We start from the raw sequence: 57,671 nt of genomic DNA, 5'->3' as shown, positions 1-57,671 counted from the left end.
CGCGTAGCCCACTGCCAGCAGCGTCACCCCGATCAGCAGCATGGTGACCAGCCGCCCGGCGCCCGGTAGTCGCCGGCGCAGCATGCCGGTCAGCCCGGCCAGCCCGGCGGCGGCCACCAGGCAGGTGCCCAGGATCAGCACCGGGCGGGTGACCAGCGGTGCGCCGGCCGTGGCGTTCGGTGCGACGAAGGGCGTCCAACTGTGGGTGCCGCGCAGAATCTCGGTCAGCGACGTCCACCGGGTGGTCACCCCGGCGGATTCGATGAAGTCCAGGAACGGCGGACTGACCCGGCCCAGCAACAGCAGGGCGACCAGCCACCAGGTCACCGCCAGCGCCAGTGCCAGCAGCCACCAGCCGGTGAAGGACCACCAGCGTCGGTTCGGTCGGTGACACAGCCACCAGATGATCGCCGGCAGGCAACCGGCCAGCGTCGCGACGGCGTTGACCGCGCCCATCAGTGCCACCGCCACGCCGGCTTGACCCGCCAGCGCTCGCATCGGGCGCCCCGGCGGCTGGCTACCCGGCGCGCCCAGCGCGCGTATCACCGGCAGCAGCACCCACGGGGCCAGCATCATCGGCAGCGTTTCCGATGAGATCGAGCCCATGGTGGTCAACACCCGCGGCGACAGGGCGAATGCGGCGGCGCCGATCAGCCGTGCCGTGGGGGTGCCGATCCGCAACGTCTCGGCCACCCGCAGCACGCCCCAGAAGCCCACCGTGAGCAGCAGCGCCCACCAGAGTCGCTGAATGATCCAGCCGGGCAGCCCCACGAAGTCACCGAGCAGGAAGAAGGCGCCGTGGGGGAACAGGTAGCCGTAGGCCTGGTTCTGCACCTGACCGAACGGCAGTTCGCTACTCCACAGGTTGACCGCGCGGGTCAGGAACCGCAGCGGATCGGCGGTCAGGTCCAGTTTGGTGTCCGGGGAGATCCGGCCTGGCGCCTGGATGAAAGTGCAGGCCAACGCGACTGCGCCGACCAGCCACAGCCAGCGCCGCGACAACATTGTCACACCCTGCAACTCCGTCTGCGGACGGCCGGAAGTCGACGGCGTCCGCAGGTCAGCCGCGGTTGCCGTATTCCACCCTGTTCAGCACCGAGGACTGCGGGTCGCCCCCGGCGATCTGCGGCTTGGTGTCCTGTTGCACCATCAAGGTCACGCCGAAGACGGCGGCCGCGCCGAGCAGCACCCCGACGACAATGCTGATGGCCGCCGGTACCACGAACCGAGGCATGGTCTGGCTCCTTCCGCAGTCCCGCGACGTGATCTCGGGGCACCAATAACACCGCCCCCGGTGACTCCCGCCCGCCAACGTAGCATGCGCGCCCGGCGTGCCCGGCGGTTCAGCGATCCTCGACGGAGGAGAGGTGAGGCTGGGGCCGCCGCATGAGCCCGGCGGTTCTAGCCGTGACAGCATGGTGCGATGCCTGCATCGCTGACTCGACAACTGCCCGGTCTGCTGTTGGCGGCCGCGTTGCTGCCGGCGCTGACGACAGCCTGCTCCCACCGCACCGAGACTCCCGCGCCGTCGACACAGGCGGAGTCGACGGACACCTCGACAGCCGCCGCGCCGGTTGACCCGGCCTGTAAGCAGCTGGCGGCCCTGCCGATCCGCGACAAGCTCGCGCAGTTGGTGATGGTGGGCGTCCGTGACGCGGCCGACGCGCGCGCGGTGGTCACCGACCACCATGTCGGCGGCATCTTCATCGGCAGCTGGACCGAGCTGTCGATGCTGACCGACGGCTCGCTGACCGAGATCAAGGAAGACCAGGCCGCCGCCGGCCCGCTGCCGCTGGCGGTCAGTGTCGACGAAGAGGGCGGCCGGGTGGCGCGCCTGTCCTCGCTGATCGGGTCCTCGCCGTCTGCCAAGGAGCTGGCGGCTACCCACAGCGCCGCGCAGGTGCGCGAGCTGGCGGCCGAGCGCGGCCGCAAGATGGCCGACCTGGGCATCACCATCGACTTCGCACCCGTGGTCGACGTGGTCGCTGCGGGCACCGACGACGACACCGTGATCGGCGACCGCTCGTTCGGCTCGGACCCGGCCAAGGTAACCGAGTACGCCGGAGCGTACGCGCAGGGACTGCGTGACGCCGGGCTGCTACCGGTACTCAAACACTTCCCCGGCCACGGCCGCGGCTCCGGTGACTCGCACACCGCCGGGGCGGTGGCCACGCCACCGCTGGCGCAGCTGCAGGACAACGACCTGGTGCCGTATCGCACGCTGGTCAGCCAGGCACCGGTGGCGGTGATGATGGGACACCTGGAAGTGCCCGGCCTGACCGAGGACCCGGCCAGCCTGAGTCCGGCCGCGGTCAGCCTGTTGCGCACCGGCACCGACTATCACGGCCCGGCGTTCTCCGGACTGGTGTTCACCGACGACCTGTCATCGATGGCCGCCATCACCGAGCACTACGGCGTCGCCGATGCGGTGTTGCGAAGCCTGCAGGCCGGCGTGGACATCGCGCTGTGGGTCACCACCGACGAGGTGCCGGCGGTGTTGGACCGGCTGGAGCAGGCGGTGGCGGCGGGCGAGCTGAAGCGGGAGGCGATCGATGCCTCGTTGGCGCGGTTGGCGGCGGTCAAGAAACCCGGAACGCACTGCCACGGCTGATACCGTCACCGCCGGACACGAAGTTACTCTTCGGTAAGATCGTGCCGCAGAAGGTACGCGGAAGGAACCCCGAGGCGATGGCGGCTGGTAGTAAGCGGTTACCGCGGGCTGTGCGTGAACAGCAGATGCTCGACGCCGCGGTGCAGATGTTCTCGATCAACGGCTATCACGAGACCTCGATGGACTCGATCGCAGCGGCGGCCCAGATCTCCAAGCCGATGCTCTACCTGTACTACGGCTCCAAGGAGGAACTCTTCGGGGCGTGTCTGGATCGTGAGCTGGCGCGCTTCGTCGAGACGGTACGCACCAGCATCGACTTCCAGCAGAGCCCGAAAGACCTGTTGCGGAACACGATCCGGTCGTTCCTGCACTACATCGACACCAACCGGGCGTCTTGGATCGTGATGTATTCGCAGGCCACCAGTTCGCAGGCGTTCGCCCACACCGTGCGGGAGGGCCGCGAGCGGATCGTCGAGTTGGTCGGCCGGCTGTTGCGGGCCGGCACCCGCAACCCCGAGCCCGGCGTCGACTTCGACATGATGGCGGTCGCACTGGTCGGCGCCGGCGAGGCGATCGCCAGCCGGGTCAGCACGGGCGACACCGACGTCGACGAGGCGGGCGAGCTGATGATCGACCTGTTCTGGCGTGGCCTCAAGGAGGCGCCCGGCGGCCGTGACGGCGCCGAGAGCGCCGCCGCGGGATAGTCCGGCGCGTCAGGCCGCGAAGAGCTCCTGGAACTCGGCGGTGATCTCCGAGATCGCCTGGTTGATCACGATGTATTCGAACCCGAGGGCGATGCTGCCCAACCCGAACAGGCCGGCGATCGGCATGCCGAGCGCGTTGAGGATGTCTCCCGAACCGAGTTCCTGCACGAACAGATTGGCGGCGTAGGCCGGAGCCGTCGTGAGCAAGGCGTTGACGAGATCCGCGGTCGGAAGCAGCGCGGCGTAAGCGGCACTGGCCGCGCCGGTGAACGCATTGACGATGTCGGTGAAGCTGGGCATCGAGAACGCCGCGATATCGGCTGCCGGGGCGCCCAACAGCTCCGCCGCGCTCGGGAACGACAGGTTCGACAGATCGCTGATGAAATCGTTGATGCCCTGCCGGGCGCCGTTGCCCAGCGCCGTGAGCACCTCGCCCCAGTCGAGGTCGGTCGGGAACAGCGAGTACGGCGTGGCGATATCGGCAGGGCCGGGATCCCAGCCGTTGGTGATGCTGCCGTAGCCCAGGTTCACCAGGATCCGTGTCGTGGGTTCCAGCAGGTCGTAGAGCGGCTGTCCGATCACCGGAATCGACTGCAGTGGCGCAAGCAACGGCAGCGTCTCGGTGGGGATCATGAAGTATTCGGTGTTGCCGTTGTAGCCGTCCGAAACCGGCAGTGCGATAGCCGAGGCGAGTTGCTCGGGGGTCATGGACGGGTAGGTGGTGTGCACATACACGATGCCCAGGACGGCGTTGAGGTCGGCGAGCAGGTTGATGGGATAGCGGGGGAAGTCGGCGTAGCCGTCGTATTCTCCGGTGTAAATTGCGGTGTGCCAGGGTATTTCGGCTGGGGTGGCGCCGTTGAAGGTGATGCCCAGGCTCGGGATGGTCGGGTAGCCGCCGTCGGTGAAGACGTTCATCCGCTCGAACAGGCCGCCGTTGGGGTTGTTGGGATCCCCGAGCAGCACGAAGGCCAACTGGTCGGCGGCCGGCTGTTGGTGGGGCGGCAACGCCAGCAGGTCACGCATCACCATGGTCGAAATGGTGGCGCTCTGCGAGGCGCCCAGCACGACGAGATCGTTGCCCGCGGCGATCTCCTTGTCGATGGTCTGATGCAGGATGCTGACGCCCTGCGCCAGCGAGGTGTCGAGCTCCAGGCTCTTGACGCCGCTGTTGGGATACAGGCCCTCCGGGGTGAACAAGCCGTTCATGGCAGCCACGGGGAACAGCGGCTGGCCGGCGAACCACGGGGCTGCGGGATTGATGAAGAGCTCGCTGACGGAATCCAGATAGCTTTGCGGGGGTATCGGTATACCGCTGCCGCCCATGATCCACGACTCGGTGTCCAGCAACTTCGCCGGCGCCGGCAGGGTTCTGGTCCCGGTGGTGGCCGATACCGGGTGCAGCACCGGCAACACGGCCAGTGCGACGGCCGCGGCGATCGCCGCCGGGACGGCACCGAAGGGACGCGCAGTCCGACTGGCCATATCGACCTCCGAAGGCAAGAAGAGCCCTTGGCTGCCCTTACCAGGTGTCTCGGCAAGGACACCGGCCCTGACCAGCAGGAATAGCGGCCCTACCGTGTTCGCTGTTCAGCTGATCAGTAAGATTAGCTGTGATTGAACTGTTGACGCAATAGGGGAATGCGAATGAAACGTGCTTCGCGTGCCGAACAACGTGCCGCCACGCGTAACGCGCTGGTCGGTGCGGCCGTCGAGCTGCTGCGTTGCGCGGGGGTCGCCGCGGTGACCACTCGGCGGGTCGCGGGCGTGGCGGCCGTGTCGCAAAGCACGGTGATGTACCACTTTCCGGCCCGCGACGAGCTGGTGACCGCGGCGGTCGCCCAGCTCGCGCTGGAACTGGCGGACCAGGCCCGCATCCACTTCGAGGAGACCACCGCGGCCGCCACGCTGGACCTAGCTGGTTTCCTCGACCTGGTCTGGCGCGAATTCACCAGCCCGCAAGCGCTTTCGGTAGCGCAGCTATGGGCTGCCTGCTGGATGGATCCGCATGTCGCTGAGACGGTGAAATCGTTGGAGCAACACATCTTTCGCCTAGCCGTCGCCTCCGCCGAAGCGCTACCGGCACCCGCTCCCGGCTTTGACGCGACCGCCTATATGGACACCGTGGTGGTAGTCATCCGTGGGCTGGTGATCGCTATCCCGGTGTGGGGTCTTGACTTCATCAACGCGCATTGGGAGGTCAGCAAAGCCAACCTGCTGGCGGCCGCCGGTGTCCGGAAATGAGCTAGAGCGCCCGCACCGCACCGGTCAGATACGGATAACCCTTGGCGACGTTGCGCAGCGCCAGGTCCCAGCCGCCCTCGACCCGGTCGACATACAACCCCGGGCTGGCCGGCAGCAGCATCGGCTTGCCGAACTTCACCGAGTACTCCACCGCGTCGGGCAGCGTGCCTTCGATGTTGGCCAGCACCGCTGCCGCGGAGAACATCCCGTGGGCGATCGCGGTCGGGAAGCCGAACAGCTTGGCGCCGATCGAACTGGTGTGGATCGGGTTGTGGTCACCGCCGGCCGAGGCGTAGCGCCGGATCCGGCCCGGCGTGACCCGCAGCACCGCATTGGGCGGTCCCAACTTGGGCTGTTTGGCCGGCGGCGGCTTCGGCTCGTCGGACAGGCTGGTGCGCTGCTGGTGCAGGAATGTCGTCACCTGATGCCAGGCCGGGTCGTTGCCGACGTTGATGTCGGTGACGATGTCGACCAGCAGACCCTTGCGATGCTCGCGCAGGTTCTCCGCGTGCACGCTGACCCCGACGGTGTCGGTGACCGCGATCGGGCGGTGCTGGACGATCCGGTTCTCGGTGTGCACCGAACCCATTGCGGCGAACGGGAAATCGAATGCGGTCGCCAGCTCCATCACCGTCGGGAACGTCAGGGCGAACGGGTAGGTCAGCGGCACCTGGTCGCCGTAGCGCAGCCCGGTGACTGCGGCGTACTCGGCGACGTGGCCGGCGTCGATGGCCAGTTCGTCGACCCGCAGCGTGCGGTCCGGCACGGTGCCGGTTCGTGGCACGAATGGCAGCGCCCCGGCGACCGCGCGCAACATGTTCTTGGTACCACTTGGTTGAGTCATGTCATGCCCCCAGCATGGCCTGGCCGCAGACCCGGATCGTGTTGCCGGTCACCGCATTCGAGGCCGGGCTGGCGAAGTAGCCGATCAGCTCGGCGACGTCGACGGGCTGGCCGCCCTGGAACAGCGAGTTGAGCCGGCGGCCGACCTCGCGGGTGGCCAGCGGAATGGCTGCCGTCATCTCGGTTTCGATGAATCCGGGGGCGACGGCGTTGATGGTGATTCCCTTGGCGGCCAACTCCGGCGCCAGCGCGTCGGTCAGCCCGATCATGCCGGCCTTGGTGGCCGCATAGTTCGTCTGACCACGGTTGCCGGCGATACCGGCCATCGACGACAGGCCGATCACCCGGCCGCCCTCGCCGATGCTGCCGTTGCCCACCAAACCCTCGGTAAGCCGTTGCGGGGCAAGCAGGTTGACCGCCAGCACCGCGTTCCAGCGGGCGTCATCCATGTTGGCCAGCAGCTTGTCGCGGGTGATGCCGGCGTTGTTGACCAAGATGTCGGCCTTGCCGTCATAGTGCTCTTTGAGATGGGCGGCGATCTGCGCGACCGCGTCGTCGGCGGTGACGTCCAGGGCCAGCGCGGTGCCGCCCACCCGGGTGGCCGTCTTCTCCAGCGCTTCGGCCGCGCCCGGCACGTCGATCGCCACCACCTTGGCGCCGTCGCGGGCGAACACCTCGGCGATGGTGGCCCCGATACCGCGCGCGGCGCCGGTGATGATGGCCACCTTGCCCTCCAGCGGGCGGTCCCAGTCGGCGGGGGCGGTCGCGTCGTCGGCGCCGACGTAGAACACCTGCCCGTCGACGTAAGCGGAGCGGGCCGAGAGGATGAACCGCATCGTCGATTCCAGGCCGGTGGCGCCCGGCTTGGCGTCCGCCGACAGGTACACCAGCTGCACGGTGGCGCCGCGCTGCAGCTCCTTGCCCAGCGAGCGGGTGAAGCCTTCCAGTGCGCGCTGGGCGATCCGCTCGTCAACGCTGCCGGTCGCATCCGGCGTGGTGCCCACCACGACGAGCCGGCCGCAGCGGCCCACGTTGCGCAGCAGTGGGGTGAAGAACTCGTGCAGCGCGGTCAACCCGGCCGGTGACGTGATGCCGGTGGCGTCGAAGACCAGCCCGCCGAACGAGTCGGCCCAGCGGCCACCGAGGTTGTCGCCGACCACCTCGTAGTCGCCGGCCAGCGCGGTGCGCAGCGGCTCGGCGACCCGGCCTTCGCCGCCGATCAGCAGCGGCCCGGCCAGCGGTGGCTCGCCGACCCGGTAGCGGCGCAGCGTCTCGGCCTGGGGAACGCCCAGTTGTTTGGACAGGAACGATCCGGGGGCGGAGTTCAGGATCTGGGACAACAGGTCGGTCGGGAGTTTGGGGGCCAGTTTAGGGGCCATCGTGCTGCCTTCCATGTGGGGACGTGCCTGGTGCAGGCCACGGTGTCGACAACGAACTTACTCCAGAGTAAGAATACTGGGTAGTATCACCCCGATCGTCCCGCCGGTGCGGGGCGCCCGACCACCAGACGGAGAGATCGTGGCATCTGGATCTGCTGCTAAGCCCACACCCGCCGACACCGGCACGCGACGTCGCGTCGCCGTCCTCGGTGGCAACCGCATCCCGTTCGCACGCTCGGACGGCGCCTACGCCAGCGCGTCCAACCAAGACATGTTCACCGCGGCACTCGGCGGCCTGGTCGACCGGTTCGGCCTGGCCGGCGAGAAGCTGGACGCGGTGATCGGCGGCGCCGTGCTCAAACACAGCCGGGACTTCAACCTGATCCGGGAATGCGTGCTCGGCTCGGCGCTGTCGCCCTACACGCCCGCCTTCGACCTGCAGCAAGCCTGTGGCACCGGGCTGCAGGCGGCGATCTGCGCCGCCGACGGTATCGCCGCCGGTCGCTACGAGGTAGCCGCCGCGGGCGGGGTGGACACCACCTCGGATGCGCCCCTGGAGGTGGGCAACGAACTGCGCCGCACCCTGCTGGCGTTGCGCCGGTCCAAGTCGAACATGGCGCGCCTCAAGCTGGTCGGCAAGCTGCCGGCCACCCTGGGGGTAGAGATCCCAGCCAACAAAGAGAACCGCACCGGGCTGTCCATGGGTGAACACCAGGCGATCACCACCAAGCAGATGGGGATCAAACGGGTCGACCAGGACCAGCTGGCCGCCGCCAGCCACCGCAACATGGCCGCCGCCTACGATCGCGGCTTCTTCGACGACCTGGTCACCCCATTTCAGGGCCTCTACCGCGACAACAACCTGCGGCCCGAGTCGAGCCCGGAGAAGCTGGCCACCCTCAAGCCGGTGTTCGGCGCGAAAGCCGGCGACGCCACCATGACCGCGGGCAACTCCACACCGCTGACCGACGGCGCGTCGGTGGCGCTGCTGGCCAGCGAGGAGTGGGCGGCCGCGCACAAACTGACCCCGCTGGCCTACTTCGTCGACTCCGAGACGGCCGCCGTGGACTACGTCACCGGCCCCGACGGGCTGCTGATGGCGCCGACCTACGCGGTGCCGCGGCTGTTGGCCCGCAACGGTCTTACCCTGCAGGACTTCGACTTCTACGAGATCCATGAGGCATTCGCCTCGACGGTGCTGTGTCACCTGGCGGCGTGGGAGTCGGAGGAATACTGCAAGGAGCGACTGGGACTGGACGCCGCGCTGGGCGCCATCGACCGAGCCAAACTCAACGTCAACGGCTCGTCGCTGGCAGCCGGGCACCCGTTCGCGGCCACCGGCGGGCGGATCGTGGCGCAGGCGGCCAAACAGATCGCCGAGGCCAAGGCGGCGAGGAAGGGCGCCTCGAAGAACAAGCCGGTACGGGCGCTGATCTCGATCTGCGCCGCGGGCGGTCAGGGCGTGGCCGCCATCCTGGAGGGCTAGCGCCCGCGGCGGCGACCAGACCGCCGACCACCAGGTTTGTGCCCGGGTGCCCGCGGGTAGTCAGCAGCACGGTTCGCTCCGCGCGGGCGTCTGGCACCGGGATCGCGGAGCAACCTGCGTCTTGGCCCGCCGCTGGACTGAGGGGATCCAGCGGCGGCCAACTGATCGCGGCTAACCGCGCCGGCTTCGGGCCGCGCCGATCGCTCGGTCCCACAGCAGTAGTGCTCCGGCTTTCAGCTGGCTCGGCGTCGCCAGATCCTTGGCCATCAGCGCGCTCGCCGCGGCCTTGGTCTTCGCCGACGCCTTCGACATGTGCCCGGCGTCGAACGGCGGCTGCGGGTCGTATTCCAGCGACAACTGGATGACCTTCGCGCGGTGCTCGCCGCCGATCCGCCCGGCCAGCCACAGTCCGAGGTCGATGCCGGCCGAGACTCCCGCACAGGTGACGATGTCGCCGGAGTGCACGATGCGTTCGTCTGCGACCGGGGTGACCCCGAACGCCTTCAGGGCGGGCAGCGCCATCCAATGGGAGGTCGCTCGCTTGCCGGCCAGCAGCCCGGCGGCCGCCAGGATGATCGACCCGGAGCACACCGATGCCGTCCAGGTGGCCGTGGAATGGGCTCGCCGCACCCACTCCAGCAGCTTCTGGTCGCGGGCGTGTTCGGTGGTCGTCATGCCGCCCGGTACCAGAATGACGTCGGGGGAGGGGGTTTCGTCGAACGAATGGGTGGCCCCGACGACGAGCACGCCGGAGTCGGCGGTGATCGGCGCGGGCTCGTGCCACAGCAACCGCACCCGGGCATCGGGCAGCCAGCGCAACACCTCGTAGGGTCCGATGAAGTCCAGTGCCGTGAAGCCGGGATACAACACGATGGCGATCTGCATGGGTGTTCCTCTCAGGCGAAGGTCCTGCGGTAGGGGCCCGGTGAGATGCCGAGCCGGCGGATCACGGTGCCGCGCAGGGTTGCTGCGGTGCCGAAGCCGCGGCGGCCCGGTATCGCCAGGCCGGGGTAGCCGAGGACGACGACGTTGCGGGTCACGCCATCAGTGTCAGCCGTAGCTGGGCCCGGCTGCAATGCAACAGGCCCCCGAGGGATCGCCTCGGGGACCTGCGCGGCCTGTGTTGTCGTGGCGTTCTAGAACGCCGCTTCGTCGAGCTCCATGATGTCGTTGTCGATGGCGTCGATCACCGAGCGAGTGCTGGTCAGCAAAGGCAGGAAGTTCTTGGTGAAGAACGATGCCACCGCGATCTTGCCCTCGTAGAAGGCCCGGTCGGCGCCCTCGGCTCCGCCGTCGAGCTTCTCGACGGCCACCGCGGCCTGGCGGGCCAGCAGCCACCCGATCATCAGGTCGCCGACGCTCATCAGGAAGCGCACCGAGCCCAGCCCCACCTTGTAGATGCTGGAGATGTCCTCCTGCGCGGCCATCAGGTAGCCGGTCAGCGTGGCGGCCATGCCCTGCACATCGGCCAGCGCGGTGGCCAGCAGCTCACGCTCCGCCTTGAGCCGGCCGTTGCCGGACTCGTTGGCGATGAACGCCTCGATCTCGCCCGCGACGTGTGCCAGGGCTTGGCCCTTGTCCCGGATGATCTTGCGGAAGAAGAAGTCCTGCGCCTGAATCGCCGTGGTGCCTTCATACAACGAGTCGATCTTGGCGTCACGGATGTACTGCTCGATCGGGTAGTCCTGCAGGAAGCCCGACCCGCCGAGCGTCTGCAGACTCTCGGTGAGCTTGGCGTAGGCCTGCTCGGAGCCGACACCCTTGACGATCGGCAGCATCAGGTCGTTGATGCGGACGGCGAGATCGGGCTCAACGCCGTGCAGCTTCTCGGCCACGGCGGCGTCCTGGTAGGTCGAGGTGTAGAGGTACAGCGCCCGCAGCCCCTCGGCGTAGGCCTTCTGGGTCATCAGCGACCGGCGCACGTCCGGGTGGTGGGTGATGGTCACCCGCGGCGCGGACTTGTCGGTCATCTGGGTCAGATCGGCGCCCTGCACCCGCTCCTTGGCGTACTCCAGTGCGTTGAGGTAGCCGGTGGACAGTGTGGCGATGGCTTTGGTGCCGACCATCATGCGGGCCTGCTCGATCACGTCGAACATCTGCGCGATGCCGTTGTGCACCTCGCCGACCAGCCAGCCCTTGGCCGGCACCCCGTGCTGGCCGAAGGTGAGCTCACAGGTGGCCGAGACCTTCAGCCCCATCTTGTGCTCGACGTTGGTGACGAACACGCCATTGCGCTCGCCGAGCTCACCGGTTTCGAAGTCGAACAGGAACTTCGGCACGAAGAACAGCGACAGGCCCTTGGTGCCGGGCTTGGCGCCCTCGGGGCGGGCCAGCACCAGGTGGAAGATGTTCTCGAACAGGTCGTCGGAGTCAGCCGAGGTGATGAACCGCTTCACGCCGTCGATGTGCCAGGAGCCGTCCTCCTGCTGGACGGCCTTGGTGCGGCCGGCGCCGACATCCGAGCCGGCATCGGGCTCGGTGAGCACCATGGTCGAGCCCCAGCCGCGCTCGGCGGCGATGACGGCCCACTTCTTCTGCTCTTCGGTGGCCACGTGGTAGAAGATGTTGGCGAAGCCGGCACCGCCGGCGTACATCCACACTGCCGGGTTGGCGCCGAGGATGTGTTCGTGTAGCGCCCACATCAGTGCCTTGGGCATCGGCATGCCGCCGAGCGCCTCGTCGATGCCGGCCCGGTCCCAGCCGGCCTCAAGCGTGGCGCGCACCGACTTCTTGAACGACTCGGGCAGCGTCACCGCGTGGGTGGCGGGGTCGAACACCGGGGGGTTGCGGTCGCCGTCGACGAAGGAGTCAGCAATCGGGCCCTCAGCCAGCCGGACCATCTCGCCGAGCATCTCCGTAGCGGTGTCGACGTCCAGGTCGGCGTATTCGCCCTGGCCGAAGACCTGGTCCAGGCCGAAGACCTCGAACAGGTTGAACACCTGGTCACGGACATTGCTCTTGTAGTGGCTCACAGCTTCCTCCTCATGGAATGCCACCTGTGGTTGGGTACTCAGGCTTAAGTTACCCACCAGTAACGTGCCCTGAAATATACCCCGTGGGGACCACAGCGCAAGCCAGTGTGAGCTACATCCTCTTAGCTAACTAACCAACCAGTTGGTCTCACCTGGTCAGGCCTGCTCCGCCGCGGCCGATCCGCCACGGTGGGGAGGCGGCGGGTAGGGTTCTTCAGCGACCAGACCCGACGAGGTGAATGAGTTCCGGTGAGTGCCCACGTGAGTTCTGCGAGCAATCTGACGCCGTCGTCGTTACGGGAGGCGTTCGGCCATTTCCCGTCCGGCGTGGTGGCTGTCGCGGCCGAGGTCGACGGCATCCGGGTCGGGTTGGCCGCCAGCACCTTCGTGCCGGTGTCGCTCGAGCCGCCGCTGGTGTCGTTCTGCGTGCAGAACACCTCGACGACGTGGCCGAAACTCAAGGACTCGCCGCGGCTGGGCATCAGCGTGCTGGGTGAGGCGCACGACATCGCGGCACGCACGCTGGCCGCCAAGACCGGCGACCGGTTCGCCGGGCTGGAGACGGTGACCAACGAAGGCGCGGTCTTCATCAAGGGCACCGGGGTGTGGCTGGGCAGCTCGGTCGAGCAATTGGTGCCCGCCGGCGACCACACCATCGTGGTGCTGCGGGTATGCGACGTGACGGTCGATCCCGAGATCACGCCGATCGTGTTTCACCGCAGCGGTTTCCGGCGGCTCGGCGGCTGATTCCCGCTGCGGTGCGGCATCGCCGGAGGTGCGATGGCCACCGCAGATGTGTTGCTATGGGCAGATGGCGACGCTGCATGACGACCCGGGACGGTTGCGGTCCACGGCGGAGACCCTGGTGGCGGAGGCGGCTGACTTCGTGCGCCGACGCCGCGCCGAGGTGTTCGGCGCCGCAGCCGCCGAATCGGCTCCCGCCGCCCTGGTGCAGACGAAAAGCAGTCCGACCGATCCGGTGACGGTGGTCGACACCGAGACCGAGCGGTACATCCGGGACCGGCTGGCCCGGCTGCGACCCGGTGATGCGGTGTTGGGTGAGGAAGGCGGCGGTTCCGGCGATGTGTCCGGCCGCGAACCCGATGCCGTCACCTGGGTGGTCGACCCGATCGACGGCACGGTCAACTTCATGTACGGCGTACCGGCCTATGCGGTCTCGGTGGCGGCGCAGGTCGGCGGGGTGTCGATGGCCGGTGCGGTCGCGGACGTGGTCGGTGACCGGCTCTACTCGGCCGGTCTGGGGCTGGGCGCCCACGTCAGGGACCGGCAGAGCACGACGGTGCTGCGCTGCACCGACGTCACCGAGCTGTCGCTGGCCCTGCTGGGCACCGGCTTCGGGTATTCGCCCGGCCGTCGGGCGGCGCAGGCCGCGCTACTGGCCCGGCTGCTGCCGGTGGTCCGTGATGTACGGCGGATCGGGTCGGCGGCGCTGGATCTGTGCATGGTGGCCGCGGGACGGCTGGACGTGTATTACGAACACGGAATCAAGCTGTGGGACCACGCGGCGGGATCGCTGATCGCGGCCGAGGCGGGTGCCCGGGTGGTGTTGCCGGGACCGGAGCCCGACGGCGGCGATGTCATCATCGCCGCGGCACCGGGCATCGCCGACGAATTCATTGCGACGCTGCGACGCGAGGGTGGTTTGGCTGCGATCCCGCAATAGTCACAGCCGGCCCAGGATGGTCTTCGCGGGTCAGTCAGACTTGCGGCGGAAGATCTTTCGGCCGAGCCAGACGATCGGGTCGTAGCGATCTCCGGCCACCCGCTCCTTCATCGGGATGATGGCGTTGTCGGTGATCGTGATGTGTTCCGGGCAGACCTCGGTGCAGCACTTGGTGATGTTGCACAATCCGAGACCGGCCTCATCCTGAGCCAACTGACGCCGGTCGGCGGTGTCCAGGGGGTGCATCTCCAGCTCGGCCAGCCGGATGAACATCCGCGGGCCGGCGAAGTTCGGCTTGTTGTCCTCGTGGTCCCGGATGACGTGGCAGACGTTCTGGCACAGGAAGCATTCGATGCACTTGCGGAACTCTTGGGACCGCTCGACGTCGACCTGCTGCATCCGGTACTCGCCGGGTTTGAGATCCGCCGGTGGCTTGAAGGACGGCATCTCGCGGGCCTTCTCGTAGTTGAAGGAGACGTCGGTGACCAGGTCGCGAATCACCGGGAAGGTCCGCACCGGCGTCACCGTGATGGTCTCGTCCGGCTTGAACATCGACATCCGCGTCATGCACAACAATCGGGGGAAGCCGTTGATCTCGGCCGAGCACGAGCCGCACTTGCCGGCCTTGCAGTTCCAGCGCACCGCCAGGTCGGGTGTCTGGGTTGCCTGCAACCGATGGATGACGTCGAGGACCACTTCACCCTCGTTGACCTCGACCTCGAAGTCCTGCAGCCCACCGCCGTCGATGTCGCCGCGCCATACCCGTAGCTGGGCGATATGTGTCATTAGGCTCTCCGTCCCGGGTGTTGCGCCAGCTCTTCGTCGGTGTAGTACTTCTCCAACTCGGAAATCTCGAACAGTTCCAGCAGGTCCTGGCGCATCCCGGTCTGCGCCTCCGGGGTGATCGTGATGTCGGGCACCTCGCTGTCGTCGGCGACCCGGCAGACCAGCAGGGTCTTGCGCCAATTCGAGTCCATGCCAGGGTGGTCGTCTCGGGTGTGTCCGCCGCGGCTCTCGGTGCGCTGCAGCGCGGCCTTGGCCACACACTCGCTGACGAGCAGCATGTTGCGCAGGTCGACGGCCAGATGCCAGCCCGGGTTGTAATGCCGACCGCCCTCGACGGCCACGGCCGCGAACCGGGTCTTGAACTCCTCGAGCCGGGCCAGCGCCTGTTCCAGCTCGCCGGCGTTGCGGATGATGCCGACCAGGTCGTTCATCGACTGCTGGAGATCGGCGTGCAGCGTGTATGGATTCTCGCCCGCGCCGCCGCCCGGCCGGTCGAGCGGTGCCAGCGCCAGCTTCGCCGCGGTCTCCAACGCCGCCGGTGCCACGGCCGGCCGACTGGCCAGCCCCCGCACGTACTCCGCGGCGCCCAGACCGGCGCGGCGGCCGAAGACCAACAGATCCGACAGCGAGTTGCCGCCCAGCCGGTTGGACCCGTGCATCCCGCCGGCGCATTCACCGGCGGCGAACAGCCCCGGGACCGCCGCAGCCGCAGTGTCCGGGTCGACCTCGATACCGCCCATCACGTAGTGGCAGGTGGGACCCACCTCCATGGCGTCCTTGGTGATGTCGACCTCGGCAAGCTGCATGAACTGGTGGTACATCGAGGGCAGTCGGCGTTTGATCTCCTCCGGCTTGAGCCGGGAGGCGATGTCGAGGAACACTCCGCCGTGGGGCGAACCCCGTCCGGCCTTGACCTCGGAGTTGATGGCGCGGGCCACCTCGTCGCGCGGCAGCAGGTCGGGGGTGCGGCGGGCCGAGTCGTTGTCTTTGAGCCACTGGTCGGCTTCTTGCTCGGTCTCGGCGTACTGGCCTTTGAAGACCGGCGGGATGTAGTCGAACATGAACCGCGACCCTTGCGCGTTCTTGAGCACCCCGCCGTCGCCGCGCACACCCTCGGTGACCAGGATCCCCTTCACACTGGGCGGCCACACCATCCCGGTCGGATGGAACTGCACGAATTCCATATTGATCAACGTCGCGCCGGCGCGTAGCGCCAGCGCGTGTCCGTCGCCGGTGTATTCCCAGGAGTTCGAGGTCACCTTGAACGACTTGCCGATCCCGCCGGTGGCCAGCACCACCGCGGGCGACTCGAACACGATGAACTGGCCGGATTCGCGCCAGTAGCCGAAGGCACCCGAAATCGCCCCGGTGGCATCGTCTTTGAGCAATTCAGTGATCGTGCACTCGTGGAAGACCTTGATCTTCGCCTCGTAGTCGCCGAACTCGGCGTGATCGTCTTGCTGCAGCGAGACGACCTTCTGCTGCAGCGTGCGGATCATCTCCAGGCCAGTGCGGTCGCCGACGTGCGCCAGTCGCGGATAGGTGTGGCCACCGAAGTTGCGCTGGTTGATCTTCCCGTCTTTGGTGCGGTCGAACAAGGCGCCGTAGGTCTCCAACTCCCAGACCCGCTCCGGCGCCTCGCGGGCATGCAGTTCGGCCATCCGCCAGTTGTTGAGGAACTTGCCGCCGCGCATGGTGTCGCCGAAGTGCACCTGCCAGTTGTCTTTCTCATTGACGTTGCCCATCGATGCGGCGGCGCCGCCCTCGGCCATCACAGTGTGCGCCTTGCCGAACAGCGACTTGCACACCACCGCCACGCTGAGGCCCTGCTGGCGGGCTTCGATGACCGCGCGCAGACCGGCGCCGCCGGCACCGATCACGACCACGTCGTAGGAGTGCCGTTCGACTTCAACCATGAATTCTCGCTTACTCTTCGTGTGAAATGAGGCTTCGTCAGCCGATGAACCGGATATCGGTGAAGACGCCGCTGGCCACCATCCAGACATAGAAGTCGGTGAACGCCAGCGTGCCCAGAGTGATCCAGGCGAACTGCATGTGCCGGCCGTTGAACCAGCTGATCTTCGACCAAAGCCAGTAGCGCACCGGGTTTTTGGAGAAGTGGGTGAGCCGGCCACCCATGACGTGCCGGCAGGAGTGACAACCGCCGGTGTAGGCCCACAGCATTGCCACGTTGACGCAGAGCACGATGTTGCCCAGGCCGAACCCGAAACCACCGGCGCCGCCGTTGGCGTCCGCGGAGTAGAACGCGGTGATCGCGTCATAGGTGTTCAGCATCGTGATGGCCAGTGCGGCGTAAAAGAAGTAGCGGTGGCTGTTTTGGATGATCAGCGGGAACCGGGTCTCCCCGGTGTAGCCGGCGCGCGGTTCGGGCACCGCACATCCTGCCGGCGAGAGCCAGTAGGCGCGGTAGTAGGCCTTGCGGTAGTAGTAGCAGGTCAGCCGGAACGCCAGCAGAAACGGCAGAACCAACGCGCCCAGCGGAATCCACCGGGGGAACTCCGGCAGCCAGACGCCCAGGTGGCTGGAGCCCTCCACGCAGGATGCGCTGATACACGGTGAGTAGAACGGTGTCAGATAGTGATATTTGTCGACCCAGTAGCCGCTGCCCCAGAACGCCCGGACCGTTGCGTAGAGAACCCACGCGCTGAGGAAGACGTTGACCCGCAGCGGCGATAACCACCACCGGTCGGTGCGCAGGGTGCGATCCGCGATCCGTGCGCGAGTCGCCGAGAAGACGCCGGTGCCAGGACGGTTCACGGCGGGTGCGCTCATCTGGGGGGTTCCCTTCGGCTGGATTTCGTCGGAGGGCGCCCCTTATACAAGCAGCACCCGATGGGGGTCAGTACCTGCCCTGGCCGCCGACGCCTTCGTCGTCGACGTCACGCCAGAATTCGCTGTCGTACTCGGTGTCGGGGATCGCGATCTTCTCCTGGGCACGCTCGGCAGCCCAGCGTTGCAGGTCGAGTTCCCCGGCGTCGGACTCGAGGAGCTGAACATCGGCGAGGATGCGCTCGGCGTCCATCTCGATGCGGCGCATCCCGGGGATGTCGCCGAACCGGGTCTTCAGTCCCAGCACGCAGCGCCGCAGGTCGCCAATCAGGGCGTGCAGTTCGGCGAGTTCGCTAGTGCTCGACACCGGTTCCTCCTCGGGTGCTACGGATCACAGTACGTTCACCCGATGCTAGCCACATCGGGAACCGGACGTGAGACAGATCACGTTGGCGCGGCGAATGTCGGGCACCGGAAAACCCCCCACACCTGCTGCGTGCGGGGGGTTTCCGGGCAGCCTTGGCGGCTACGGCCTACTTGGTGATGGCGATCCGCTGCGGCTGGGCGCCCGCGTGGACGCCGGATACCCGGACGCTCAGCACGCCGGCGTCGTAGGACGCCGAGACGTCGTCGCCGGTGACGTGCCCCGGTACCGCGAACGACCGGCGGAAGGCGCCGTAGCGCACCTCTCGCAACGTGCGGTGGTCGTTGCCGGGGTCGGTCTCGGTGTGCTCGTCCCGACGCTCGCCGCGGATGACCAGACGGCCGCCGTCGAGTTCGACGGTCACGTCCTTCTCCACGTCAATGCCGGGGAGCTCCAGGCGGACCACAGCGTCGTCGCCGTCCTTGGTGATTTCCGCGGCGGGCCGGAAGCCGGCGGCGGGCGCCCGCCAGTCGTTGGCCGTGGCCGGGCCGAAGAAGTCGCGTACCCACCGGTCGGTGTCGAACGGGCGGGGCCACAGAGTCAAGGTGCTCATCGGTGTCACTACCTTTCATGGTCTTTCTTGGGTTGCTGCCGCGCCGGTCGGTACCGGCCCGTCATCGAGTAGAACTTGAGTTGACCACGCTAAAGTTCCGCGTTCGCCGACAGTGAACAAACCCGCGGTGCATTGACCCGGTGAACAGCCTCACAGCCACGTGAGCACACCGTCACACGGTTGTAACGCATGGCGATACTGCTGCAATATCGCCTTCCTAATCTCAGCGCATGGCCCCGATCGAAACGCCCCGCGCTGTCCGGGACCTCGTCGTGGTCGGCCACGGCATGGTCGGCCACCGGTTCGTGGAGGCGCTGCGCAGTCGGGCCGGCAGTGGAAGCTGGCGCGTCACCGTGCTCGCCGAGGAGTCCGACCCGGCCTATGACCGGGTCGGGCTGACGTCGTACACCGACGGTTGGGACCGTTCCCGGCTGGCGCTGCCGGGCAACGACTACGCCGGCGACGAGCAGGTCCGGTTGCTGCTCAAATCCCGGGTCACCGAGATCGATCGCGGCGCCAAGACGGTGCAGACCGCCAACGGCGACAGCTACCGCTACGACACCCTGGTGCTGGCGACCGGATCGCGGGCCTTCGTGCCGCCGGTGCCCGGCCATGATCTGCCGGGCTGCCACGTCTACCGCACCCTGGACGACCTCGACGGTATTCGCGCCGACATCGAATGCATATTGGAGGCTGGCGGCACCCGCGCCGGTGTGGTGATCGGCGGCGGACTGCTGGGCCTTGAGGCGGCCAATGCCCTGCGGGCATCCGGGATCGAACCGCACATCATCGAGATGGCGCCCCGGTTGATGCCGCAGCAGCTCGACGACGCCGGCGGCTCGTTGCTGGTCCGGATGATCTCCGATCTGGGCATCGCCGTCCATGTCGGGGTCGGCACGCAGGCCATCGAACGCCGCACCCACGAGCACCGGTCGCCCACGTTGATGGTGCGGCTCTCCGACGACACCGTGATCGAGGCCGGATTGGTGATCTTCGCCGCCGGGGTCCGCCCGCGCGACGAGCTGGCCCGCGAGGCCGGTCTGTCGATCGCCGAGCGCGCCGGCGTGCTCACGGACATCTCCTGTATGACCAGCGACGCCGATGTCTACGCGATCGGTGAGGTCGCCGCCATCGAGGGCGTCTGCTACGGCCTGGTCGGCCCCGGCTACACCAGCGCCGAAGTGGTCGCCGACCGACTGCTGGACGGTATGGCGGAATTCGGCGAGGCCGACATGTCCACCAAGCTCAAGCTGCTCGGTGTCGACGTGGCCAGCTTCGGCGATGCGATGGGCACGACCGAGAACTCGCTGTCAGTAGTGGTCAACGACCCGGTGAAGCGCACCTACGCCAAGCTGGTGCTCTCCGACGACGCCAAGACTCTGCTCGGCGGCATTCTCGTCGGAGACGCCACGTCCTACGGCGTGCTGCGCCCCATGGTCGGCGCCGAATTGCCCGGCGATCCGCTGGACCTGATCGCGCCGTCGGGTTCCGGCGGCGAGGGTAAGACGTCGTTGGGGATCGGTGCGCTGCCCGGGGCGGCGCAGATCTGTTCCTGCAACAACGTCACCAAGACCCAGCTGTGCGATGCGATCGCTGACGGCTGCTGCGACGTGCAGGCATTGAAGGACCGCACCAAGGCCGGCACCTCGTGCGGCTCCTGCATTCCGCTGCTCAAGGAGTTGCTGGTCGCCGAGGGTGTGGAGCAGTCGAAGGCGCTGTGCGAGCATTTCGCCCAGTCGCGCGCCGAACTCTTCCAGATCGTTCAGGTCACCGGGATCCGCACCTTCTCCGAACTGCTGCAGCGCTTCGGGACCGGCCACGGTTGCGACATCTGCAAACCGACCGTCGCCTCCATCCTGGCGTCCACCGGTTCCGAGCACATCCTGGAGGGCGAGCAGGCGGCACTGCAGGACTCCAATGACCACTTCCTGGCCAACATTCAGCGCAACGGCAGCTACTCGGTGGTTCCCCGGGTGCCCGGCGGTGAGATCAAGCCCGAGCACCTGATCCTGATCGGTCAGATCGCGCAGGAGTTCGGGCTCTACACCAAGATCACCGGCGGTCAGCGGATCGACATGTTCGGCGCCCGAGTGGATCAGCTGCCGGCCATCTGGCGCAAGCTGGTCGATGCCGGCATGGAATCCGGTCAGGCATACGGCAAGTCGCTGCGCACCGTGAAGAGCTGCGTGGGCAGTGACTGGTGCCGCTACGGGCAACAGGACTCCGTGAAGATGGCCGTCGATCTGGAACTGCGCTATCGGGGGCTACGTGCGCCGCACAAGATCAAGATGGGTGTGTCCGGCTGCGCGCGCGAATGCGCCGAGGCGCGGGGCAAGGACGTCGGCGTGATCGCCACTGAGGTGGGCTGGAACCTCTACGTCGGCGGCAACGGGGGGATGTCGCCCAAGCACGCCCAGCTGCTCGCCGCCGACCTCGACACCGAGACGGTGTTCCGTTACATCGACCGGTTCTTGATGTTCTACATCCGCACAGCGGATCGGCTGCAGCGCACCGCGCCCTGGGTCGAGTCGATCGAAGGCGGGCTCGACCACATCCGCGAGGTGGTCTGCGAGGACTCACTCGGGCTGGCCGAGGAGTTCGAGGCGGCGATGGCCCGCCACGTCGACAACTACACCGACGAATGGAAGGGGGTGCTCGACGACCCGGAGAAGCTGTCGCGGTTCGTGTCGTTCGTCAACGCCCCCGACGCCGAAGACCCCACCGTCGCGTTCACCGAGCGCGACGGCCGCAAAGTTCCCTTGCCGATCCCGGTACTGCGCACTGAGGAGGAATCATGATCACCACCACCATCTCGACATGGACCACCGCATGCCGGTACGACCAGCTCATCCCCGGCCTCGGCGTGGGCGTGCTGCTCGACAACGGCAAGCAGGCCGCGCTGTTCCGGCTCGACGACGGCTCGGTGCACGCGATCTGCAATGTCGACCCGTTCTTCCGGGCGGCTGTGCTGTCGCGGGGCATCGTGGGTGACCGCGGCGGCCGGCTCTCGGTCATTTCGCCGCTGAAGAAGCAGGCGTTCGCCTTCGACGACGGCAGTTGCCTGGACGACCCCCGCATCTCGGTGCGGGTGTACCCGACGCGGGTCGTGGATGGCTACGTGCAGATCGGCCTGACCGGGTCTGAGCGGGCCGTCGCTTAACCGCTCGCCTGGTCGACCGCCAGCCGGTAGCCACGCTTCACGACAGTGGCGATGATGTTCTTGTCGCCCAGTGTATTTCGTAGCCGCAGCACCGCCGTCTCCACTGCGTGCGTGCTGCGGCCGTTGCCCGGCAGGGCGTCGAGCAGGTCATCACGGGACACCACCTTGCCGGGATGACGAGCCAACGCGCGCAGCGTCGCCATCCCGGCGGGTGACACCGACTTGGCCACCCCGTCGACCATCACGCAACTGCTGCGAACCTCGATCCGGTGACCGGCGGCGTACACGGCGCGGGAGCGCAACCGGGGAAGCTGGTCCACGATGTGGCGAGCCAACGCCCCCAGCCGCATTCGCGGCGGTGACGACGTGGGGACACCGAGTTGCGTCAGCGGCCGGGCTGTCAGCGGACCCACGCACATCGCATGTACTTCCGACCGCAGCGCGCCGAGCAGCTCATCGGAGATGCCGAGCTCGACGGCGCGGGTGAGCGTGGCCATCACCGCCGCGGCCGAGGTGAAGCTGACGGCGTCGAACTGCCGTTGGGCGATCTCGGTCGTCAGCTGGTCGAACTCGCCACCGGGCCGGGCCGCCCGCCACCGGTAGACCCGAATGGGCGTCACTTCGGCTCCCGCACCACGGAGTCGGTCGAGTAGCTCGGGGGCCGGATCCCAGCCGCCGCTGGTGCCGTGCAGCTGGACCGCGATGCGGCAGCCGCCGACACCCGCGGCCCGCAGGTAGCCGAGCATCGCGGCCGAAGATTCGGATTCCGGCGACCACTCCTCGGGCAGGTCCGCCGCGCGCAGTGCGCCCACCGCCTTCGGTCCACGAGCGACGATCCGGGCGGTGTGCAACGCCTCGATGAGTTCGTCTGCCAGTCCCCACCCCTCGGCGGCAGCGATCCAGCCGCGGAAACCGATCGCGGTCGTCACCACCAGAATGTCGGGTGGTTGCGCGATCAGTTCCTCGGTACGCCGGTGTAATTCGTCGTCATCGGTGAGATCGACCATGTCGATCGCCGGTGCGGCACAGACGGTGGCCCCATGTCGCCGAAGCAGGGTGCAGAGCTCGTCGGCGCGACGCGACGAGGTCACCGCGACCCGGTAGCCGCTCAGCGCCGCGCGGTCCGGCCGGGTCATCTGACAGTCCCCGCAGCGCCGGAATGCGGTCGCCGCTCCGGGCACGCGCCGGCCCGGGTCGGTACCGTCGCGGTGGCGGCCACCTCAGGCCGGGGCCAGGGCGGTCCGGGCGGGTTGCGCGGTGAGGAGCGGGCTCCGCACGTATCTGAACCAGGTGATCCCGGCGGCGCCGACGTAGCCGGTCAAGAAGATCCAGAACGCCGTCGTGGCCGAACCACTGGACAGATATGACTGCCGCAGCGCCAGGTTGATCGCGACTCCGCCGAACGCCCCGATCGCCCCGGCGAAGCCGATCAACGCCCCCGACATGGCTCGCGACCACTGCCGCCGTTCGCCCTCACTGAGCCCCAGGGTATGACTGCGGGCTTCGAAGACCGACGGGATCATCTTGTAGACCGAGCCGTTGCCGATGCCGGAGACGATGAACAACGCCACGAAGCCGATGCCGTAGCCCACCATGGTGGCGGTGGTGGTCGGACCGCCCTGATGATCGGCCAGGGCGCTGACACCGACGAGCAGTCCCGCGGCCGCGAACATGCCACCGAATGCCGCCAGCGTGACCCGGCCACCGCCGAGCCGGTCGGCTATCCGGCCCCCGAATATCCGGGCCAGCGACCCCAAAAGCGGTCCCAGAAATGCGATTTGAGCGGCGTGCAGCGAGGCCTGCGAGGGGCTCTGACCGCTGCCCATGAAGCTGATCTGAAGAACCTGGCCGAAGGCGAACGAGAAGCCGATGAATGAGCCGAAGGTACCGATGTAGAGCAGGGCGATGATCCAGGTGTCGACCTCCGGCAGGATCGAGCGCATCGTGGACAGGTCGACCTTGTGGTTGTCCAGGTTGTCCATGAACAACGCCGCGCAGATCCCGGTCACCGCCAGGAACACCAGATAGACCGCGCATACCCAGTACGGCTGCCGGTTGCCCGCGGTGGCCAGCACGACCAACCCGATCAACTGGATCAGCGGCACGCCCAGGTTGCCTCCGCCGGCGTTGACCGCCAGCGCCCAGCCCTTGAGCCGGTTCGGGTAGAAGGCATTCACATTGGTCATCGAGGCGGCGAAATTACCGCCACCGAGGCCGGTCAGGGCAGCGCACATCAGATAAGGCCACAGCGGCAGTCCCGGGTGCGCCAGCAGCGCCGTCATCGCCACCGTCGGGATCAACAGCACGAGCGCGGAGAAGACCGTCCAGTTGCGGCCGCCGAATGTCGCGGTCGCCAGCGAGTAGGGGATACGCAATGCACCGCCGGCCAGGGTCGCGGTGGCCGCCAGCAGGAACTTGTCACCGGCGGTGAAGCCGTACACCGATTCGGGCATGAACAGCACCATCACCGACCAGATGGACCAGATCGAGAAGCCGACGTGTTCGGCGACCGTCGACCAGATCAGGTTGCGGCGGGCGATCTTGTCGTTTCCGGCCGCCCAGGCCACGGTGTCTTCGGGATCCCAGTCAGTGAGGAGGTGTGAACGAGCCATGTGGATAACGTAGGAACGTTTCGTTACCGGAAAGCTGCACCGCATGTCCCCCCGGTGAACTTCTGCTCACGGCCCCGTCGTTCGGGTGTGAGACGCCATTGCTCGCGACGGTCGGCGACAGGTTCAGTGGCCCGATCGCACCCATCGCGGTCACTCGGGCAGCCTCCCGGCGAATGCGAACGTTGCTACCGGCTGTCGCCGAAACGCCCTGATCCCACCGCGATCGGGGTCAGGGCGGTGATGAATCGATCAGCTACGATCCTGGCGACACCGGGGTGGGCGCCCAGCGGTTCGGTCACCAGGTCCGCACCGGCGTCGTGCAGTCGCCGCTGAAACAGCCCGTCCGCCAACAGATAAGAAGCGACCACCACTCGGGTCGCTCCCCGGCGGCGCGCCGTGGCGACTGCGTCGGTCACGGTGGGGCCGCCGATGGCGGCGAACGCCGTCTCGACGGGCGAGCCGAGCAACCGCGACAGCATTCGAGCGGCCTGGACCAGGTCGGCGCGCGCCATCGGGTCCGATGAACCGGCCGCCGCCAGGATCACCGCATCCCCGGCCCGCCACCCCGATTCGACCAGCAGCGAGGCGACCACTGCGGCAACCCGGGGATCCGGTCCCAGCGCGGGCGTCAGCGTCACATCCGGGTGCCCACTGGCCAGGACATGCGTAGGCACGTCAACACCGACGTGGTAACCGCGGGCCAGAAAGGCCGGGACGACGACTGCCGGGCGGCCGGTCGCGGCTTCAGCGGAAAGGAGCTCACCCGGCGTGGGTCCGAGCACGTCGACGAACGCCACCCGCACCGGCCGGGCCAGTAGCGCGCCGACCCGTTCGGCAAGCTCGCTGATCATCACCACACCCTCGGGCCGGCGGGTTCCGTGTGCCACCAGGATCGGGATCATGCGGCCCCCGACTGCTGGTCGACCGCGAGCCGGTAGCCGCGCTTGACAACTGTGGCAACGATCTGGCTGTCGCCCAACGCGGTTCGCAGCCGAAGCACCGCGGTGTCCACCGCGTGCGTGTTGCTTCCCTGCCCGGGCAGTGCTTGCAGCAACGTGTCGCGAGCCACGACGGCACCAGGCTGGTGCGCCAGCACCCGCAGGGTGGCCAGGCCGGCAGGAGACACCGGCTTGACCATCCCGTCGACGAAGACCCGGTCGTCCGCAATCTCGATGAGGTGACCGGCCGCCTGAACGGTGTTCATGTATAAGGTTTAACGGCAGCGGATTTCACCTGTGTTACCGGCCGATTTCCAAACCGTTGCCCCGGGTCGGACCGCGATCTCGGTCACGCCGACACCGTTTCGGTGTCACGAGGGGACGCGGCGGTGGTCGCGGCCGGCATCCGGGGCGGGCGACGGACATACCGCACCCAGGTCAATGCGGCTGCCGCACAATACGCTGCGAGAAAGATCCAGAAGGCGGGCGTTTCGCTGCCCGTGCTCGCGTAGGCCTGTCGCAACGTCAGATTGATGGCCACCCCGCCGAGCGCGCCGACCGCCGTGGCGAAGCCGATCAAAGCGCCGGAATGCGAACGCGCCCAGTGCCGACGTTCGGTTTCGGTGCGCTCCAGTGACCGGCTGCGGGCCTCGAAGATCGACGGGATCATCTTCAGCACCGATCCGTTGCCCATCCCGGCCAGGATGAACAGCACCATGAATGCGGTGATGTAGAGCATGATCGTGGAGGAGGTCACCGAACCCGGGGTGCGGTCGTCGATGGTGCTGGTGATCGCCAATACCGTTGCGGCCAACAACATTCCGATGAAGACGACGAAGGTGACCCGTCCGCCGCCCCGCCGGTCGGCCACCCGGCCACCGTAGATACGGGACAAGGCGCCCAACAGCGGTCCCAGGAAGGCGATCCGGGCGGCGTACAGCGAGGCCTCGGCGGGACTGTGGCCGATCTCCTCGAACGTGACATGCAGCACTTGGGCGAACGCGAAGGCGAAGCCGATGAACGAGCCGAAAGCCGCGCAGTACAGCGCCGAGATGACCCAGCTGTCGGGGACCGACAGGATCGACCGGATACTGCCCACCTCTTCGGCGCCGTGGTCGAGATTGTCCATCCGCAGGGCCGCACCGATGCCTACCAGCGCGAGCAGCACCAGATAGACAGCGCAGACGAGCTCCGGCTTGGTGTTGCCGGCGGTGGCCAGCACCAGCAGGCCGACCAGCTGAATGGCGGCCACCCCGAGGTTGCCGATGCCGCCGCACAGCCCGAGCGCGACGCCTTTGAGGCGTTGCGGATAGAAGGCGTCCACGTTGGCCAGCGACGCCGCGTAGTTGCCGCCGCCCAGCCCGGTCAGGGCCGCGCACACCAGATACATCCACAATGGCTGACCCGGGTTGACCAGCAACAACAGCGTGCCGACGGTGGGTATCAGCAGGATCAACGAGGAGAACACCGCCCAGTCGCGACCGCCGAACTTGGCGGTGGCCGACACGTAGGGAATCCGCGCACCCGCACCGACCAGGGTGGCGACTGCCGCCAGCAGCAGTTTGTCGCCCGGCGTTATGCCGTAAACCGACTCCGGCATGAACAGCACGACCACCGACCACAGTGACCAGATGGAGAAGGCGACGTGCATGGTCGCCGTCGACCAGATCAGGTTGCGCCGGGCGACGGCCCTATTGCCGTTCTCCCAGGCCGCGCAGTCCTCCGGATCGAATTCGCTGATGTGGGCGGGCGTCATTGACATCTCCTCGTGCTCGGAGCCACCGTCGCACCGTGCTGCGCACCGCGGCGGGTCACCGTGCGAACATACTCAGCTGAACTGGCAAGTTTCGGTGGAGAAGCTGTAAAAGCCTTGGAGTGCAAGCGGGCTGACGCCCGCGGGTTGGCCACAATGGGTCGAAGAAGTGGCTTGCGTCACGTACTGGCGGATTGCACAGCAGATTTCGCCGGCGTCAAGTAACGAATCGCTGCCGGCCGAACCGGCCTCGATCAGCTGAGCGGCAGCCAGCTGTTGACGGCATGAGCGATCTGCAGGTACAGCGGAATGCCGATGGTCACGTTGTAGGAGAACGTCAGTCCCAGCGAAGCCGCGAGCGGCACCGTCGGACTGGCTTCAGGAATCGCGATTCGTTGCACCGCGGGGACGGCGATATACGACGCCGCGCCGCACAGCACGGCGAAGAGCGCGTAGCTGCCCATCTCAAAGTGGGTGCCGGTGAGCTGCGCGTAGGTGTGGATGATGAGTATTCCTGCTGTCGCAAAGAGATTCGGCGCCAACAGCCCGAACACGATCAACCCGCGGCCGGCGGCCCGCAGGTCCTTGAGTTTGCGCGACGCTGTCATCCCCATCTCGAGCAGGAACAGGCCCAGGATGCCCTGGAACGCCGTTACGAACACGTGGTCGGCGTCTGCGATGACCGCCGGGCCCTGCAGGCGGCTGATGAAGCCGATGATGATCCCGCCGAAGAGCAGGTACAGCCCCGGGTTGAGCAGTACTTCACGCAGCAGCGGTGCGCTGACCGGTGCGGGCGCCGCCGGCACCGGATCGGCAACGGCCGGATCGGGATGCGCGCGCTTCTCCAGTGAGACATGCAGTTCCTCCTCGGCGTCCAGTTGGCGTGCGGTCACGGGTTGCGGTGCGCTCAACTGCGCGGCGGTGACCAACTCGGGGCGGGCCTGTGGGTTGTACCCGGGTTCGTCGGGCATGTTTCCCAGCGGGTCCATGCCGCGCTCACGCAACCGCGCCACCAGCAGCAGCGCCACGATGCAGCCCGGGATCTCCATGATGGCCAGCATCACCGGCATGTAGGCGTCGAAGGCGATGTCCAATGCGGCCAGTACCCCCAGGCAGGTGGCGAACGTGCCCGCCGAATCTGATCCGTAGTAGCCGGCCACCGTGGCCCGGTCGACACGTCGCATCCGAGTCGTCCGGGACAGCATCCCGTAGGCGACGAAGCCGATGATCAGGTTGGTCAGGAAGCCCACCACGATGAAACCGAGGACACTGCCGATGCTCGACCCGTCGATGGTGGCGAGCTCCTGGCCGCCGCGCCAGCCGATTGCCAGCAGCAGGTACAAGGTCAAGCCCTGGTAGAGCGCATAGGGGAATTCGAACTGGACTTTGAGTACCGGGATCAGGAAACCCATGTAGAAGAAGAGCAGCAGGGGCTTGAAGAGGTTGTGGGTGAAGTTGTGCCAGAACTCAAGCAGCATGGCGTCTCCCGTGTCGATGGCCGGAGCCGCGTCAGACTACGCCGTGGGGCTGCCTGAAGCTGCTGTGGCGGGCTAGGCATTTGCTGTGCGGTCTGTGGCCGGAAGAAACACGGCTGGTGGGACGTCCTCCTGCCCTATTCCGAGATCTTGAAACGTCAGAGCTGCTAGTTTGCTGTGAAGGTAGTTGCCAAGCCTCTGGGAAGGCGCCGATGGTGCCCCGTCTTAGCCCCAGCTGGGGGATAATGGCCGCCCCGAACGTCACCGACCGCTGATAACCCCGCGTTGGCCAACCGTCAACAGTCGGGAGCTGCGCATGTCAACCGGTGTATTCGGCAACGGCCACCGTGATGACCCGGTGCCCATCGAGCCGACGCCGTCGCGTCCCGGTTCGAGATTCATCGCGGTATGGGCCCGGCGATTCGGCGTTCACGTTTGCAGCGCGGATGTCAGGGTGACTGCGTAGAAGTGGCGGACGCTGGGGGAAGGGCTACCATGCGAGTGTTCGTCCCGCCCCAAACTGCCTCGTCCTGTCATTGAGTCGGATCCACGCTGCACCAGTTCCGGCAGCGCTTTACCCCAACCGTTTTGAGCCGCTGCCGAGAGACCTGATCCATGCAACAGAGCCTGACCGTTCCGGTCGAGAAGCCTCGCAATGGCGTGGCCGGTCTCAAGCACTGGCGCTACGATCTGCGGTCGGGTTTTACGGTGGCCATGATCTCGCTGCCGTTCTCGATGGGAATCGCGATCACCTCGGGCGCGCCGCCGATCTGCGGGATCGTATCGGCGATCATCGCCGGTTTTGTCCTGCCGTTCCTGGGCGGCTCGTATGTGACCATCAGCGGCCCGGCGGCGGGACTGGCGCCGGCCCTGTTCGCCGGCATGATCATGCTGGGAGAGGTCCGCCTGGGCGACGACGCCTCGGAATCCGAGTTGCTTGCGGTGGGTTACCCCCTGGTTCTGGTAGCCATCGCCCTTGCGGGCGTGGTGCAGGTGATCCTTGCCAGGTTGAAGGTGGCCCGCTTGAGCGCCATCTTCCCGGCCGCGGCCATTCAGGGCATGTTGTGCGCGATCGGCCTGATGATCATCGCCAAGCAGATCCCGCTGTTCCTGGGTGTCACATTCGAGGCCCGCGAATTCTGGGCGATCCTGGGCGAAGTGCCCAGCCGTGTCGGGTCGATGAACCCTGCGGTCTTCGGCCTGGGGGTCGGCTGCCTGGCGGGACTTTTCGTGCTGACGGCGATTTCTGGGCGGCTGCTGAAGGTCATGCCGCCACCGGTCTGGGTGTTCGTCGCCGGCACGCTCGCCAGCGTATTCATCCTGAAGCTGGACGAGCACTACCTGATCAACGTCCCAGGTTCGCTCATGGACGGGGTGGTCCTACCCGAGTTCGGAACGGCGTTCGCCCATCCCGAACTATGGCTGCCGCTGGTCTATCTGGTCGTCACCCTGGTCTTGATCGACGGGACCGAGTCCCTGGCGACGATCGCGGCAGTGGACAAGATCGACCCGTTTCGTCGCCGTTCCGACCCGGATCGGACCCTGCTGGCCATGGGCGCGTCTAACGTCGCATCCAGCGCGCTCGGTGGCTTGACCATCATCCCCGGCATGGTCAAGAGCACGGCCAATATCATGGGCGGCGGCCGCACCCAGTGGGCCAACTTCTACAACGCCTGTTTCCTGCTGGTGTTCGTGCTGCTGTGCACCGACCTGATCAACCTGGTCCCTTTGACGGTGTTGGCCGCCGTCTTGGTGTTCATCGGCTACAAACTGTGTAGGCCCGCGGTTTGGCTCAATGCCGCCCGGGTAGGGACGGAGCAGTTCGTCGTCTTCGCGACCACTGTGCTCGTGACGGTGACGACGGATCTGCTCATCGGTATTTTCGCCGGCGTCGCCGCGGAATTGATACTGAATCTCTGGTTGGTGGGCCTTTGGCACACGGTGCGCAACGGCTCGGATTCGGCCAAGCCGAACCTTGTCGGCCGCTTCCTCGGTCTGTTCCGCAATCCGGTGTCGCGACGGGAATTCGATGACGGTGTCTACCACCTGTACCTGGATGGTTCGCTGGTGTGTTTCAACCTGTTCCACGTAATTCGGGAGTTGGGGCAGCTGCCGCAGGATACCCGGGCGGTACACCTGCACTTGAGCTTGCGCGTGCCCCTGGTCGATCACACGACAAATGGATCCCTTCGTTCGTTCCTGGAGGAGTTCAGCGGCCAAGGCCAGAGTCCGACGCTGGTGATCGAGGGATGGGACCACATGCGGCCGCTCTCCAAACACGAGACGAGCACCCGAATCGCCCTGGCCGGCCTCGAGGAGTTAGGGAGCCCTCACGCAACGGATTTACGGGCCCCCGCTCCACGGGAAACATCAGGAGATGCCGAATCTCCTCGCTACCAGACGCCGCCGTCACGCCAGTCGCAGGCCAGGTCTGAGGTGGTGTCCAGGTCGACCTCTATTGGCATCACAAAAACGGTGCCGTCCGCTTCGGGGGTCCGCTGCGGCCCGGTCGGAGACAGCACCGACGTCGGCCCGCGCCACGGCAGCCAACCGCGCGAACTGTAGATCCGCCGGCTGATCTCGGCCGAACTGAGCGCACCGACTTCGAAGGCGCCCCGGATCACCTGTTCGCAGGCATCCAACACCGCAGTCGCCAAGCCTTTGCCCCGGTGGTCCTCGGCGACCGCGACCGCCTCCACGTAGCCGCAACGCAGCGATCTGCCGCGGTACAGCAGGTGGCGCCGGACCACTGCACCGTGGGCGATAAGGATGCCGCGGCGCCAGATGAGGGCGTGCATACCGCCGAGCGCGTGCTGCCAGTGGCCGCCGGGGGGCGCGTCACCGGAGGCTCCGAAGGCGCGGTCGACCAGTTGGCGGGCACCGCGACGGGTGTCGTCGTCCAGATCGGAGGTGTGGATCAGGCGTGCGGTGTTGACCTGGCCGAACACCCGCCGGCCTACCAGCTCGAGTGGTCGGACGGATGGTGACGCGGACGCGACCAGTGCATCCGCACGGTCTGTCCGGGCCTGATCTGCCCCAGCGTGTCGATGTCCTCCTCGACCACCACACCGACCACCGGGTAGGCGCCGGTGACCGGGTGGTCCGGGCCGAGGATGATCGGGAAACCGTTCGGTGGAACCTGGATAGCGCCGCGATCGGCGCCCTCGGCGGGTAGCTGCCGTTCCGGCCACCGGTACTCCAGCGGCATCCCCACCAGCCGCATCCCGACACGGTCACTGCGGTTGGTGACCAGCCAGTTGGTGCGCACCATGACGTCGGGGTCGACGAACCAATCATCGCGGGGGCCGGGGGTCACCCGCAGCTCGACTACGTCGTCGGGGATCGTCGCCACCGGTGCCTGGTCGATCTCCGGATAGTCGCCGGTTCGTTCGCCGATCTGCAGTACATCGCCGTCGCGCAACGGTGCCGGGCCGATCGCGGCCATCACGTCGTAGCTGCGCGAGCCCAGTACGGGGGTGACCTCGATGCCCCCGCGTACCGCGAGGTAGGTTCGCAGGCCGGACCGGGGGGTGCCCAGTGAGATCAGCTGTCCGTCGTGGACGCGCTGAATACTGTTGGTGCCGAAGGTAACACCGTCGACTTCTGGATCGGTGTCGGCGCCGGTGACCGCGATGTCGACATCGCCGTCGTGAACGCGCGCGGCGAATCCGCCGAACGCGACCTCGATGGTGGCCCGATCGTCGGGATTGGCCACCAGACGGTTGGCCAGCTGGTGCGACCGGCGATCGGCGGCACCGGACCGGGTGACACCCAGATGGCCCAGCCCGGTCCGGCCCAGGTCCTCGACCAAGGCCAGCGGGCCGGTACGCAGTATCTCCAACGTGGTCATGTCATCCTCCCGTCACACGGCCCGGAATTGCACCGTCAGGCCCGGTGTCAGCAGCGCCGGGTTGGGCCGTTGCAGGTCCCACAGCACCGCGTCCGTGCGACCGATCAACTGCCAGCCGCCCGGCCACTGGCGCGGGTAGACGCCGCTGAACTGTCCGGCCAGCGCCACCGAGCCGGCCGGAACGGTGTCGCGCAAGTCGGCGCGGCGCGGCACTTCCAGCCGCGGGTCGCCGCCGATCAGGTAGGCGAAGCCCGGTGTGGAGCCGCCGAATCCGACCCGCCACGGCGTCGTGGTGTGAGCGTTGATCACCTGGGCGACGGTCAAGCCGGTACGCTCGGCCACCTCGGCGAGGTCGGCGCCGTCGTAGACCACGTCGATCACCACATCGATGGCGGCATCATGCGCGGTGGGTTCGAGCTCGCCCGGTTCGACGGTCAGTTTGGCCAGCCGTCGCCGCACGGTTGCCTGGTAACCGGGCGCGGCCAGTTTCACGAAGACGGTGTGCGACGCCGGGATGATGTCGACCACCCCGGGCAGCGCTTCGGCGGTCAGGGCCCGCAAGGCTGAGGTCCATGCCAGCACGTCGGCGGTCCGGTCGAACTGCAACAGCAGCGCGCAGTCGCCGTAGTCGAGGATGCTGTCGGCCTGGGTGTGATTCGTGAAATCCAGTGTCGCGCTCATGCCCCCGACCGTAGTCGCGGAAAGTGAGCTAGGCCACATTTCTGGCGGCTATGCCAGAGGCGTCTTACCGAATACGCAGAGTTCAGGCCGGTTCGACGGTGCGGCCGAGGTGCGCCCCGAGCAACTCGGAGGCCTTGGCGGCCGACCGGCCGATCGGATCGGTCATCGGTTAGCCGATCACTCTGGCGATGAGGCCGGGCAATTGGTCGGCCACCAGTGGGTAGCTCAGCGGGGAGGCGAAGGCGATCGCGCCGGCCTGCTCCTTGGTGGTGAAGACGCTGCGCGACTGGTACGTGGCGATCTCTGGATCGTCGAGCAGCGCCGCGCGTTCGTCGTCGCCGTCGGTGGTCCAGATCAGTACGTCAGCGGCGCCGAGAACCGCGCCGATCCGGTCATGCTCGATCACCGCAGGTGTGTCGGCAACGGTCAGCCCCAGCTGCGAGAGGAACTCGGCACGCCAGCCGGTGCTGGTGGCGACGTTTCCATGGTCGAGGCGGCCCGCCAGCAGCAGCACCGTCTTGCCCTTGAAACCGGGGTGTGCCGCGGCGACTTCGGCGAACCTGGCGTCGACGCCGTCGACCAGTTTCCGCATCTGCTGCGCCTGATGCACCGCCTGGCCGATGGCCGCCGCCTGGATCTTCCAGGGCTCGAAGAAGGCATCGCCGCCCGACTGCGGCACGGTCGGCGCGATCGCCGACAGCTTCTGGTAGGTGTCGGCGTCCACTCCGGCGTTGGTCGCGATGATCAGGTCCGGCTTGAGTTCGGCGATCTGGGCGACCGCGATCCCGTTGTCCAGGTCCAGCACCACGGGTTCGGCGTCACCGAGGCGCTGTTGCGCCCAGGGCCACACCGCGAACGGCTGATCGCCGAACCAGTTGGTGACCGCGATCGGCACCACACCCAACGCGAGCAGGTCGTCCTGGCCGGTGTAGCCGGCGGACACCACCCGCTTGGGCGGTTCCGGCACGGTGGTCTCGCCGAAGAGATGCGCGATGGTCACCGGGCCCGGCGCGCCGGCGTCCGGATGGTCCCCCGACGAACAGGCCGCCAGCAGCGCGGCGCCCCCCGCCGCGCCGCAGAGGCCGAGGAAGCCGCGCCGGCTCCACTGGTCCCGCATTGCGCGAGATTAACGCTGATCAGCGAGGTTCGCCATACCCGCCGCCGCCGGGCGTCTCGATCACCAGCACATCGCCGGGCGCCACGTCGGTCGAGTCGCAGCCCGCCAGCTCGGTCACCCCGCCGTCGGCGCGCACCACCCGGTTGTGCCCCAGCGCCCCCGGCGATCCCCCGGCCATGCCGTAGGGCGCCACCGTCCGATGTCCCGACAGCACACTGACGGTCATGGGCTCGCGGAACTCGATGCGCCGCAGCCCGCCGTCGCCGCCGGTCCAGCGCCCCGAGCCGCCGCTGCCGCGCCGGATGGCGAACTCGCGCAACAACACCGGGAAACGCATCTCGAGTACTTCCGGGTCGGTGAGGCGGGAGTTGGTCATGTGGGTCTGCACCACCGAGGCGCCGTCGAAGCCGTCGCCGGCGCCGGAGCCGGAGCCGAGTGTCTCGTAGTACTGGTGGCCGGCATTGCCGAACGTGACGTTGTTCATCGTGCCGGAACCTTCGGCCTGCACCCGCAGCGCGGCCAGCAGTGCCCCGGTGATCGCCTGGGAGGTTTCGACGTTTCCGGCCACCACCGCGGCCGGGTAGCCCGGCGCCAGCATCGACGCGGCCGGAATCGTGATACGCAGCGGGCGCAGGCAGCCGTCGTTGATCGGGATGTCGTCTTCGACGAGGGTGCGGAACACGTAGAGCACCGCGGCGGTCGCGACCGACGACGGCGCGTTGAAGTTCGTCGCCAACTGGGGTGAGGTTCCGCCGAAGTCGATGGTGGCGCTGCGGGCGGCGCGGTCGACGGTCACCCGCACCGCGATCGTCGCGCCGGAGTCCATCACATAGCGGTATTCACCGTCGTCGAGGGAGTCGATCACCCGGCGCACCGCCTCCTCGGCGTTGTCCTGGACGTGACGCATGTAGGCCTGCACGACATCCAGGCCGAAATGATCGATCATCGCCCGGATCTCGTCGATGCCCTTCTGATTGGCGGCGACCTGTGCGCGCAGGTCCGCGAGGTTGGTGTCGGGGCTGCGTGACGGGAACCGGCCACCGGTGAGCAGCGATCGGGTCTGCGCTTCGCGGAACCGGCCGTCGTCGACCAGAAGCCAGTTGTCGAACAGCACCCCTTCCTCGTCGACGGTACTGCTGTCGGCCGGCATGGAACCCGGTGTGGTTCCGCCGATTTCGGCGTGGTGACCGCGGGAGGCGACGAAGAACAACACCGGGTCGTCCGGGTTCGCCCAGTCGCGGTAGACCGGGCTGATGACGGTGATGTCCGGCAGGTGGGTACCGCCGTGGTAGGGGTCGTTGACCGCGTAGACCTGACCGGGCCGTAGCTGCCCGGCTCGCCGGGCGATCACCTCCTTGACGGTGGCGCCCATCGACCCCAGGTGCACCGGGATGTGCGGTGCGTTGGCGACCAGGTTCCCGTCCGCGTCGAACAGTGCGCAGGAGAAGTCCAGTCGTTCACGAATATTCACCGATTGAGCGGTGGCCTCCAGCCGGGTGCCCATCTGTTCGGCGATGGCCATGAACAGGTTGTTGAAGATCTCCAGCAACACCGGATCGGCGTGAGTCCCGGCATCATCCGGCGCCGCGGCCGCCGCCCGTCGCAGCAGCAGCTGCCCGTCGGCGGTCCGCTGCGCCTGCCACCCGTCGTCGACGATGGTGGTGGCGTTGTCTTCGGCGATGATGGCCGGCCCGGACACGACGTCGGCCGGGGTGATCACCTCCCGCCGGTACAGCGGCGCGTCACGCCAACTGCCGCCGGTGTAGAGCCGAACGGTCTCGGGGGAGTGCCGTCCGGTGCCCGAAGCCGCCTGATCGGCCAGCTCGGGCTGTTCGGTGAGGCCTGTTGCCTCGACCGCGACCGCCTCGGCGATCAGCGGACGCTCCATCAGAAACGAGTACATGCTGCGGTGGATGTCCTCGAATGCCGCCGTCATCTGCGCGACGCCGTCCAGTTCGACGGGGATGGCGGTGTCGGTGCCCTGGTAGCGCAGGTGAACCCGCCGTGTCACTCGGATCCGGTCGGCCGGAACGTCTTGGTCGGTAAGGGCGGCGCGTGCCTGCCGTTCCAGACCGTCGGCGACGTCGCCGAGTTCGGCTGCCGCCGAGTCCAGCCGGGCCTCGACGGAGCGCTCCCGTATCACGGTGGTGTCGGCCAGCCCGATTCCCAGCGCGGACAGCACGCCGGCCATCGGCGGCACCAGCACCGTGCGGATGCCGAGTTGGTCGGCGACAGCACAGGCGTGCTGGCCACCGGCCCCGCCGAAGGTGGTCAGGGCGTAGCGGGTGATGTCGTGCCCCTTGGCCACCGAGATCTTCTTGACCGCGTTGGCCATATTCGCCACCGCGATCCGCAGGAACCCTTCGGCGACCTGCTCGGGGCTGCGGGCCGCAGGGTTATCGCCGGTGGCCGCGTGGATTGCGGCGGCCAGGTCGGAGAAGCCCCGGCGCACCGCTGCCGCGTCCAGCGGCTCGTCGCCGGAGGGGCCGAACACCGGTGGGAAATGCGCCGGCTGGATACGCCCGAGCAGCACGTTGGCGTCGGTGACGGTCAGCGGGCCACCGCGCCGGTAGCAGGCCGGTCCCGGGTCGGCGCCCGCGGATTCCGGCCCCACCCGGTATCGGCTGCCGTCGAAGTGCAGGATCGAGCCGCCGCCGGCGGCGACGGTGTGGATGTGCAGCATCGGCGCGCGCAGTCGAACCCCGGCGACCTCGGTGGTGAACACCCGCTCGTAACCGCCCGACGCCGCGCTGTAATGCGATACGTCGGTGGAGGTTCCACCCATGTCGAAGCCGATCACCGCGTCGAATCCGGCCAGCTCCGACATCCGGACCATGCCCACGATCCCTCCGGCGGGCCCGGACAGGATCGCGTCCTTGCCGCGGAAGTGATCGGCCGCGGCCAGCCCGCCGTTGGATTGCATGAACATCAGCCGTACCCCGCGCAGTTCGTCGGCCACCTGGGCGACGTAGCGGCGCAGCACCGGGGACAGGTAGGCGTCGACGACCGCGGTGTCGCCGCGTGGAATCAGTTTCGGCAGCGGGCTGACCTCACCCGACAGCGAGATCTGGGTGAAGCCCAGCTGGTTGGCCAGCGCACCGATCGCCTGTTCGTGCGCCGGGTTGCGATAACTGTGCAGGCACACCACCGCCACTGAGCGGATCCCGTCGGCGTGGGCGGCGCGCAGCGCCTCGCCCAGCGAGTCCAGATCCGGTGCGCGCAGCACGCTGCCGTCGGCGCCGATACGCTCGTCGACCTCCACGGTCCGCTCGTAGAGCTGGTCGGGCAGCACGATGTTGCGGTCGAAGATGCGGGGCCGGTTTTGGTAGGCGATGCGCAGCGCATCGCCGAACCCGCGGGTGATGACCAGCAGAGTGCGTTCCCCGGCGCGCTCCAGCAGGGCGTTGGTGGCCACCGTGGTGCCCATCCGCACTGCGTCGACGGTGCCGGGTGGAATCGGCGCGCCGTCGGGGATCTGCAACAGGGCGCGGATTCCGGCCACCGCGGCGTCGGGGTACCGGCCGGGGTTCTCCGAGAGCAGTTTGTGGGTGAGCAGTCGCCCATCGGGCCGTCGGGCCACGATGTCGGTGAAGGTGCCGCCCCGGTCGATCCAGAACTGCCACGTCGTCGACACGGCCCCTATTGTGCCCAACCGCCGGTCGGCCGGGGCGTGGACGCCGGATCGGAGGGCCGCGGGTTGGTCAGCAGGGACACCGCGAACTCGCCGTAGGCGCGTGCGGTCTGTTCGGGTGTGGCGGGACCGGCGGCGTTGAACCACTGCGGCAGCGACGTGCACATGGTCGCGATGGCGCGCGCGGCGATCCGGCGGTCGGCGGCGTCGCCGAGCACCGTCGCGACGCCCGCGGCGGCACTGACGCCTGCTTCCGCCGCTGCCCGGTCGATTGCTGCATCGAGCATGTGCTGCACTTTGTTTCGCGATTCGGTGATGCGTCTCCGGTTGGCCGGGTTCAGGCTGCGCATCTCGCTTGCTCCGATGAACGCCAGCTTCTGGCGATGGGTGTGGAACAGCGCGAGTGCCTCGACGATGCGCCGCACCTGCTCGATGCCGGTTGACGCGCCGGTGCACGCGGCCGCAACGCGCCAGTGCAGTTCGGCCATGGTCGCGTCCAGTATCGCGACCAGCAGTGCCTGCTTGTCGGGGTAGTGGTGGTAGATGCCGGGCACGCTCATGGCCGCGCGTGCGGCAACATCGCGCATGGTGCTGCCGTGGTAACCGGTGTCGACGAAGGCATCGACGGCCGCGCGCAGCACGGTGTCCAGAACCAACGGCGGAAACGTTCGCCAGTCGCGCTGGGGCGACCCCGGCTGCGCCGCGGCTCGATCCGAGCCGGGAGCGGCTATGCCGGCGCCGCCGCTCAGGAGTTGCGGGGCCGTCACGCCCAGCGCCTGCGCATATTGCTGCAGCCGCACCACCGAGATCCCCGTCTTGCCGTTCTCGACCGCGCTGACGGTGGCCGCGCTGAGCTGCAGACGCTGTGCGAGTTCCCGCACGGTCATGCCCTTCGCCCGACGCGCCGCGCGGATCGCACCGCCGCACGAGGCGGTCGTATCCACCGTCATGTTCAGCATTACTGAACTATAGGCCACTTGCGATCTGCTTTACCGTCACCCGTTTTGACTGAACAGCGCCTTCTGTGTCACAGTCCGTACTGTTCGGACCGAACGATTGGTCGGTCAGGTGACGGTGCTGATGGAGTGACATGGCAATCGAGCTGAGCTACTCGCCGGAGGTGACGGCGCTCGTCGAGAAGACGCGGGCATTCGTCGAGGACGTGGTGCTGCCGGTCGAGGACCGCTACGGCGGGGACATCGCCGCGGCCGGCGGTGACGCCGTGATCAAGGAGTTGCAGGCGGCGGCTCGGCAGGCCGGGGTGTTTGCGCCGCATGCTCCGGTCGAGTACGGCGGCCTGGGCCTGAACATGTCCGACCGGGCGCCGGTGTTCGAGGCCGCCGGGTACTCACTGTTCGGTCCGGCAGCGGTGAATATCGCGGCCCCGGACGAGGGCAACGTCCATCTGCTGGCGGAGGTGGCCAGCGCCGAGCAGAAGGCGCGCTACCTGGCTCCGTTGGCGGCCGGCGACGTGCGGTCGGCGTTCGCGATGACCGAACCCGCGCCGGGGGCAGGATCGGATCCGGCCGCGCTGACCACCAAAGCCGAACGCCGGTCGGGGGATTGGTACATCACCGGGCGCAAGTGGTACATCACCGGTGCCGATGGCGCCGCGTTCTTCATCGTGATGGCCCGGACATCCGGGGAGCCCGGGCAGCGCGGCGGGGCGACCATGTTCCTGGTGCCCGCCGACGCCGCGGGCCTGACCGTCGGCAGGCACCTGCAGACCCTCGACCGGTCCATGGTCGGCGGTCACTGCGAGGTGATCTTCGACGAGGTCCGGGTGTCCGACGACGCGGTGCTCGGTGAGGTCGACCGCGGCTTCGAGTACGCCCAGGTCCGCCTTGGTCCCGCGCGGATGACCCATGTGATGCGCTGGCTGGGCGCGGCTCGTCGCGGACACGACACCGCGCTGGCCCATGTGGTGGAGCGGCAAGGCTTCGGATCCGCACTCGGTGAGCTGGGCATGATCCAGAACATGGTGGCCGACAACGAGATCGACATCGCCGCCACCCGCGCACTGCTGGTGCGTGCCTGCTGGGAGCTGGATCAGGGCTCCGGCGCAGCTGATGCGACGTCGATCGCGAAGACGTTCGCCGCTGAGGCGATCTTCCGCATCGTCGACCGCAGCGTGCAGATGTGCGGTGCGCGTGGTGTCACCGAGGAGCTGCCGCCGGCGCGGCTGTCCCGGGAAGTGCGTCCGTTCCGGGTCTACGACGGCCCCTCGGAGGTGCACCGCTGGGCCCTCGCCAAGCGTCGGGTCGGTGCCGCCCGGCGGGCGCTCAAGGCGCCCCAGCAGTGACCGTCGAAGGGCTCGACGGCGCTGCGCTTCGCCGGTACCTCACCGACAGCGGCATTCCGGTTCAGGGTGAGCTCGCCATCGAACTGATCGCCGGTGGGCGCTCCAACCTCACCTTCAAGGTCAGCGACGAGGTGTCGGAGTGGGTCGTCCGCAGGCCTCCGCTCGGCGGCCTCACACCCTCGGCGCACGACGTGGGCCGCGAATTCGTGGTCACCCGAGGCTTATACGGGACCGCTGTGCCGATCGCCCGGCCGGTCGCGTTCGACGCCGACGGGACGGTGTGTGGCGCGCCCCTGACCGTCACAGAGTTCGTGACCGGGCGGGTCTACCGGCACAAGGACGATCTTGACGTGCTGTCGGACGCGGAGCTGGCCGCCAATGCCACCGCGCTGGTACGGGTGCTTGTCGACCTGCACGCGGTCGACTACCGCGCCGTCGGGCTGGAATCCTTCGGCAGGCCGGACGGATTCCTGGAGCGCCAGGTTCGGCTGTGGGCCCGCCAGTGGGAACTGGTCAAGACCCGCGAGATCGATGACGTGGCACCGTTGGCGGCCGCGCTCGCCGATGCCGTTCCGCCGACCCCGGAGCCGTCGGTGGTGCACGGCGACTTCCGCATCGACAACACCATCTGCGATCCCGAGCAGCCGGACGTCATCCGGGCGGTCGTGGACTGGGAGATGTCCACCCTCGGTGACCCGCTCACCGACATCGCGCTGATGTGCGCCTACCGCTCACCGGCTTTCGACGGCGTCTTCGGCCATCCCGCTGCCTGGACCAGTGCGCGGCTGCCCTCCGCCGATACACTCGCCGAAGAATACGCGCGGCGGTCCGGACGTGACCTGGGGCAGTGGAATTTTTACCTGGCGCTGGCGAACTTCAAGATCGGTGTCATCGCCGAGGGCATCACCCACCGGGCCCAGCACGGCGCGAAAGACGTGCTCAACGCCGGCGAAGCGGCGCAGGCCACGCCGGAGTTCATCGCCGCGGCACGAAAAGCGTTGAAGCGCTGCTGAATCTACGAAAGGTGACTCACGTGAGCGTACTGGACAAGTTCCGGATGGACGGCCGGGTCGCGGTGGTGACCGGGGCATCCTCAGGCCTGGGCGTGTATTTCGCCCGGGCCTTCGCCGAGGCGGGGGCTGATGTCGTGTTGGCGGCGCGGCGGGTGGAGAAACTCGCCGCGGCCGCCGAGCTGGTCGCGGCGACGGGACGCACCGCCCTGCCCGTGGCGACCGACATCGCCGACCCGGATGCCGCGACCAATATGGTCGAGGCCGCCATGGAGCGGTTCGGCCGCGTCGATGTGCTGATCAACAACGCCGGTATCGGTACGGCGCACCCCGCCACCCGCGAGACCCCGGAGCAGTTCCGCGAGGTGATCGACATCAACCTCAACGGGGCCTACTGGGCCGCGCAGGCCTGCGGACGGGTGATGCAGCCCGGTTCGTCGATCGTCAACATCTCCAGCATTCTGGGGCTGACCACGGCGGGACTGCCGCAAGCGGCGTATGCCGCGAGCAAGGCCGGCCTGATCGGTCTGACCCGCGACCTGGCTCAACAGTGGGGCGGCCGGAAGGGCATCCGAGTCAACGCGATTGCGCCGGGCTTCTTCCAGACGGAGATGACCGACCAGTACCGTCCGGGCTACCTGGAGAGCATCGCGCACCGCATCGTGCTGGGACGGATGGGCGATCCCGAGGAACTCGCGGCCACGGTGGTGTGGCTTGCCTCCGACGCCGGGGGTTACGTCACCGGGCAGACCCTCGCCGTCGACGGTGGCTTCACCATCAACTGAATCAGCTGAGGTCGGCGAACCGGATCGAGCTCGGCGCCTTGCTCTCGGGTCTCAATCGTTGAAGTCCCGGATCACCATATAGAAGGTCGGTGGCGGCTACTCGGCGCCGTCGTGGTGATTCGGCCGTGGCACGAGCGTCGGCGGGACCAACTGCCCGGGCTGGGGCCAGTTGCTGAACGCCTCGGCGTAGCTATGGCTCATCAGCTCGAGCACGGTGCCCCACGGATCCATGGAGTAGGCCAGCGTCCACGGTCGGCCGGGCACGAACTGGTAGGGCGACGCCACCAGGGTGCCGCCGTACTCGACGATGCGGTCGATCATGGCTGGAACGTCTGGATGCGTGATGCACAGCTGCCAGAGCCCAGCGGCAGCCCATGGCAGCGTTTCTCGCTGCGGCGGCAGTTCCCCGGCCGGCGGGTCAATGAACTGGAAGAGTTCGATTCCCACCGAGTTTCCGGTGAGCAGGTGCGCTTGCCACGCTCGGCGAAAGTGGGCGCCGAACACCGACGACGCCTCGGGATGTCCGGCAGCGGTGAGTTCGCGTGGACCCATGATGCACCGGAAGCCGAAGACGGCTCCGTACCAGTCGATGGCGGCGTGAATGTCCGGGACTGTCAGCCCCACGTGGTTGATGGCGAGTGTGGCGGGCGATGTCACGGTCATAGCGACCTCCGTCTCGTTAATGTGCAATATAGCGCACACCGGCGCGGCGCGAAGATGCCAGTAAAGACTGTCATGTGTACAGTTAGTGTCCGTAATACTACACACGTGGAGTGACGGTGGCCGACGAATCAGATGACCGCGCAGCGAAGGGGCCCACCAGCGACCTCGGTGGACGGATTCGCCGTATCCGCACCGCGCGCGGTTTGTCGGTACGCGAACTCGCCGGTCGGGCGGGATGTTCGCCAAGCCTGCTCTCCCAGGTGGAACGCGGCGTGACCACACCCTCGGCTCGCGTGGTCTACGCAGTGGCGCACGAACTGGGTACCACCCTGGATGAGTTGTTCGGTGCGCCGGCCGTCGACGCGGTTCCCGCCGTAGCGGCCGAGTCCTGGGGAAGGGCGACCGGCCCGGACGGAGCGGGAATCGTGCAACGCGCCGATGATCGGCGCAGCATCGATCTTTCCTCGGGCGTTCGCTGGGAGCGCCTCACCGCCGGCCACGACAGCAAGGTCGACTTCCTCAAAGTCGTCTATGGACCGGGCGGCCAGTCCTCGGATAACGGCCAAGCCATTCGACACGACGGCCGGGAGTACCTCTATGTCTTGCAGGGTGAAATCGAAGCTGTCCTCGGGTTCGAGACCGTACGGTTGCGCGAAGGGGATTCCGTTGCGTTCGACCCCGCGACACCGCATCGGTACCGCAACCCGACCGCCGACACAGTCCAGGTGCTGTCGGTCGTCGTACACCTGTAGCACCCGCCGCAATGAAGGAGAAAGATGTTGATGGACAGCGAAAATCGCGTCGGATTCATCGGGGCGGGGAACATGGGTACCGCGATGGCGGCGCGCCTGATCGACGCCGGCTATGACGTGACGGTGTGGAGTCGCACTGCGGCCAAGACAGCTGCTCTCGTCGAACGCGGCGCAACCCGTGGCGCAGACCCGGAGGACGCTATCGGAACCGGCGTGGTCTTCTCGATGTTGAGCAACGACGACGCGGTCCGGCAGGTCTTCACCCCCGAGAGGCTGACCGGCGCCCCCGACGGGTTCATCCATGTCAACCACGCCACGATCAGTCCCGCGACTGCACGCGAATTCGCCTCTGCGGCAACGCAACGAGGCAGTCGATATGTGAGCGCACCGGTTCTCGGCCGACCGGAAGCGGTGGCGGGCGGCAACCTCACGATTCTGGCCTCCGGCGATCCGGAGAGCCGTGCGGTGGTCAGGGCTCCGCTCGAAGCGATGAGCAGGCGGATCCACGACTTCGGGCCTTCGGCGGAATCGGCTCCCGCCGTCAAGATCTCGGCCAATTACCTGATCATTCACGCGCTACAGGCGCTCGCCGAATCGGTCACCACGCTCGAAGCTCTCGGTCTCGACGCGGAAGCGTTCGTCGGACTGATCAACGATTCCGTCTTCCCCGGACCGGTATACGGCGGATACGGGCGCGCTATCGCCACCGGTAGTTACACGCCGCCGGGGTTCACCAGCAGGCTGGGGCTCAAGGATCTTCGGCTGGCCCTCGGCATGGCCGAGGACCTGAAGGTCGAGCTGCCTACCGGCACGGTGCTGCAAGCAATCTTCGAGGAGGCCGTCGAACATGTCGGCGCCGACTTGGACTGGGCCAGTATCGCCGAGGTCACCCGCCGACGCGCCGGCTGATCAGCCGGGTGGCCCACGACTCCAACGCCCTGGTGTTGCCCGCCCATCTCGGCGGGCACGGCGGCGCCGAAGTCATCCGTGACGGAACGGGTTTCGCCATCAAGGCGTGGGCGCCATTCGACCCGATCTGAAATCGGAATCACCATGTCCGACCCGATGATGGCCACCGAGTCGGGAGCCGCTCGCGGCCTCCGGCTTTTCCGGACCTGGGTAGTCTGCGCTGATGAGGGTATATCCGTTGAAGCAGCTGTACCCGGGTGCCCAGGCCCCGGTTGCCCGCGAGGACCTTCCGCAACAGTACGCCGACTTCGTACACAGCTGAATGCCTGACGACATCGCCGCCATGCTGTTGGCCCGCGTCGGCGACCAACATCCGGGATTGCGCACCCGCCAGCAGGACTGGACCTGGGACGAGGTGGTGCGCGAGTCTGCCGCGCGTGCTGAGTGGGCCGCCGAACTCCGCCGTGATGGGCCCTTCCACATCGGAGTACTGCTGGACAACACCGAAGATTTCGTGTTCTGGCTCGGCGCCGCCGCGCTGGCGGGTGCGGTGATCGTCGGGATCAATCCCACTCGCGGCGATGCCGAACTGGCCGCGGAGGTCCGTCACGCGGACTGTCAGCTGATCGTCACCGACACTGACGGATTCGATCGACTGCGCGGTCTGGACCACGGCCTGGGCCCCGACCGTTTCCTGGTGACCGACGAGCCGCACTACGCCGAACGGGTGCGCGCGCATCGGGGGGAGCCGGTTGCTGCGCCCGGTGTGGGCCCGGAGTCACTGCTGCTGTTGTTGTTCACCTCCGGCACCACCGGTGCGTCGAAGGCGGTCAAGTGCAGCCAGGGCCGGTTGGCCCGGATCGCCGAGATGGCCACCACCAAGTTCGGCCATGTGCGCTCCGACGTCGACTACTGCTGCATGCCGCTGTTCCACGGCAACGCGATCATGGCGCTGTGGGCGCCGGCGTTGGCCAACGGTGCCACGATCTGCCTGACACCGAAGTTCTCGGCGTCGCAGTTCCTGCCGGATGTGCGCTACTTCGGCGCGACGTTCTTCACCTATGTGGGAAAGGCCATGGGATATCTGCTGGCCACCGAAGAACATCCCGACGATGCCGACAACACCTTGGTCCGTGGTTTCGGCACCGAGGCATCACCGCAGGATCAGGCGGAGTTCCGCCGCCGGTTCGGCGCTGTGCTGCACGAGGGTTACGGGTCCAGTGAGGGCGGCAACGCCGCAATACCCGACCCGGCGGCCCCACCCGGCGCGCTGGGTCGCCCGGCACACGCCGGTATCGCCGTGGTGGACCCGCAGACCCGCGCCGAATGCCCGGCGGCGGTCCTCGACGAGCACGGCCGGGTGACCAATGCCGACGACGCGGTCGGCGAGATCGTGGACAAGAACGGCGCCCGCGACTTCGAGGGCTACTACAAAAACGATGTCGCCGACGCCGACAAGGTCCGCGACGGCTGGTACTGGACCGGCGATCTCGGGTACCGCGACGAGGCCGGCTTCCTGTACTTCGCCGGCAGGCGCGGCGACTGGATCCGGGTCGACGGCGAGAACACCTCGGCGCTGACCATCGAACGGGTGTTACGCCGGCATCCGCTGGTCATCAGTGCCGGGGTGTACGCCGTGCCCGACCCCCGCTCGGGCGATCAGGTGATGGGTGCGATCGAGGTCGCCGACCCGGACGGGTTCGACACGACCGAGTTCGCGACCTACCTGGGCGCCCAGGCCGACCTCGGCGGCAAGGGCACACCGCGCTTCCTGCGGGTCTCGGCCAGGCTGCCGGTGACGGGATCGAACAAGGTGCTCAAACGTGAGCTGCAGGAACAACGTTGGCATACCGACGACCCGGTATATCGCTGGGAAGGGCGGGGTCGCCCGGTCTACACCCGGATGACCGACGATGACAAGCGGTCGCTGGACGCCGAATTCGTGACGTATGGGCGGCAGAGCTACCTGCGCCCGGGTTAGCTTCTCCTGTCTTCCCACGGGCTGTAGTCGGCGATCAGCTCCTCCTGCGGCGGGCGCTGCCCGGCCGGAACGTGCTGCAGGTTGATCCGGACCCGGTACCAGATCGAACTCGGGCCGCGCATACCGTCGAGCAGCACATCCTCGGGCGCCAGCCGGTTGGCCGCCGCGGCATGTTTTTCGCGCCAGACATCCAGGGCGGCCATCGCCTCGTCTTTGGTTTTGGTGCGGGCGATCTCGATCAGCGGCAGCGGCGATGCGCGCCGGCCACCGATGTTCTTGCGTGCTCCGCGCGGCGCCTTCTCTGCCGGACCTTGCTCTTCGGCCAGTTCCAGCAGTGACTCCAAATCGCCGCTCGTGTCGTTCATGCCCGCCCAGGCATCGCCGATCTCCGCGAACCGCTGCGGCACGGTGTCCATGGTGAACGCCGCCGGGTCGGCGTCGGGCACCTCGTCCCAGTGCAGCGGCGTCGACACCCGGGCGTCGACGGTGGCACGCACCGAATAGGCCGAGGCGACCGTGCGGTCCTTGGCGTTCTGGTTGAAGTCCACAAAAACACGAGCGCCGCGCTCTTCTTTCCACCACCGGCTGGTCGCCGACTGCGGCGTGCGCCGTTCGATCTCGCGGGCCACCGCCTGCGCGGCCAGTCGCACCTGCCGGAACTCCCATCGGGGTGCCAGCCGGGCGTAGATGTGCATACCCCGCGACCCGGACGTCTTCGGCCAGGCGGTCAGCCCGTGATCGGCCAGCACCTCCCGGGCCACCAGCGCCACTTCGACTATTTGTGTCCAGTCGACACCGGGCATCGGATCGAGGTCGACCCGAAGCTCATCGGGGTGCTCCAGATCGCCGGCGCGCACCGGATGCGGATTGAGGTCCACGCAACCCAGGTTGATCACCCAGGCCAGCCCGGCTGCATCGTCGATGACGACCTCCTGCGCCGACCGGCCCGAGGCATAGTGCAGTTCGGCGACCGACACCCAGTCCGGGCGGTTGGCCGGTGCCCGCTTCTGGAAGACGGCCTCGGCGTCGATGCCGTCGACGAAACGTTTGAGGATCATGGGTCGCCCAGCCACCCCGGCCAGCGCGCCGTCGGCCACCGCCAGGTAGTAGCGAATCAGCTCCAGCTTGGTGCGCGAAGCGGTGCCGTCGCGTCCGGGGAACACCACCTTGCCCGGGTGGGTAACCGCCACCCGGTGTCCCGCCACGTCCAGCGACAATCCGCCGGCCATGACCGCCATGCTAGCCAGAGGCCGAATCCGCTGTCGGGCAGCGACCTGCGTCACATAAGGTTGGACCATGGCAAAGCTCACCGACCTGCCAAGTCAGGCCGTCTCCACGCTCGGTCGTTACCTGGAACGAGGAAGCGCCGAGCTGCATTACCTGCGCAAGATCCTGCAGTCCGGTGCTTTGAGGCTGGAATCCCCAGGCGTCATTGCGAACGCGCTCGCCGATGGAGCCCGCTGGGGCGAGCTCGGGATGATTCCGGCGCTGAATGCCCGCCGCAACCCGAATGGCCTGGCCGTCATCGACGACGACGGCAGCATCACCTTCAAAGAGCTCGACGACGCCGCCAATGCGGTGGCCAACGGCCTAGTCGAGATGGGTGTGCGGGGCGGCGACGGGGTGGCGATCCTGGCCCGCAACCACCGCTGGTTCTTGATCGCCAACTACGGCTGCGCCCGGGTCGGCGCCCGGCTGATCCTGCTCAACAGCGAATTCTCCGGCCCACAGATCAAGGACGTCTCCGAACGCGAAGGCGCCAAGCTGATCATCTACGACGACGAGTACACCGAGGCGGTCTCGCAGGCCGACCCCCCGCTGGGCAAACTGCGGGCGCTGGGAGTCAACCCCGACAGCGACCAACCCTCGGGCAGCACCGACGAGACGCTGGCGCAGCTGATCGCCCGCAGCAGCAAGGCCCGCGCGCCGAAGGTCACCAAGCACGCCTCGATCATCATCTTGACCTCCGGCACCACCGGCACCCCCAAGGGCGCCAACCGCAGCACCCCGCCCACCCTCGCCCCGATCGGCGGGATCCTGTCGCACGTCCCGTTCCGCGCCGGTGAGGTGACGTCGCTGCCGTCGCCGATGTTCCACGCGTTGGGCTACCTGCACGCCACCCTGGCGATGTTCTTCGGCTCGACACTGGTGCTGCGACGCCGCTTCAAGCCGGCCACCGTGCTGGAGGACCTGGAGAAGCACAAGGTGACCGGGATCGTCGTGGTTCCGGTCATGCTGTCGCGGATCCTCGACGAGTTGGAGAAGACCAGTCCCAAGCCGGATCTGTCGAACCTGCGGATCGTGTTCGTGTCCGGTTCACAGCTCGGCGCCGAGTTGGCCACCCGGGCGATGAAGGACCTGGGCCCGGTGATCTACAACATGTACGGCTCCACCGAGGTCGCGTTCGCCACCATCGCCGATCCGGACGACCTGCAGTACAACCCGGCAACGGTGGGCCGGGTGGTCAAGGGCGTCAAGGTCCGAATCCTCGACGACAACGGCCACCAACTGCCGCAGGGCGAGGTCGGACGGATCTTCGTCGGCAACTTCTTCCCGTTCGAGGGCTACACCGGCGGCGGGGGCAAACAGATCATCGACGGGCTGCTGTCATCGGGCGACGTGGGCTACTTCGATGAGCGCGGGCTGCTCTACGTGGCCGGCCGCGATGACGAGATGATCGTCTCCGGCGGTGAGAACGTCTTCCCCGCCGAGGTCGAAGACCTCATCAGTGGGCACCCCGAGGTGGTCGAGGCGACCGCGCTGGGCGTCGAGGACAAGGAGTGGGGGGCGCGGCTGCGTGCCTTCGTGGTCAAGAAGGAAGGCTCCACCGTCGACGAGGACACCATCAAGGTCTACGTGAAGGAGCATCTGGCCCGCTACAAGGTGCCGCGTGAGGTGGTCTTCCTCGACGAGTTGCCCCGCAACCCCACCGGCAAGATCCTCAAGCGCGAACTCCGCGAGCTGTAGGCCCCCCTTCGCGCGCGTGCGTGTCCCCGGTACGACGCGCCGCGTCGTGACCGGGATTGCGCACGCTCGTGGCCGGTCTCCAGCGTGAAGGGCGGTCTCAGGGGACGCTGCCGATTGGCAGCGTCCAGGTGGCGCCGCTGATGCCGGTGAGCACCAGGGTGTACCGGTGCGCCGTTCCAGCGGGTTCGCTCGGCTTGACCGACCCGCCCACCGTCGTCGCCGACGTAGTCGTCCAGCAACGCCTCGAGGGTCTCGCGCGCTCCGGACGCAACCCTAGCGGCACCCTCGCGGGAAAATGCGGGGCTAGGGGTCGCGGGGCAGCCCCAGCAGCCGCTCGGCGATGATATTGAGCTGGACCTCCGAGGTGCCGCCGTAAATCGTTGTGGCACGGCTCATCAGCAGATACTCGGCCCACTTGCCGGGCAGTTGCTCGCGATCACCGATCGCGGCGTCACCGGCGAAGGTGCTCACCCCGAACTCGGCGTAGCCCTGGCCGGTGCGCATCGACAGCAGCTTGGACACCGCCGCCGCCGGCATCGGGTCCTTGCCCGCCAGCGTCAGCAGCGTCGAACGCAGGTTGAGCAGTTTGGCGGCGTGGCCCTCGGCGATCAGCTCACCGGCCCGGCGGTGCTCGCCCTGGTCGAACTGGCCGTCGCGGATGAACTCCACGAACCCGTCGAGGCTGGCCAAAAACGGCATCTCCGAGCCGCCGATCGACACCCGCTCGGCCGTCAGCGTGTTGCGGCTGACCTCCCAGCCCCGGTTCACCTCGCCGAGCACCAGCTCGTCGGGGATGAACACATCGTCGATGAACACGGTGTTGAACATCGCCCCGCCGGTGAGTTCGCGCAGCGGACTGACGGTCACGCCCTCACTTTTCATGTCCAGCAGAAAGTAGGTGATCCCATCGTGTTTGGGGGCCGCGGCGTCGGTCCGCGCCAGCAGGGCTCCCCACGACGAGAACTGCGCGGCCGAGGTCCAGATCTTCTGCCCGCTGATCCGCCAGCCGCCGTCGACCTTGGTGGCCTTGGTGGTCAGGCTGGCCAGGTCCGAACCCGCGCCCGGCTCGGAGAACAGCTGGCACCACACCAGCTCGCCGCGGAACGTGGGCGGCAGGAAACGCTGCTTCTGCTCCTCGGTGCCGAACGCCACGATCGACGGGATGAGCCACGCCGCGATACCCATCCCCTGGCGGCGCACCCGGCCGGCCGCGAACTCCTGCTCGATGATGATCTGCTCGATCGGCTCGGCGGCCCGCCCCCACGGCTTCGGCAGGTAGGGCAGCACCCAGCCGCCCTCGGCGATCGCCACCGTGCGCTCGTCGCGCGGTATGGCCTTGAGCGCGGCCACCTCCGCACGGATCTCCGCCCGCAGTTTCTCGGTTTCGGGATCCAGGTCGATGTCGATCTTGCGCATCCCGCCGGCAGTGGCGGTGTCGACGACCTGCTGCGGGTAGTCGGCGCGACGGCCGAACGAGGCGGCCAGGATCAGTGCCCGCCGGTAATAGACGCCCGCGTCGTGCTCCCAGGTGAAACCGATCCCACCGTGGACCTGAATGCAGTCCTGGGTGCAGTGCTGCGCCGCCTCCGGGGCCAGGGTCGCAGCAACGGCGGCCGCGAACTGCACGGCCGAACCCGCGGCGTCGTTCCCGGTTGCCTCGTCGATCGCGCGGGCAGCGTCCCACACCGCGGCGGTGGCGCGCTCGGTGGTGGCGATCATCTCGGCGCACTTGTGTTTGATGGCCTGGAACTGACCGATCGGCCGGCCGAACTGTTCGCGGATCTTGGCGTACTCCGCCGCGGTGTCGGTGGCCCACCGGGCCACCCCGACCGCCTCGGCGGACAGCAGTGTCGAGATCAGCGCGTGCGCCTGCGCCTGGTCGAGGTTGCCCAGCACGGCTTTGTCGCCGACCTCGACTCCATTGGCCCGCACGTGTGCGATCGGACGTAGCGGGTCCACGCTTTCCACCGGCTCGATCTCGAGCTGGTCGGCACTCAGCACCACCCAAGCTTCGCCGCTGTCGATCGCCACCGGCAGCACCAGCAGCGACGCCTGCGCGGCCGCCGCGACGGCACGGACCTCACCGCGGATCACCAGGCCGTCACCGTGGGCGGTGGCCGTCAGTCCGGGGTTGAGGGTGTAGCTGGCGATGACCTCGCCGGTGGCCAGACCCGCCAACTCGGCGGCGGCCGGATCATGGGCGGCGATCAAGGCGCCGGCGATCGCCGACGGCACGAACGGGCCGGGCACCGCGGCATAACCGAACTCGGCCAGCACCACCGCCAGCTCCAGGATGCCGAACCCCTGCCCGCCGACCTGTTCGGCCAGATGCACCCCCGCCAGACCCTGCTCGGCGGCGGCCCGCCAGTACGGCGGCGGGTTCTCGATCGGGTTGTCCATTGCCGCATGCAGCAACTCGGACGGCACCGCCCGGGTCAGAAGTGACCGCACTGAATCGGCGAGGTCCTGATGCTCAGATGTGATCGCTATGGGCATGTTGCGCCTTTCGGTGTGTGCGTGGGGCCAAACTAACAACCGGTCGGTTGGTTGACCACCTCGGTCAGGGGTTGACCGTCGCGCAGCCGGCGACAGTTGTCGACGGCGGCGCTCAGGTAGCGCTGCATGGTGTCGGCGGTGTACCAGCTGACGTGCGGAGTCAACACCACGTTGTCCAGGCCGAGCAGGGGGTTGTCCGGGCTGATCGGCTCGACGGCGAACACATCGAGACCGGCGCCGGCCAGCCGCCCGCTCGCCAGCGCCTCGGTCAGTGCGGTCTCGTCGACGATGGTGCCACGCGCGGTGTTGACCAGCACCGCCCCGGGTTTCATGCGCGCCAGCGCGGCCCGGTCGATCAATCCCGCGGTGGCCGCCGTCAACGGCACGTGCAGCGACACGACATCGGCTTCGGCCAGCAGCTCCGGCAATGAGCGCCAGCCGGGGCGACCGTCATCGCGGGTGCTGGTGTGCAGCACGTTGGCGCCCATGGCCGAGACGATCCCGGCGACGCGTCGGGCGATGCTGCCGTAACCGACCAGACCGACGGTGCAGCCGCCGATGTCGCGGCAGTACTCACCCAGATCCGGATCGGTGGGCCAGCCGGACCCCTGACGCGTCGAGCGATCCAGCGACACCAGCCGGCGCAGCACCGCCAGCATCAGCAGCACGGCGCCCTCGGCCACCGACGCCGCGTTGGCGCCGGGCATGTTGGCCACCGCGATGCCGCACTCGGTGGCGGTACCGACGTCGATGGTGTTGATCCCGACGCCGAACTTCTGCACCAGTCGCAGTCGCGGTCCGCCGCGCAGGTCCTCACCGGACAGCGGACGCAGCACGTGCCAGATCACCTCGGCATCGGCGAGCTCACGGCGGAAGATGGTGTCGTCGTCGGCGGCGCACCACCGGATATCGAGCCAGTCCGATTCCGGCGCAACGAAGTCGATGACCTTCGGGCCGGGGATGAAATGCGCCAGGACCCTCAGGCTCACTGGCGGCCTGTCGGCTCAGCGTAGATGGCCCGATAGAACACGTTGGCCAGGGTTCGGATGCAGGCGTCGTCGTCCGGCGCGGCGCCGCCGTGGCGGGGGGTGGCCAGTTGGACATAGCAGAACTGGTTCAGCATCGACACGATCGCCACCGCGAGTAGCTCGGGGTCGTCATCGGCGCAATGGCCGTCAGCCTGCGCTCGTTTCACCGTTTCGATGATGAAAGCCACTGGTACCGCACAGATCTCGGCCCAGTAATGGGCAAAGTCGTCGTTGACCATCGCCAGCTGGGAGACTCCGACCATCTCGGCGAGTCGGTTGCGGTAGGTATACCAGTGGGCGGCGGCGGCCTGCTCGATGCGCTCCCGGTTCGACAGCCCGTGCCGCACGGCGCCGGAGACCCGCTCGCCGGCCTCGTCGCGGAACCGCAGCGCCCACTCCCGGACCATCGCTTCTTTGGAGTCGTAGTAGTTGTAGAACGACGCGGTCGATCGACCGGCCTCGGCAGCGATGTCGGCGATGGTGGTGGCCAGCACACCTTTGCGGGCGATCACCACCCGCGCGGCGGAGTCGATCGCCGCCTGGGTGCGTCGGCCCCGACGAGTCGGCAACGGGTCGCGGTGAATGGGCTCTTCGGAGAGGGTCGACACCGAATCGATTCTCCTGTCGCTGCCGGGGCTGGATCAAACGTGAATCTGATGTTAGATTCAGATTCTGATCTTGACCAGAGGAGTCACGATGATCAAGCCGCACGGTGTCAACACCGAGTTCGAGATCAGTGGGATCAACCACGTCGCGCTGGTCTGCGCCGACATGGCCCGGACCGTCGACTTCTACAGCAACGTGCTCGGCATGCCGTTGGTCAAGTCCCTGGATCTGCCTGCCGGGATGGGGCAGCACTTCTTCTTCGACGCCGGCAACGGTGACTGCGTCGCCTTCTTCTGGTTCGCCGACGCGCCGGACCGCGTACCGGGCATCTCATCGCCGGTCGCCATCCCGGGCGTCGGTGAGATCGTCAGCGCGGTGAGTACCATGAACCACTTGGCCTTTCACGTGCCCGCAGACAAGTTCGACGCCTACCGTCAGCGACTCAAGGACAAAGGGGTCCGCGTCGGGCCCGTTCTCAACCACGACATGTCCGAATTCCAGGCCAGCCCCACCCTGCATCCCGGCGTGTACGTCCGGTCGTTCTACTTTCTCGATCCCGACGGAATCACACTTGAATTCGCTTGCTGGACAAAGGAATTCACTCCGGACGAGGAACATGTCACACCGAAGACCGAAGCCGACCGGAGGGTTCCGGCCGCCACCACTTAGTCTCGGTACAGCGCCGGATCGCCGAGTTTGTCCAGCAGTGCGGCCAGTTGCTCGATCAGGCGTTCCGGCTTGAACCGCACGTCACCGGCCAGCCAGGCGCTGATGGTCTGGGCGACCCCACCGACGACGAAGTGCCCGGCCGCTTTGATCCGGTCGTTCTCCGGTAGTCGCAGCGCGCTGCCGGCGTGCTGGCCAGACAACATCGCCAGCAGCGCACTGGATTCCACCCGTTTGCGTACCACCACTGGGTTGCTCAGATGTACGCCGAACAGCAGTCGCCCGATCCGGGCGTCACTTGCGATCGTCCGCACGATGTTGGCGATTCCGGCACGGGTCTGCTCGCCGGGCGGTGCCACCTTCACGGTCGACTGGGTCTTGGCGGCCAGGTCCGCGATGACGGAGTCGAAGACCGCGCTGACGAACTCTTCCTTGTCGGCGAAGCTCTCATAGAAGTAGCGGGCGGTCAGGCCGGCCTGCCGGCAGATGCCCCGCACGGTGAGTTCCGCGATCTGCGGCACGTCGGCGCCGAGAAGGTCGAGCCCGGCCTCAAGGAGCCGGGCTCGGCGCGATGCCCGACGTTCGACGGCGTCGACCCCGCCGTACGGGCGCGCCCCCGACGCCTTGGTGGACACCATGTCGAACATCTTGGCATCGGGCCTGACGCAGAGCAATGTCCGGCAACGGGCGTTCTCAGGTTTCTGAGCCGGACGATGACGGCAAAGGGCCGGGCCTGAGGCGCCGTCTTTCGATGAGATGCAGGCTGCGACCGTGCAGACCGGACCTTCGGGCGAAATTTACCTGTGATTTTAGTTGACGACACATCAGAAAACCCCTAATGTTAGCCAAGCCATGATCTGAACAGGATCACCGGTTACAAACAAGGGGACATATCATGAAGCTGATCATACTAGGCGTCGCCGCCGGAGGTGCCGCAGCAGCATTCCTCACCGCCGCGACCGCCGGCGCCGAGGTCTCGGAGACTCCGGGGACCTGGACGCCGACCTACAACGTCGACACCGCCGAGATCCTGCAGTCGGCGAACTCGTTCGCCAACACCTGGGCCGTCACGTCGATCTTCACCCACAGTGACGGCGTGGAACTCGCCGGAACGACCTACCTCACCCCGTCGACGGGCGGGCTCAACACCCTGTTCATCGACAACGCCACCGGCGACATCTACAACCAGAACCAGCTGGGACTGGGCTTCACCAACCTGTACTACGACGCCGGCGGCGACGGCAAGGATGTCGTCGACATCCTCAAGACGCCCTTCGGAAACATCGACATCTCTTCGATGGCGGCGTGGTTCGCGCCGGCCGACGTGGCAGACCTGACCCCGGCGTCGCCGCTGGAAGCGCTGGAGAACGCCGGCCTGTACAGCGCCCTGAACCTGGGTCTGGGTGAGGACGCTCCTGCCGACGTGACGTGGGAACCGACCTACGGCCTCGACGGTGCTCAGCTGCTCGATGTCAACGACCCGTTGTCACAGACCTGGAAGTTGACCGCGGCCTTCACCAACAGCGACGGCGAGATGCTGTCGGGCACCAACTACATCACGCAATCGTTGTTCGGCGGCGGCATCAACAACCAGTTCGTCACCAGCGACGGGGATGTGTACGCGCAGCACCAGCTGGGGCTCGGCTTCACCAACCTGTACTACGACGCCGACGGCGACGGCAAGGATGTCATCGACATCCTCAAGACGCCCTTCGGAAACTTCGACATCTCTTCGATGGCATCGTGGTTCGCGCCGACCGACTTCTCCGATGTCGACGCGGTCTCGCCGGTGGCCGATCTGGAGGACGCCGGGCTCTACAGCGCCCTGGACCTCGGTCTGCTGACCCCAGACGTGTAACCAGCCGCACCGCAAGCACGAATGCCCCGGTTCTGCCGGGGCATTCGTGTCTGGCTGGCCCAGACCGGCCCGTGCAGCGCCGCCGACCGGGGCGGTATCCGTCAGCGCGCCACTTCCCGACGGACGTTGTCGATCCGACGGGTCCAGCCGCGCGAGTCGAGGTGCTCCAGCAGCGGGATCGCCACCCGCCGGGTGGTGCGCAGCGCCTGCTTGGCCTGCGTGGCGGTGAAGGGTTGGCTCAACGACGCCAGTTCCCGCATCGCCAGCGCCGGCGCCGTCGGCAGCAACACCACCGATTCGGTCAGCCGCAGCAAGCGGCCGGCCCGCTCGGCCGCGGCCAGTTCGCGAATCCCCAGTCGCAGGGCGGTCAGGTCGTCCGCGTCGGGGGCTCGGAACGGCTCGGCGGCAAGGCGAGACTCCAACGCCGCGATCGCGGCTTCGGCCGGCCCGAGATCGCCACCGGTGCCCGCTATCCGGATCAGGCCGTCATGGAACTCCAGGCCGGCGTCACGGACCACCTCGTCGAGCAAGCCCGCTTCGGGTAGCCCCAACAGATCAGCCGCTGCCCCACTGGACATCCCGGCCGACAACGGGTTTCGCTCATGCAGCTCCCGGGTCGCCGAACCCAGGCGGTCCAGCCAGCCCCGGTAGGTGCTCGTCTGAACCCACCAGCCACGGACCTCGCGCACCCCGGCAGGCACCGCCGTGCAGTCGTAGCCCAGCAGCTGCAGCCGGGCGCGCAACACCGCACCCCGGTCGGCTACCACTGCCCCCGGATCGCCGCCGGATGCCAGTGCCGCCAGCACAACCGCGCGTCGGGTGCCGTCGCCGCGGCGCCGCAGCGCCGGAGGATCGGGATCGAGCACGCGGACCCCGGCCACCACCCGCCGGCCACCAGGGTCGCGCAACACCAGTCGATCCGAAAGCGACAGCGGCAGCGGGTGTTCCAGCGTGAGTCGGGCATGGTCGTCGTCGAACGGCCGGAGCCGGGCCGGTACCGACGCGGTGCCGACGTGCACCACCAGGTGTTCGGGCGCCTGGCCCAGCGCGAGACCGGTCGCACGGCGCACATCCACCATGCTGGGGGTCGGCCACGCACCGACCGTGACCAGCGTGTCGCCGCGGTGCGCGTCTGCTGCCGACACCCCCCGCAGGTTGACGGCCACTCGTGCCGTCGGCGACACCGTCGCGCAGTCGTGGCCGCAACTCTGCAACCCTCGAACGGTCACCTCGCGCGGCTGTCCCCGCCCGAGCAGGATAAGCCGGTCACCGCGAGCCAGCGTGCCGGCGGTGAGGGTGCCGGTGGTCACGGTCCCGGCGCCGGTGATGCTGAACGAGCGGTCCACCCACAGCCGAACCCGTGCGGTCGGGCAGGGCGCGGGCAGCTGGGACACCACCGCGTCGAGCGCTGTTCGCAGCTTGCTCAGGCCGACACCGGAGACGGCGGACACCGCCACGGCGGGGGCATCGTGCAACCCGGTCTCGGCGAGTTCGGCGCGGGTCGCGGCCAGCACCTCGGCGACCCGGGCGGGTGGCACCCGGTCGATACGGCTCAGCGCCACCAGCCCGTGCGAAATACCCAGCGCCGCAACGGCATCACGATGATCAGACGACTGCGCCCGCCAGCCCTCGTCGGCCGCGACCACGAAACACACCACCGGCGCCGGGCCCAGACCGGCCAGGGTGTTGGCGAGGAAGCGTTCATGCCCGGGCACGTCGACGAACGCCACCGGGGAGCCCGACGGCAGTGTGGTCCACGCGAACCCGAGATCGATGGTGAGTCCGCGGCGGCGCTCCTCGGCCCACCGGTCGGGCTCCATCCCGGTCAGCGCTCGCACCAGGGTGGATTTGCCGTGGTCGACGTGCCCGGCGGTGGCTACGACGAACATGGCCACATCACGGTCACGCCAGCGCCGCGCGCACCGCGGCCAGCAACCGTGCGTCGTCGGCCTCGG

At 67.7% G+C, this 57,671-nt stretch carries 48 protein-coding genes and 3 pseudogenes (1 of these 51 running past the window's edge); 19 read left to right on the top strand and 32 right to left on the bottom strand.

The window, feature by feature from the left end; genetic code table 11:
- Window positions 1–1,005: the 5' end (the start) of an alpha-(1->3)-arabinofuranosyltransferase domain-containing protein gene (locus DQP56_RS05240; protein ID WP_165824903.1), read on the bottom strand. 3,267 nt of this gene lie to the left of the window's left edge; 1,005 of the gene's 4,272 nt are visible here — the first part of the coding sequence; its start codon is at window positions 1,003–1,005; the stop codon falls past the left edge of the window.
- A 55-nt stretch (window positions 1,006–1,060) separates the two neighbouring features.
- Window positions 1,061–1,234, bottom strand: a complete 174-nt coding sequence (locus DQP56_RS05235; RefSeq protein WP_013827163.1) for a DUF2613 domain-containing protein — start codon at window positions 1,232–1,234, stop codon at window positions 1,061–1,063.
- Between the two features lie 189 nt (window positions 1,235–1,423).
- Here DQP56_RS05235 and DQP56_RS05230 point away from each other — a divergent pair, with 189 nt between their 5' ends.
- Together DQP56_RS05230 and DQP56_RS05225 are read left to right on the top strand one after the other, a co-directional pair.
- Complete coding sequence (locus tag DQP56_RS05230) at window positions 1,424–2,611, top strand: glycoside hydrolase family 3 N-terminal domain-containing protein (RefSeq protein ID WP_112683917.1); 1,188 nt, start codon at window positions 1,424–1,426, stop codon at window positions 2,609–2,611.
- 77 nt (window positions 2,612–2,688) lie between these two features.
- The gene (locus tag DQP56_RS05225) at window positions 2,689–3,315 is read left to right on the top strand and encodes a TetR/AcrR family transcriptional regulator (RefSeq protein WP_041316745.1); all 627 of its coding nucleotides are present in this window, start codon (window positions 2,689–2,691) and stop codon (window positions 3,313–3,315) included.
- A gap of 9 nt (window positions 3,316–3,324) precedes the next feature.
- Here DQP56_RS05225 and DQP56_RS05220 read toward each other — a convergent pair whose 3' ends face one another.
- Window positions 3,325–4,800, bottom strand: a complete 1,476-nt coding sequence (locus tag DQP56_RS05220; protein WP_112683916.1) for a PE-PPE domain-containing protein — start codon at window positions 4,798–4,800, stop codon at window positions 3,325–3,327.
- A 162-nt stretch (window positions 4,801–4,962) separates the two neighbouring features.
- Here DQP56_RS05220 and DQP56_RS05215 point away from each other — a divergent pair, with 162 nt between their 5' ends.
- Complete coding sequence (locus DQP56_RS05215) at window positions 4,963–5,559, top strand: TetR family transcriptional regulator (protein WP_165824902.1); 597 nt, start codon at window positions 4,963–4,965, stop codon at window positions 5,557–5,559.
- 1 nt (window position 5,560) lies between these two features.
- On the opposite strand, the gene DQP56_RS05210 is transcribed toward DQP56_RS05215, so the two are convergent.
- Window positions 5,561–6,403, bottom strand: a complete 843-nt coding sequence (locus DQP56_RS05210) for a MaoC/PaaZ C-terminal domain-containing protein (protein WP_112683914.1) — start codon at window positions 6,401–6,403, stop codon at window positions 5,561–5,563.
- A 1-nt stretch (window position 6,404) separates the two neighbouring features.
- Complete coding sequence (locus tag DQP56_RS05205) at window positions 6,405–7,769, bottom strand: 3-oxoacyl-ACP reductase (RefSeq protein ID WP_112683937.1); 1,365 nt, start codon at window positions 7,767–7,769, stop codon at window positions 6,405–6,407.
- A 151-nt stretch (window positions 7,770–7,920) separates the two neighbouring features.
- On the opposite strand from DQP56_RS05205, the gene DQP56_RS05200 reads away from it, so the two are divergent.
- Entirely contained in the window at window positions 7,921–9,267 is a 1,347-nt protein-coding gene (locus DQP56_RS05200) for an acetyl-CoA C-acetyltransferase (RefSeq protein ID WP_112683913.1), read from the top strand.
- 171 nt (window positions 9,268–9,438) lie between these two features.
- Here DQP56_RS05200 and DQP56_RS05195 read toward each other — a convergent pair whose 3' ends face one another.
- From DQP56_RS05195 to DQP56_RS05185, 3 genes and pseudogenes are all read right to left on the bottom strand, one after another.
- Window positions 9,439–10,152 carry a DJ-1/PfpI family protein gene (locus tag DQP56_RS05195; protein ID WP_112683912.1) on the bottom strand — a complete coding sequence of 238 codons (714 nt, stop codon included), beginning with the start codon at window positions 10,150–10,152 and terminating at the stop codon, window positions 9,439–9,441.
- An 11-nt stretch (window positions 10,153–10,163) separates the two neighbouring features.
- Window positions 10,164–10,268, bottom strand: a pseudogene (locus DQP56_RS05190) (GlxA family transcriptional regulator); the annotation flags it as partial.
- Window positions 10,269–10,403: 135 nt separating this feature from the next.
- Complete coding sequence (locus DQP56_RS05185; RefSeq protein WP_112683936.1) at window positions 10,404–12,239, bottom strand: acyl-CoA dehydrogenase; 1,836 nt, start codon at window positions 12,237–12,239, stop codon at window positions 10,404–10,406.
- 261 nt (window positions 12,240–12,500) lie between these two features.
- Here DQP56_RS05185 and DQP56_RS05180 point away from each other — a divergent pair, with 261 nt between their 5' ends.
- Complete coding sequence (locus DQP56_RS05180) at window positions 12,501–12,986, top strand: flavin reductase family protein (RefSeq protein ID WP_013827174.1); 486 nt, start codon at window positions 12,501–12,503, stop codon at window positions 12,984–12,986.
- Window positions 12,987–13,050: 64 nt separating this feature from the next.
- On the top strand, window positions 13,051–13,923 hold the full coding sequence (locus DQP56_RS05175) for an inositol monophosphatase family protein (protein ID WP_112683911.1): 873 nt from the start codon (window positions 13,051–13,053) through the stop codon (window positions 13,921–13,923).
- Window positions 13,924–13,953: 30 nt separating this feature from the next.
- Here DQP56_RS05175 and DQP56_RS05170 read toward each other — a convergent pair whose 3' ends face one another.
- From DQP56_RS05170 to DQP56_RS05150, 5 genes are all read right to left on the bottom strand, one after another.
- Entirely contained in the window at window positions 13,954–14,709 is a 756-nt protein-coding gene (locus DQP56_RS05170; RefSeq protein ID WP_112683910.1) for a succinate dehydrogenase/fumarate reductase iron-sulfur subunit, read from the bottom strand.
- A complete protein-coding gene (locus tag DQP56_RS05165) occupies window positions 14,709–16,625 on the bottom strand; it encodes a fumarate reductase/succinate dehydrogenase flavoprotein subunit (protein ID WP_112683909.1) in 1,917 nt (638 codons plus the stop codon). The genes DQP56_RS05170 and DQP56_RS05165 overlap by 1 nt, the downstream gene beginning before the upstream one ends.
- Window positions 16,626–16,662: 37 nt before the next feature.
- Window positions 16,663–17,502 (bottom strand): succinate dehydrogenase subunit SdhC, encoded by an 840-nt coding sequence (sdhC, locus tag DQP56_RS05160; protein WP_112683908.1) that lies wholly within the window; start codon window positions 17,500–17,502, stop codon window positions 16,663–16,665.
- A 67-nt stretch (window positions 17,503–17,569) separates the two neighbouring features.
- Entirely contained in the window at window positions 17,570–17,866 is a 297-nt protein-coding gene (locus DQP56_RS05155; protein ID WP_013827181.1) for an Rv0250c family protein, read from the bottom strand.
- Window positions 17,867–18,032: 166 nt separating this feature from the next.
- Entirely contained in the window at window positions 18,033–18,476 is a 444-nt protein-coding gene (locus tag DQP56_RS05150) for an Hsp20/alpha crystallin family protein (protein ID WP_112683935.1), read from the bottom strand.
- 230 nt (window positions 18,477–18,706) lie between these two features.
- Between DQP56_RS05150 and nirB the strand changes: the two genes are divergently transcribed.
- A complete protein-coding gene (gene nirB, locus DQP56_RS05145; protein ID WP_112683907.1) occupies window positions 18,707–21,274 on the top strand; it encodes a nitrite reductase large subunit NirB in 2,568 nt (855 codons plus the stop codon).
- Window positions 21,271–21,636 (top strand): nitrite reductase small subunit NirD, encoded by a 366-nt coding sequence (gene nirD, locus DQP56_RS05140; RefSeq protein ID WP_112683906.1) that lies wholly within the window; start codon window positions 21,271–21,273, stop codon window positions 21,634–21,636. Before nirB ends, nirD begins: the two co-directional genes overlap by 4 nt.
- Here the strand turns inward: nirD and DQP56_RS05135 are convergent.
- The 6 genes and pseudogenes from DQP56_RS05135 to DQP56_RS05110 all read right to left on the bottom strand — a co-directional run bounded on the left by DQP56_RS05135 (window position 21,633) and on the right by DQP56_RS05110 (window position 28,417).
- Window positions 21,633–22,772 carry a uroporphyrinogen-III synthase gene (locus DQP56_RS05135; protein ID WP_112683905.1) on the bottom strand — a complete coding sequence of 380 codons (1,140 nt, stop codon included), beginning with the start codon at window positions 22,770–22,772 and terminating at the stop codon, window positions 21,633–21,635. The genes nirD and DQP56_RS05135 overlap by 4 nt on opposite strands.
- Window positions 22,773–22,856: 84 nt before the next feature.
- On the bottom strand, window positions 22,857–24,248 hold the full coding sequence (locus DQP56_RS05130; protein WP_112683904.1) for a nitrate/nitrite transporter: 1,392 nt from the start codon (window positions 24,246–24,248) through the stop codon (window positions 22,857–22,859).
- A 185-nt stretch (window positions 24,249–24,433) separates the two neighbouring features.
- Window positions 24,434–25,150 (bottom strand): sirohydrochlorin chelatase, encoded by a 717-nt coding sequence (locus DQP56_RS05125; protein WP_112683903.1) that lies wholly within the window; start codon window positions 25,148–25,150, stop codon window positions 24,434–24,436.
- Window positions 25,147–25,458: pseudogene (locus DQP56_RS05120) on the bottom strand (winged helix-turn-helix domain-containing protein); the annotation flags it as partial. The gene DQP56_RS05125 and the pseudogene DQP56_RS05120, both read right to left, overlap by 4 nt.
- A gap of 77 nt (window positions 25,459–25,535) precedes the next feature.
- On the bottom strand, window positions 25,536–26,942 hold the full coding sequence (locus tag DQP56_RS05115; protein ID WP_112683901.1) for an MFS transporter: 1,407 nt from the start codon (window positions 26,940–26,942) through the stop codon (window positions 25,536–25,538).
- Between the two features lie 251 nt (window positions 26,943–27,193).
- Window positions 27,194–28,417, bottom strand: coding sequence for a sodium-dependent bicarbonate transport family permease (locus DQP56_RS05110; protein WP_112683900.1), 1,224 nt, complete (start codon window positions 28,415–28,417; stop codon window positions 27,194–27,196).
- Window positions 28,418–29,029: 612 nt separating this feature from the next.
- Between DQP56_RS05110 and DQP56_RS25170 the strand changes: the two are divergent.
- A pseudogene (locus DQP56_RS25170) lies at window positions 29,030–30,241 on the top strand (SulP family inorganic anion transporter); the annotation flags it as partial.
- A gap of 566 nt (window positions 30,242–30,807) precedes the next feature.
- Here the strand turns inward: DQP56_RS25170 and DQP56_RS05100 are convergent.
- From DQP56_RS05100 to relB, 6 genes are all read right to left on the bottom strand, one after another.
- Complete coding sequence (locus tag DQP56_RS05100; protein ID WP_112683898.1) at window positions 30,808–31,362, bottom strand: GNAT family N-acetyltransferase; 555 nt, start codon at window positions 31,360–31,362, stop codon at window positions 30,808–30,810.
- A gap of 8 nt (window positions 31,363–31,370) precedes the next feature.
- A complete protein-coding gene (locus DQP56_RS05095; protein ID WP_112683897.1) occupies window positions 31,371–32,264 on the bottom strand; it encodes a 5-oxoprolinase/urea amidolyase family protein in 894 nt (297 codons plus the stop codon).
- 12 nt (window positions 32,265–32,276) lie between these two features.
- The gene (locus tag DQP56_RS05090) at window positions 32,277–32,945 is read right to left on the bottom strand and encodes a 5-oxoprolinase subunit B family protein (protein ID WP_112683896.1); all 669 of its coding nucleotides are present in this window, start codon (window positions 32,943–32,945) and stop codon (window positions 32,277–32,279) included.
- A 169-nt stretch (window positions 32,946–33,114) separates the two neighbouring features.
- Window positions 33,115–34,062 carry an ABC transporter substrate-binding protein gene (locus DQP56_RS05085; RefSeq protein ID WP_112683895.1) on the bottom strand — a complete coding sequence of 316 codons (948 nt, stop codon included), beginning with the start codon at window positions 34,060–34,062 and terminating at the stop codon, window positions 33,115–33,117.
- Window positions 34,063–34,081: 19 nt separating this feature from the next.
- The gene (locus tag DQP56_RS05080; RefSeq protein WP_112683894.1) at window positions 34,082–37,696 is read right to left on the bottom strand and encodes a hydantoinase B/oxoprolinase family protein; all 3,615 of its coding nucleotides are present in this window, start codon (window positions 37,694–37,696) and stop codon (window positions 34,082–34,084) included.
- A 5-nt stretch (window positions 37,697–37,701) separates the two neighbouring features.
- Window positions 37,702–38,652, bottom strand: coding sequence for a type II toxin-antitoxin system RelB family anti-toxin (gene relB / locus DQP56_RS05075; protein WP_234825512.1), 951 nt, complete (start codon window positions 38,650–38,652; stop codon window positions 37,702–37,704).
- Window positions 38,653–38,783: 131 nt separating this feature from the next.
- Here relB and DQP56_RS05070 point away from each other — a divergent pair, with 131 nt between their 5' ends.
- The 3 genes from DQP56_RS05070 to DQP56_RS05060 are packed head-to-tail and all read left to right on the top strand — an operon-like array spanning window position 38,784 to window position 41,790.
- Window positions 38,784–39,995 carry an acyl-CoA dehydrogenase family protein gene (locus DQP56_RS05070; protein WP_112683893.1) on the top strand — a complete coding sequence of 404 codons (1,212 nt, stop codon included), beginning with the start codon at window positions 38,784–38,786 and terminating at the stop codon, window positions 39,993–39,995.
- Window positions 39,992–41,008 carry a phosphotransferase family protein gene (locus DQP56_RS05065; RefSeq protein WP_112683892.1) on the top strand — a complete coding sequence of 339 codons (1,017 nt, stop codon included), beginning with the start codon at window positions 39,992–39,994 and terminating at the stop codon, window positions 41,006–41,008. The genes DQP56_RS05070 and DQP56_RS05065 overlap by 4 nt, the downstream gene beginning before the upstream one ends.
- Before the next feature lie 20 nt (window positions 41,009–41,028).
- A complete protein-coding gene (locus DQP56_RS05060) occupies window positions 41,029–41,790 on the top strand; it encodes an SDR family NAD(P)-dependent oxidoreductase (RefSeq protein ID WP_112683891.1) in 762 nt (253 codons plus the stop codon).
- Between the two features lie 96 nt (window positions 41,791–41,886).
- Here the strand turns inward: DQP56_RS05060 and DQP56_RS05055 are convergent, their stop codons facing one another.
- Complete coding sequence (locus tag DQP56_RS05055; protein ID WP_112683890.1) at window positions 41,887–42,453, bottom strand: VOC family protein; 567 nt, start codon at window positions 42,451–42,453, stop codon at window positions 41,887–41,889.
- Window positions 42,454–42,569: 116 nt separating this feature from the next.
- Here DQP56_RS05055 and DQP56_RS05050 point away from each other — a divergent pair, with 116 nt between their 5' ends.
- The 4 genes from DQP56_RS05050 (at window position 42,570) to casI (ending at window position 46,095) form a co-directional block, all read left to right on the top strand.
- Window positions 42,570–43,205, top strand: a complete 636-nt coding sequence (locus DQP56_RS05050) for a helix-turn-helix domain-containing protein (RefSeq protein ID WP_165824901.1) — start codon at window positions 42,570–42,572, stop codon at window positions 43,203–43,205.
- A gap of 30 nt (window positions 43,206–43,235) precedes the next feature.
- A complete protein-coding gene (locus tag DQP56_RS05045) occupies window positions 43,236–44,114 on the top strand; it encodes an NAD(P)-dependent oxidoreductase (protein WP_234825511.1) in 879 nt (292 codons plus the stop codon).
- Between the two features lie 8 nt (window positions 44,115–44,122).
- Window positions 44,123–44,245, top strand: coding sequence for a hypothetical protein (locus tag DQP56_RS25550; protein ID WP_286167706.1), 123 nt, complete (start codon window positions 44,123–44,125; stop codon window positions 44,243–44,245).
- Window positions 44,246–44,436: 191 nt separating this feature from the next.
- A complete protein-coding gene (gene casI / locus DQP56_RS05035) occupies window positions 44,437–46,095 on the top strand; it encodes a steroid-22-oyl-CoA synthetase (protein WP_112683888.1) in 1,659 nt (552 codons plus the stop codon).
- Here casI and ligD read toward each other — a convergent pair.
- Complete coding sequence (gene ligD / locus DQP56_RS05030) at window positions 46,092–47,333, bottom strand: non-homologous end-joining DNA ligase (protein WP_112683887.1); 1,242 nt, start codon at window positions 47,331–47,333, stop codon at window positions 46,092–46,094. The genes casI and ligD overlap by 4 nt on opposite strands.
- Before the next feature lie 58 nt (window positions 47,334–47,391).
- Here ligD and fadD2 point away from each other — a divergent pair, with 58 nt between their 5' ends.
- Window positions 47,392–49,062 (top strand): long-chain-fatty-acid--CoA ligase FadD2, encoded by a 1,671-nt coding sequence (gene fadD2 / locus DQP56_RS05025; protein ID WP_112683886.1) that lies wholly within the window; start codon window positions 47,392–47,394, stop codon window positions 49,060–49,062.
- A 303-nt stretch (window positions 49,063–49,365) separates the two neighbouring features.
- Here the strand turns inward: fadD2 and DQP56_RS05020 are convergent, their stop codons facing one another.
- The 3 genes from DQP56_RS05020 to DQP56_RS05010 are packed head-to-tail and all read right to left on the bottom strand — an operon-like array spanning window position 49,366 to window position 53,194.
- The gene (locus tag DQP56_RS05020) at window positions 49,366–51,558 is read right to left on the bottom strand and encodes an acyl-CoA dehydrogenase family protein (protein ID WP_112683885.1); all 2,193 of its coding nucleotides are present in this window, start codon (window positions 51,556–51,558) and stop codon (window positions 49,366–49,368) included.
- Between the two features lie 32 nt (window positions 51,559–51,590).
- Window positions 51,591–52,547, bottom strand: coding sequence for a 2-hydroxyacid dehydrogenase (locus DQP56_RS05015; protein WP_205868802.1), 957 nt, complete (start codon window positions 52,545–52,547; stop codon window positions 51,591–51,593).
- Window positions 52,544–53,194, bottom strand: coding sequence for a TetR/AcrR family transcriptional regulator (locus DQP56_RS05010; RefSeq protein ID WP_112683884.1), 651 nt, complete (start codon window positions 53,192–53,194; stop codon window positions 52,544–52,546). Before DQP56_RS05010 ends, DQP56_RS05015 begins: the two co-directional genes overlap by 4 nt.
- A gap of 88 nt (window positions 53,195–53,282) precedes the next feature.
- Between DQP56_RS05010 and DQP56_RS05005 the strand changes: the two genes are divergently transcribed.
- Window positions 53,283–53,861: a VOC family protein gene (locus DQP56_RS05005; RefSeq protein ID WP_112683883.1), complete on the top strand. Its 579-nt coding sequence runs from the start codon at window positions 53,283–53,285 to the stop codon at window positions 53,859–53,861.
- Here the strand turns inward: DQP56_RS05005 and DQP56_RS05000 are convergent.
- Window positions 53,858–54,505 carry a TetR/AcrR family transcriptional regulator gene (locus DQP56_RS05000; protein ID WP_435673819.1) on the bottom strand — a complete coding sequence of 216 codons (648 nt, stop codon included), beginning with the start codon at window positions 54,503–54,505 and terminating at the stop codon, window positions 53,858–53,860. The genes DQP56_RS05005 and DQP56_RS05000 overlap by 4 nt on opposite strands.
- 248 nt (window positions 54,506–54,753) lie before the next feature.
- Between DQP56_RS05000 and DQP56_RS04995 the strand changes: the two genes are divergently transcribed.
- Window positions 54,754–55,716: a hypothetical protein gene (locus DQP56_RS04995; protein ID WP_112683882.1), complete on the top strand. Its 963-nt coding sequence runs from the start codon at window positions 54,754–54,756 to the stop codon at window positions 55,714–55,716.
- Between the two features lie 101 nt (window positions 55,717–55,817).
- On the opposite strand, the gene selB is transcribed toward DQP56_RS04995, so the two are convergent.
- Window positions 55,818–57,605: a selenocysteine-specific translation elongation factor gene (gene selB, locus DQP56_RS04990; RefSeq protein WP_112683930.1), complete on the bottom strand. Its 1,788-nt coding sequence runs from the start codon at window positions 57,603–57,605 to the stop codon at window positions 55,818–55,820.
- Window positions 57,606–57,671 lie beyond the last annotated feature (66 nt).

Source organism: Mycolicibacter senuensis, assembly GCF_003284925.1.
GTDB classification, from domain to species: domain Bacteria; phylum Actinomycetota; class Actinomycetes; order Mycobacteriales; family Mycobacteriaceae; genus Mycobacterium; species Mycobacterium algericum_A.
This window is presented reverse-complemented; position numbering and strand designations above follow the sequence as displayed.

What these genes read in the sequence shown, in the direction of transcription:
- DQP56_RS05235 (WP_013827163.1), bottom strand. Translation starts at nt 1,234, where the DNA reads ATGCCTCGGTTCGTGGTACCGGCGGCCATCAGCATTGTCGTCGGGGTG.
- DQP56_RS05230 (WP_112683917.1), top strand. Translation starts at nt 1,424, where the DNA reads ATGCCTGCATCGCTGACTCGACAACTGCCCGGTCTGCTGTTGGCGGCC.
- DQP56_RS05225 (WP_041316745.1), top strand. Translation starts at nt 2,689, where the DNA reads ATGGCGGCTGGTAGTAAGCGGTTACCGCGGGCTGTGCGTGAACAGCAG.
- DQP56_RS05220 (WP_112683916.1), bottom strand. Translation starts at nt 4,800, where the DNA reads ATGGCCAGTCGGACTGCGCGTCCCTTCGGTGCCGTCCCGGCGGCGATC.
- DQP56_RS05215 (WP_165824902.1), top strand. Translation starts at nt 4,963, where the DNA reads ATGAAACGTGCTTCGCGTGCCGAACAACGTGCCGCCACGCGTAACGCG.
- DQP56_RS05210 (WP_112683914.1), bottom strand. Translation starts at nt 6,403, where the DNA reads ATGACTCAACCAAGTGGTACCAAGAACATGTTGCGCGCGGTCGCCGGG.
- DQP56_RS05195 (WP_112683912.1), bottom strand. Translation starts at nt 10,152, where the DNA reads ATGCAGATCGCCATCGTGTTGTATCCCGGCTTCACGGCACTGGACTTC.
- DQP56_RS05175 (WP_112683911.1), top strand. Translation starts at nt 13,051, where the DNA reads ATGGCGACGCTGCATGACGACCCGGGACGGTTGCGGTCCACGGCGGAG.
- DQP56_RS05170 (WP_112683910.1), bottom strand. Translation starts at nt 14,709, where the DNA reads ATGACACATATCGCCCAGCTACGGGTATGGCGCGGCGACATCGACGGC.
- DQP56_RS05165 (WP_112683909.1), bottom strand. Translation starts at nt 16,625, where the DNA reads ATGGTTGAAGTCGAACGGCACTCCTACGACGTGGTCGTGATCGGTGCC.
- sdhC (WP_112683908.1), bottom strand. Translation starts at nt 17,502, where the DNA reads ATGAGCGCACCCGCCGTGAACCGTCCTGGCACCGGCGTCTTCTCGGCG.
- DQP56_RS05150 (WP_112683935.1), bottom strand. Translation starts at nt 18,476, where the DNA reads ATGAGCACCTTGACTCTGTGGCCCCGCCCGTTCGACACCGACCGGTGG.
- nirB (WP_112683907.1), top strand. Translation starts at nt 18,707, where the DNA reads ATGGCCCCGATCGAAACGCCCCGCGCTGTCCGGGACCTCGTCGTGGTC.
- nirD (WP_112683906.1), top strand. Translation starts at nt 21,271, where the DNA reads ATGATCACCACCACCATCTCGACATGGACCACCGCATGCCGGTACGAC.
- DQP56_RS05135 (WP_112683905.1), bottom strand. Translation starts at nt 22,772, where the DNA reads ATGACCCGGCCGGACCGCGCGGCGCTGAGCGGCTACCGGGTCGCGGTG.
- DQP56_RS05130 (WP_112683904.1), bottom strand. Translation starts at nt 24,248, where the DNA reads ATGGCTCGTTCACACCTCCTCACTGACTGGGATCCCGAAGACACCGTG.
- DQP56_RS05125 (WP_112683903.1), bottom strand. Translation starts at nt 25,150, where the DNA reads ATGATCCCGATCCTGGTGGCACACGGAACCCGCCGGCCCGAGGGTGTG.
- DQP56_RS05115 (WP_112683901.1), bottom strand. Translation starts at nt 26,942, where the DNA reads ATGACGCCCGCCCACATCAGCGAATTCGATCCGGAGGACTGCGCGGCC.
- DQP56_RS05110 (WP_112683900.1), bottom strand. Translation starts at nt 28,417, where the DNA reads ATGCTGCTTGAGTTCTGGCACAACTTCACCCACAACCTCTTCAAGCCC.
- DQP56_RS05095 (WP_112683897.1), bottom strand. Translation starts at nt 32,264, where the DNA reads ATGACCACGTTGGAGATACTGCGTACCGGCCCGCTGGCCTTGGTCGAG.
- DQP56_RS05090 (WP_112683896.1), bottom strand. Translation starts at nt 32,945, where the DNA reads ATGAGCGCGACACTGGATTTCACGAATCACACCCAGGCCGACAGCATC.
- DQP56_RS05085 (WP_112683895.1), bottom strand. Translation starts at nt 34,062, where the DNA reads ATGCGGGACCAGTGGAGCCGGCGCGGCTTCCTCGGCCTCTGCGGCGCG.
- relB (WP_234825512.1), bottom strand. Translation starts at nt 38,652, where the DNA reads ATGCTGAACATGACGGTGGATACGACCGCCTCGTGCGGCGGTGCGATC.
- DQP56_RS05070 (WP_112683893.1), top strand. Translation starts at nt 38,784, where the DNA reads ATGGCAATCGAGCTGAGCTACTCGCCGGAGGTGACGGCGCTCGTCGAG.
- DQP56_RS05055 (WP_112683890.1), bottom strand. Translation starts at nt 42,453, where the DNA reads ATGACCGTGACATCGCCCGCCACACTCGCCATCAACCACGTGGGGCTG.
- DQP56_RS05045 (WP_234825511.1), top strand. Translation starts at nt 43,236, where the DNA reads ATGGACAGCGAAAATCGCGTCGGATTCATCGGGGCGGGGAACATGGGT.
- casI (WP_112683888.1), top strand. Translation starts at nt 44,437, where the DNA reads ATGCCTGACGACATCGCCGCCATGCTGTTGGCCCGCGTCGGCGACCAA.
- ligD (WP_112683887.1), bottom strand. Translation starts at nt 47,333, where the DNA reads ATGGCGGTCATGGCCGGCGGATTGTCGCTGGACGTGGCGGGACACCGG.
- fadD2 (WP_112683886.1), top strand. Translation starts at nt 47,392, where the DNA reads ATGGCAAAGCTCACCGACCTGCCAAGTCAGGCCGTCTCCACGCTCGGT.
- DQP56_RS05020 (WP_112683885.1), bottom strand. Translation starts at nt 51,558, where the DNA reads ATGCCCATAGCGATCACATCTGAGCATCAGGACCTCGCCGATTCAGTG.
- DQP56_RS05005 (WP_112683883.1), top strand. Translation starts at nt 53,283, where the DNA reads ATGATCAAGCCGCACGGTGTCAACACCGAGTTCGAGATCAGTGGGATC.
- DQP56_RS05000 (WP_435673819.1), bottom strand. Translation starts at nt 54,505, where the DNA reads ATGTTCGACATGGTGTCCACCAAGGCGTCGGGGGCGCGCCCGTACGGC.
- DQP56_RS04995 (WP_112683882.1), top strand. Translation starts at nt 54,754, where the DNA reads ATGAAGCTGATCATACTAGGCGTCGCCGCCGGAGGTGCCGCAGCAGCA.
- selB (WP_112683930.1), bottom strand. Translation starts at nt 57,605, where the DNA reads ATGTTCGTCGTAGCCACCGCCGGGCACGTCGACCACGGCAAATCCACC.